At 66.3% G+C, this 49,212-nt stretch carries 37 protein-coding genes, 3 tRNA genes and 1 pseudogene; 26 read left to right on the forward strand and 15 right to left on the reverse strand.

Annotated elements, in window-relative coordinates; all coding sequences use genetic code 11:
- Positions 1-500: hypothetical protein (locus ACLP9N_RS23940; protein ID WP_442409719.1), on the forward strand; the 500-nt coding region annotated here is incomplete at its 5' end.
- A gap of 67 nt (positions 501-567) precedes the next feature.
- Entirely contained in the window at positions 568-972 is a 405-nt protein-coding gene (locus ACLP9N_RS23945; protein WP_442409720.1) for a tyrosine-type recombinase/integrase, read from the forward strand.
- A gap of 91 nt (positions 973-1,063) precedes the next feature.
- Here the strand turns inward: ACLP9N_RS23945 and ACLP9N_RS23950 are convergent.
- Together ACLP9N_RS23950 and ACLP9N_RS23955 are read right to left on the reverse strand one after the other, a co-directional pair.
- A tRNA-Arg gene (locus ACLP9N_RS23950) sits at positions 1,064-1,136 on the reverse strand.
- A 29-nt stretch (positions 1,137-1,165) separates the two neighbouring features.
- Positions 1,166-1,254: transfer RNA gene (locus ACLP9N_RS23955), tRNA-Ser, on the reverse strand.
- An 88-nt stretch (positions 1,255-1,342) separates the two neighbouring features.
- Between ACLP9N_RS23955 and hisC the strand changes: the two genes are divergently transcribed.
- Together hisC and ACLP9N_RS23965 are read left to right on the forward strand one after the other, a co-directional pair.
- The gene (gene hisC / locus ACLP9N_RS23960; protein ID WP_442409721.1) at positions 1,343-2,410 is read left to right on the forward strand and encodes a histidinol-phosphate transaminase; all 1,068 of its coding nucleotides are present in this window, start codon (positions 1,343-1,345) and stop codon (positions 2,408-2,410) included.
- Positions 2,407-2,868, forward strand: coding sequence for a DUF4334 domain-containing protein (locus ACLP9N_RS23965; RefSeq protein ID WP_442409722.1), 462 nt, complete (start codon positions 2,407-2,409; stop codon positions 2,866-2,868). Before hisC ends, ACLP9N_RS23965 begins: the two co-directional genes overlap by 4 nt.
- An 11-nt stretch (positions 2,869-2,879) precedes the next feature.
- Here the strand turns inward: ACLP9N_RS23965 and ACLP9N_RS23970 are convergent, their stop codons facing one another.
- Positions 2,880-3,467, reverse strand: coding sequence for a TIGR03086 family metal-binding protein (locus ACLP9N_RS23970; protein ID WP_442409723.1), 588 nt, complete (start codon positions 3,465-3,467; stop codon positions 2,880-2,882).
- A 23-nt stretch (positions 3,468-3,490) separates the two neighbouring features.
- On the opposite strand from ACLP9N_RS23970, the gene ACLP9N_RS23975 reads away from it, so the two are divergent.
- Positions 3,491-4,315, forward strand: coding sequence for a crotonase/enoyl-CoA hydratase family protein (locus ACLP9N_RS23975; RefSeq protein WP_442409724.1), 825 nt, complete (start codon positions 3,491-3,493; stop codon positions 4,313-4,315).
- Here ACLP9N_RS23975 and ACLP9N_RS23980 read toward each other — a convergent pair.
- Positions 4,302-4,703, reverse strand: a complete 402-nt coding sequence (locus ACLP9N_RS23980; protein WP_442409725.1) for a hypothetical protein — start codon at positions 4,701-4,703, stop codon at positions 4,302-4,304. The two genes, ACLP9N_RS23975 and ACLP9N_RS23980, sit on opposite strands and share 14 nt — an antisense overlap.
- 13 nt (positions 4,704-4,716) lie before the next feature.
- Here ACLP9N_RS23980 and lipE point away from each other — a divergent pair, with 13 nt between their 5' ends.
- The gene (gene lipE, locus ACLP9N_RS23985) at positions 4,717-5,988 is read left to right on the forward strand and encodes a lipase LipE (RefSeq protein ID WP_442409726.1); all 1,272 of its coding nucleotides are present in this window, start codon (positions 4,717-4,719) and stop codon (positions 5,986-5,988) included.
- 119 nt (positions 5,989-6,107) lie between these two features.
- On the opposite strand, the gene ACLP9N_RS23990 is transcribed toward lipE, so the two are convergent.
- Positions 6,108-6,194: transfer RNA gene (locus tag ACLP9N_RS23990), tRNA-Ser, on the reverse strand.
- Positions 6,195-6,228: 34 nt separating this feature from the next.
- Here ACLP9N_RS23990 and ACLP9N_RS23995 point away from each other — a divergent pair.
- Positions 6,229-7,200 (forward strand): NAD(P)H-quinone oxidoreductase, encoded by a 972-nt coding sequence (locus ACLP9N_RS23995; protein WP_442409727.1) that lies wholly within the window; start codon positions 6,229-6,231, stop codon positions 7,198-7,200.
- Positions 7,201-7,212: 12 nt separating this feature from the next.
- On the opposite strand, the gene ACLP9N_RS24000 is transcribed toward ACLP9N_RS23995, so the two are convergent.
- Positions 7,213-8,409 carry a cysteine desulfurase-like protein gene (locus tag ACLP9N_RS24000; protein WP_442409728.1) on the reverse strand — a complete coding sequence of 399 codons (1,197 nt, stop codon included), beginning with the start codon at positions 8,407-8,409 and terminating at the stop codon, positions 7,213-7,215.
- 143 nt (positions 8,410-8,552) lie between these two features.
- Here ACLP9N_RS24000 and ACLP9N_RS24005 point away from each other — a divergent pair, with 143 nt between their 5' ends.
- The 11 genes from ACLP9N_RS24005 to ACLP9N_RS24055 all read left to right on the forward strand — a co-directional run bounded on the left by ACLP9N_RS24005 (position 8,553) and on the right by ACLP9N_RS24055 (position 22,333).
- Positions 8,553-10,529 (forward strand): DUF6541 family protein, encoded by a 1,977-nt coding sequence (locus tag ACLP9N_RS24005; RefSeq protein WP_442409729.1) that lies wholly within the window; start codon positions 8,553-8,555, stop codon positions 10,527-10,529.
- 14 nt (positions 10,530-10,543) lie between these two features.
- A complete protein-coding gene (locus ACLP9N_RS24010) occupies positions 10,544-11,089 on the forward strand; it encodes a bacterial proteasome activator family protein (RefSeq protein ID WP_442409730.1) in 546 nt (181 codons plus the stop codon).
- Positions 11,090-11,099: 10 nt separating this feature from the next.
- Positions 11,100-11,894 (forward strand): galactan export ABC transporter ATP-binding subunit Wzt/RfbE, encoded by a 795-nt coding sequence (wzt, locus tag ACLP9N_RS24015; RefSeq protein WP_442409731.1) that lies wholly within the window; start codon positions 11,100-11,102, stop codon positions 11,892-11,894.
- A 12-nt stretch (positions 11,895-11,906) separates the two neighbouring features.
- Positions 11,907-12,827 (forward strand): galactofuranosyltransferase GlfT1, encoded by a 921-nt coding sequence (glfT1, locus tag ACLP9N_RS24020; protein WP_442409732.1) that lies wholly within the window; start codon positions 11,907-11,909, stop codon positions 12,825-12,827.
- Entirely contained in the window at positions 12,824-13,654 is an 831-nt protein-coding gene (gene wzm, locus ACLP9N_RS24025; RefSeq protein WP_442409733.1) for a galactan export ABC transporter permease subunit Wzm/RfbD, read from the forward strand. The genes glfT1 and wzm overlap by 4 nt, the downstream gene beginning before the upstream one ends.
- 283 nt (positions 13,655-13,937) lie before the next feature.
- Entirely contained in the window at positions 13,938-14,417 is a 480-nt protein-coding gene (locus ACLP9N_RS24030) for a GreA/GreB family elongation factor (RefSeq protein WP_442409734.1), read from the forward strand.
- Positions 14,418-14,505: 88 nt separating this feature from the next.
- On the forward strand, positions 14,506-14,874 hold the full coding sequence (locus tag ACLP9N_RS24035) for a GtrA family protein (RefSeq protein WP_442409754.1): 369 nt from the start codon (positions 14,506-14,508) through the stop codon (positions 14,872-14,874).
- 31 nt (positions 14,875-14,905) lie between these two features.
- Positions 14,906-16,297 (forward strand): FAD-binding protein, encoded by a 1,392-nt coding sequence (locus ACLP9N_RS24040; protein WP_442409735.1) that lies wholly within the window; start codon positions 14,906-14,908, stop codon positions 16,295-16,297.
- Positions 16,298-17,062, forward strand: coding sequence for a decaprenylphospho-beta-D-erythro-pentofuranosid-2-ulose 2-reductase (locus tag ACLP9N_RS24045; RefSeq protein ID WP_442409736.1), 765 nt, complete (start codon positions 16,298-16,300; stop codon positions 17,060-17,062). It abuts the gene before it with no gap.
- Between the two features lie 2 nt (positions 17,063-17,064).
- The gene (locus tag ACLP9N_RS24050; protein ID WP_442409737.1) at positions 17,065-19,044 is read left to right on the forward strand and encodes a galactan 5-O-arabinofuranosyltransferase; all 1,980 of its coding nucleotides are present in this window, start codon (positions 17,065-17,067) and stop codon (positions 19,042-19,044) included.
- Positions 19,045-19,054: 10 nt separating this feature from the next.
- Positions 19,055-22,333 (forward strand): arabinosyltransferase domain-containing protein, encoded by a 3,279-nt coding sequence (locus ACLP9N_RS24055; protein WP_442409738.1) that lies wholly within the window; start codon positions 19,055-19,057, stop codon positions 22,331-22,333.
- Positions 22,334-22,649: 316 nt separating this feature from the next.
- On the opposite strand, the gene ACLP9N_RS24060 is transcribed toward ACLP9N_RS24055, so the two are convergent.
- A complete protein-coding gene (locus ACLP9N_RS24060; protein WP_442409739.1) occupies positions 22,650-22,901 on the reverse strand; it encodes a hypothetical protein in 252 nt (83 codons plus the stop codon).
- Positions 22,902-23,237: 336 nt separating this feature from the next.
- Between ACLP9N_RS24060 and ACLP9N_RS24065 the strand changes: the two genes are divergently transcribed.
- The gene (locus ACLP9N_RS24065) at positions 23,238-23,885 is read left to right on the forward strand and encodes a maleylpyruvate isomerase family mycothiol-dependent enzyme (protein ID WP_442409740.1); all 648 of its coding nucleotides are present in this window, start codon (positions 23,238-23,240) and stop codon (positions 23,883-23,885) included.
- 9 nt (positions 23,886-23,894) lie between these two features.
- On the opposite strand, the gene ACLP9N_RS24070 is transcribed toward ACLP9N_RS24065, so the two are convergent.
- Both ACLP9N_RS24070 and ACLP9N_RS24075 read right to left on the reverse strand, forming a co-directional pair.
- Positions 23,895-25,031, reverse strand: a complete 1,137-nt coding sequence (locus ACLP9N_RS24070) for a BTAD domain-containing putative transcriptional regulator (RefSeq protein WP_442409741.1) — start codon at positions 25,029-25,031, stop codon at positions 23,895-23,897.
- A 159-nt stretch (positions 25,032-25,190) separates the two neighbouring features.
- The gene (locus ACLP9N_RS24075) at positions 25,191-25,352 is read right to left on the reverse strand and encodes a hypothetical protein (protein WP_442409742.1); all 162 of its coding nucleotides are present in this window, start codon (positions 25,350-25,352) and stop codon (positions 25,191-25,193) included.
- 314 nt (positions 25,353-25,666) lie between these two features.
- Between ACLP9N_RS24075 and ACLP9N_RS24080 the strand changes: the two genes are divergently transcribed.
- Complete coding sequence (locus tag ACLP9N_RS24080; protein ID WP_442409743.1) at positions 25,667-28,993, forward strand: arabinosyltransferase domain-containing protein; 3,327 nt, start codon at positions 25,667-25,669, stop codon at positions 28,991-28,993.
- Positions 28,990-32,241 (forward strand): arabinosyltransferase domain-containing protein, encoded by a 3,252-nt coding sequence (locus ACLP9N_RS24085; protein WP_442409744.1) that lies wholly within the window; start codon positions 28,990-28,992, stop codon positions 32,239-32,241. The genes ACLP9N_RS24080 and ACLP9N_RS24085 overlap by 4 nt, the downstream gene beginning before the upstream one ends.
- Here the strand turns inward: ACLP9N_RS24085 and ACLP9N_RS24090 are convergent.
- Positions 32,238-33,242, reverse strand: a complete 1,005-nt coding sequence (locus ACLP9N_RS24090) for a DUF4331 family protein (RefSeq protein WP_442409745.1) — start codon at positions 33,240-33,242, stop codon at positions 32,238-32,240. The two genes, ACLP9N_RS24085 and ACLP9N_RS24090, sit on opposite strands and share 4 nt — an antisense overlap.
- Before the next feature lie 281 nt (positions 33,243-33,523).
- Here ACLP9N_RS24090 and ACLP9N_RS24095 point away from each other — a divergent pair.
- The 5 genes and pseudogenes from ACLP9N_RS24095 to ACLP9N_RS24115 form a co-directional block, all read left to right on the forward strand.
- Positions 33,524-34,225: pseudogene (locus ACLP9N_RS24095) on the forward strand (SGNH/GDSL hydrolase family protein); the annotation flags it as partial.
- 292 nt (positions 34,226-34,517) lie between these two features.
- Entirely contained in the window at positions 34,518-34,859 is a 342-nt protein-coding gene (locus ACLP9N_RS24100; protein ID WP_442409746.1) for a hypothetical protein, read from the forward strand.
- 196 nt (positions 34,860-35,055) lie between these two features.
- Positions 35,056-35,523 carry a hypothetical protein gene (locus ACLP9N_RS24105; protein ID WP_442409747.1) on the forward strand — a complete coding sequence of 156 codons (468 nt, stop codon included), beginning with the start codon at positions 35,056-35,058 and terminating at the stop codon, positions 35,521-35,523.
- Positions 35,524-35,542: 19 nt separating this feature from the next.
- Positions 35,543-35,995 carry an FHA domain-containing protein gene (locus tag ACLP9N_RS24110; RefSeq protein ID WP_442409748.1) on the forward strand — a complete coding sequence of 151 codons (453 nt, stop codon included), beginning with the start codon at positions 35,543-35,545 and terminating at the stop codon, positions 35,993-35,995.
- A 41-nt stretch (positions 35,996-36,036) separates the two neighbouring features.
- Positions 36,037-37,815, forward strand: coding sequence for an acyl-CoA dehydrogenase family protein (locus ACLP9N_RS24115; RefSeq protein ID WP_442409749.1), 1,779 nt, complete (start codon positions 36,037-36,039; stop codon positions 37,813-37,815).
- Positions 37,816-37,830: 15 nt separating this feature from the next.
- Here ACLP9N_RS24115 and ACLP9N_RS24120 read toward each other — a convergent pair whose 3' ends face one another.
- The 5 genes from ACLP9N_RS24120 to ACLP9N_RS24140 form a co-directional block, all read right to left on the reverse strand.
- Positions 37,831-39,396 carry an acyl-CoA carboxylase subunit beta gene (locus ACLP9N_RS24120; protein WP_442409750.1) on the reverse strand — a complete coding sequence of 522 codons (1,566 nt, stop codon included), beginning with the start codon at positions 39,394-39,396 and terminating at the stop codon, positions 37,831-37,833.
- Positions 39,397-39,404: 8 nt separating this feature from the next.
- Positions 39,405-44,741: a polyketide synthase Pks13 gene (pks13, locus tag ACLP9N_RS24125; RefSeq protein WP_442409755.1), complete on the reverse strand. Its 5,337-nt coding sequence runs from the start codon at positions 44,739-44,741 to the stop codon at positions 39,405-39,407.
- Between the two features lie 92 nt (positions 44,742-44,833).
- On the reverse strand, positions 44,834-46,723 hold the full coding sequence (gene fadD32 / locus ACLP9N_RS24130) for a long-chain-fatty-acid--AMP ligase FadD32 (RefSeq protein WP_442409751.1): 1,890 nt from the start codon (positions 46,721-46,723) through the stop codon (positions 44,834-44,836).
- 264 nt (positions 46,724-46,987) lie between these two features.
- The gene (gene culp6 / locus ACLP9N_RS24135; protein ID WP_442409752.1) at positions 46,988-48,016 is read right to left on the reverse strand and encodes a carboxylesterase Culp6; all 1,029 of its coding nucleotides are present in this window, start codon (positions 48,014-48,016) and stop codon (positions 46,988-46,990) included.
- Positions 48,017-48,153: 137 nt separating this feature from the next.
- Complete coding sequence (locus ACLP9N_RS24140) at positions 48,154-49,068, reverse strand: esterase family protein (protein ID WP_442409753.1); 915 nt, start codon at positions 49,066-49,068, stop codon at positions 48,154-48,156.
- Positions 49,069-49,212: the final 144 nt, after the last annotated feature.

The raw sequence follows: 49,212 nt of genomic DNA on the forward strand, positions 1-49,212 counted from the left end.
TCGCCCGCGGCACGCTGTACCGCAACATCGACTCCATCGAGCAAATATTCGATAAGGTCGTCGCCGCCTTCAACGCAGAGATGCACGAGCGAGTCTCGAGGACCTTCGTCGGCATCGACGACGCGGCTGTGCGACTGGCCAACGGAGTTCGGTTATGGGTGCGCTACGCCCACGAGAACCCGGCGATGGGCCGGTTCGCCGTGCGGTTCGCGTTGACCGAGCAGTCACTGCGGGCCTTGTTCACCGGGCCCCCGATGCGCGACGTGAGCGAGGGCGCCGCCGCCGGCCGCTACCACGTCAACGAGTCGATGACTCCCAGCATCGCCTCACTCGTGATCGGCGCTACCGTCAGTGCCATGTGGATGGTGCTGGACGGCCATCAGACCTGGCGCGAAGCCGGATCGTCGACAGCCGAACTTCTCCTGCGCGCTCTCGGAATACATCCCGCCGAAGCGCACGAGATCTCGATAGCCGAACTGCCACCCTTCCCAGCGATCTGATCCACCGCAGAGTCAGGACCGCAACCGCCCACGGACTATTAGGCGCGCCGCACTAGCCTTGCGAGAGGTGAAAACCGAATTGTCTGCCGCCTCCGTGCCATTGCCGGCGGAGCTCGTTGCCATCTTGCGGCGGCATCGGCTTAATCAGTTCGGCGACACACAGTTCGCACGGGCCAACACGCTCGGTCTGGTGTTCACGACGAAGAACGGGACACCTCTTGAGCCGAGGAACGTCAACCGAGCGTTCGAGACGTTGTGCCGACGAGCCGGTGTGCGAAGCATCCGGTTACACGACCTTCGGCATTCGTGTGCGACGTGGTTGTTCGCGATGGGTGTCGAGGCAGCAACAGTGCAGCGCATTCTGCGTCATAGCTCGATTTCTGTGACGACAGGGACGTATGTGGACGTGATCGAACAGGTTCAGCGTTCGGCCGTCGCGGGCATGGATTCGCTGCTGAACCCGGCACAGTGATGGCGAACGCCGATCGCTAACGTCGTCAAAACTGTCGTCAAAAAACCAACAGAGGCCCTTCTACAATGCCGGAAAGGGCCTCTGACCTGAGCGCGCCCGAAGAGATTCGAACTCCCAACCTTCTGATCCGTAGTCAGATGCTCTATCCGTTGAGCTACGGGCGCTTGTCTTCAGTTATGTTCTCTCAACTCCGCGGAGGCGAGAGGATTTGAACCTCCGGTTCCCTTTGAGGGGAACAACTCATTAGCAGTGAGCCCCATTCGGCCGCTCTGGCACGCCTCCATGAACTTTCCGAGGGTACCCGAACCGCTCCCGGGATCCCGCAACCGCCGGGGCCATAGCGTACACAGCCGCGACATATGCTGTCGAAGTGAATGCCCGCCTGCGACCCGAGCTGGACGGGTTGCCAGTTTATGTGCCAGGCAAAACGGTGCCGGGCGCCATCAAACTGGCCAGCAACGAGACGGTGTTCGGCCCGCTGCCCGGCGTCCGCGCGGCCATCGAGCGGGCCACCGATGTGGCCAACCGCTACCCCGACAACGGGTGCATCGAACTCAAGGCCGCGCTGGCCAAGCGGCTGGATTTCGCCCCCGAGCAGGTCGCCGTCGGTTGCGGTTCGGTCAGCCTGTGCCAGCAGCTGGTTCAGATCACCGCCGCGCCGGGTGACGAGGTGATCTTCGGGTGGCGCAGCTTTGAGCTCTACCCGCCCCAGGTTCAGGTCGCCGGTGCGGCCGCCATCCGGGTGCCATTGACCGACCACACCTTCGACCTCTATGCGATGCTCGCCGCGGTCACCGAACACACCCGGCTGATTTTCGTCTGCAACCCCAACAACCCGACCTCCACCGTCGTGGACCCGGACGCGCTGGTCCGCTTCGTCGAGGCGGTTCCGCCGCACATCCTGATCGCCATCGACGAGGCCTATGTCGAGTACATCCGCGACGGCATGCTGCCGGACAGCCTGGGTCTGGTCCGCGCCCACAGCAATGTTGTTGTGCTGCGGACCTTTTCGAAGGCATACGGGCTGGCGGGGTTGCGGATCGGCTACGCGGTCGGCAACCCCGACGTGATCACCGCGCTGGACAAGGTCTACGTGCCGTTCACCGTGTCCAGCGTTGCCCAAGCCGCCGCGATCGCCTCACTGGACGCTGCCGATGAGCTGCTGGCCCGCACCGACGCCCTAGTCGGCGAACGTGTCCGGGTAAGCGCCGAGTTGCGCGACGCCGGCTTCACCCTGCCGCCGTCACAGTCCAACTTCGTCTGGCTACCGCTGGGACCGCGCACGTTGGACTTCGTGGAGCAGGCCGCGGATGCAGGGATCGTGGTCCGCCCGTACGGCACCGACGGCGTGCGGGTTACCGTCGGAGCACCGGAAGAAAACGACGCCTTGCTGCGATTTGCGCGCAGCTGGAACGCGAATCATGGGAGTACGCAATGACCCTGGCCCGCAAGAAATTCGTCGCATTCAAGGAAAGTGCCGACCAGGTCCCCGATGCCGAGCTCGACGATTTCTGGGCGAGCCTCGAGCCCGCCACCATCGACGGCATGATCGGCGAGTGGAAGGGCGGCGAGTTCGCCACCGGACACAAGATGAACGGCAAGCTCGAGAAGCTCGGCTGGTTCGGCAAGAGCTTCAAGTCGGCCGAAGACGTGCAGCCGCTGGTCTGTCTGGACGCCGACGGGAACAAGTTCTCCAACGTCGCGGCGGGCAAGGGCGAGGCCAGCCTGTGGCTAGAGGACTTCCGCGGCGAGATCACCGCGACGATGGTCTACGACGGCCAACCCGTGCACGACCATTTCAAGAAGATCGACGACGACGCCGTGATAGGCATCATGAACGGCAAAGGCATCCTAGACAACGGCAAGTACTACTACTTCTACCTCGAGCGCGTGTAGAAGCTCGAGCGTCACGCCGGGCGCGGATTGCGGCCCGTGAATGCGACCAGCCTGTCCAGGGCGCCGGCATCCTCGGCTACGGCGACCGGGTCATCGAACCCCGCCCGGCTGCGTAGCTCCGGTTGGATGGTCGCTCGGGCCAGGCCCAGGACGTATTCGGCCAGCGGCTCGGGGGCGTTGACGTCGTGTCCGACGGCCCGGGCGTAATCCCAGGCGTGGACCAGGAATTCGACCGACAAGATCCCACACGCCCCCTTGGCCAGCATCTCGCCTTTGCCGAACGGCACGCTGCCTTCCAGCCCGCGGCGATGCCAGGCGTCCAGGGCCGGCCGGGCTGCGCTGACGACGCGCCGCTCGGCGGAGTCGATCTCGTCGGTCGCTGGCATCTCCGCACCCGCCATGCCGCCGATGGCGGTGATCGAGTTCAGCAAGTGTTCGGTCAACTGCGCCACGTTGAACTGCGTGCACGGCGTCTGCCGCGACATGTCGTCGCCGGCGACGGTGTGCAGCACCTGCTGCAGCACACCCAGCGTGTCCTCGGCGCTGGCCAGCTCGTCGGGCGGCGGGGAATCTGGCCCGGGTCGCAAATCGGGGGGCATACACACCACGCTACGGTCTGGGCATGGGCGAAACATACGAATCCGTCACCGTCGAAATCAAAGACCAGGTTGCGCAGGTGACGCTGATCGGACCGGGCAAGGGCAACGCGATGGGGCCTGCGTTTTGGGCGGAGATGCCGGAGTTGTTCGCGGCGCTGGACGCCGACCGTGAGGTGCGGGCCATCGTGCTGACCGGGTCGGGCAAGAACTTCAGCTACGGCCTCGACGTGCCCGCGATGGGAGGCTCGTTCACCCCGCTGCTGGCCGACGGCGCGCTGGCCCGGCCGCGCGCGGACTTCCACGCCGAGGTACGGCGCATGCAGAACGCCATCAGCGCCGTCGCCGACTGCCGCACGCCCACCATCGCATCGGTGCACGGCTGGTGCATCGGCGGCGGCGTCGACCTGATCTCCGCGGTGGACATCCGCTACGCCAGCGCCGACGCCAAGTTCTCCGTGCGCGAGGTCAAGCTGGCCATCGTCGCCGACGTCGGCAGCCTCGCCCGCCTGCCGCTGATCTTGAACGACGGACACCTGCGCGAACTGGCGTTGACCGGCAAGGACATCGACGCGGCCCGCGCCGAGAAGATCGGCCTGGTCAACGACGTGTACGACGACGCCGAGGCCACGTTGGCCGCCGCCCAAGCTACCGCCGCCGAGATCGCCGCCAACCCGCCGCTGACGGTCAACGGCATCAAGGACGTCCTCGACCAGCAACGCATCGCCGCGGTCTCGGAAAGCCTGCGCTACGTCGCTGCGTGGAACGCGGCATTCCTGCCGTCCAAGGACCTGACTGAGGGCATCTCGGCCACCTTCGCCAAGCGTCCGCCGCAGTTCACCGGGGAATAGCCTTTTGCTCAACAATGCTGTAGCGCAACGCAATCGCGAGCAGCACCGTCGATAGCGCCAAGCCGGCGAATTCGAGGTAACCGACCCAGGCGCCGGCGTGGTGGTCGGTGTCGATGAGGTGGCTCAGCGCGTGCAGCGCCCAGTGCGCCGCGGCAAAGGCCAGCGCCGGCACCCGCCACGTCGACCACCGCATCGCGGCCAGCAACAGCAGCCCGAGCGGCAACTCGAACGACGCGTTATCGAAGATGTAGTGAGTGTTGCGGGCGCCGAACGCGCCGAGGGTATCGAAGAAGGCCACCGGCAACAGCATCATGAAGACCCCGACGGCGACCGAATAGATGCCGTAGATGACGAGGATCACGTCGACAAAGCGGGAACGCGTGGCCATACGACCACGCTAAATGCACTGCTGCTGCACTGCACGTACCCTCTCGGAGGTGACACCACACGGCAAGGTCCGCGTCCCGGCCGACCTGGACGCCGTGACGGCGATCAGCGCAGAAGACCACTCCGAAATCGACGAGCCCGCGGTCGAGCGCATCTGGCAGGCCGCGCGGCACTGGTACCAGGCCGGGATGCACCCCGCGATTCAGCTCTGCATCCGCCGGCATGGGCGGGTCGCGCTCAACCGCGCGATCGGCCACGGCTGGGGTAACGCGCCGACCGATCCGCCCGACGCGGAAATGATCCCCGTCACGACGGACACGCCGTTCTGCGTGTACTCGGCGGCCAAGGGCATCACCGCGACCGTCGTGCACATGCTTGTAGAGCAGGGTCATTTTTCGCTTGACGACCGGGTCTGTGAGTACATCCGCAGCTACACGAGCCACGGCAAGGACCGCACTACGATCCGGCACGTTCTGACCCACAGCGCCGGCGTGCCCTTCCCCACCGGGCCCAAGCCGGACCTGCGCCGCGCGGACGACCACGAATACGCCCAGGAGCAGCTCGGCAAGCTCAGGCCGCTGTATCGGCCGGGATTGGTGCACATCTATCACGCGCTGACCTGGGGTCCGCTCATGCGCGAGATCGTCTACGCGGCGACCGGCAAAGACATTCGCGACATCCTGGCCGCCGAGATCCTCGACCCGCTGGGCTTCCGGTGGACCAACTTCGGCGTTGCCAAGCAGGACGTTCCACTGGTCGCGCCCAGTCACGCCACCGGCCGCCCGTTGCCGCCGGCGATCGCCGCGATCTTCCGCAAGGCGATCGGCGGAACCGTGCACGAGATCATCCCTTACACCAACACCCCGGCGTTCCTGACCACCGTGGTGCCCTCGTCGAACACCGTGTCGACCGCAAACGAGCTGTCGCGCTTCGCTGAAATCTGGCGGCGCGGCGGCGAGCTCGACGGCGTGCGGGTGATGAGCCCGGAAAGGATGTTTGGCGCGGTGCAGGAATGCCGTCGGTTGCGGCCGGATTTCGCGGTGGGCCTGATGCCGGCCCGCTGGGGCACCGGCTACATGCTGGGCACCAACCGGTTCGGACCATTCGGGCGCAACGCGCCCAACGCATTCGGCAACCTGGGCCTGGCCAACATCGCGATCTGGGCCGATCCGGCCCGCGGCCTGGCCGCCGGCGTGATCAGCAGTGGCAAGCCCGGCCGGGATCCCGAGGCCCGCCGCTACGTCGCCCTGATGGACAGCATCGCAGCCGAGATCCCCGCCGGTTAGCCTCCGGGCGCCGACAGGGGCGGAGATCGGCCGGCGATCCGGATGGGCCGCCCGAGGGTCTCGGCGCCGTGTGTTCAGCCGGTGCTATGTCTCGGGACTGTCTCGGGACATCGCAGGAGCGGTGGCGGAGGGATTTGAACCCCCGGACGGTTTTAGCCGTCTCTCGCTTTCAAGGCGAGTGCATTAGGCCGCTCTGCCACGCCACCGCTGATAAGAGTAAGCGGTAGTAGCGTGGCCGGCATGCATGCCATCGTCGCCGAATCGTCCGATCAACTGGTATGGCAAGAAGTGCCCGACGTGTCCGCGGGGCCGGGCGAGGTACTGATCAAAGTCGCCGCGGCCGGCGTCAACCGCGCCGACGTGCTGCAGGCCGCCGGTAAATACCCGCCACCGTCGGGCGCCAGCGAGATCATCGGCATGGAGGTCTCCGGCGTCATCGCACAAGTCGGTTCGGATGTCTCCGGATGGTCTGTGGGACAAGAGGTTTGCGCGTTGCTGGCCGGGGGCGGATACGCCGAACACGTCGCCGTGCCCGCCGGTCAGGTGCTGCCGATTCCGCAGGGTGTCGACCTGGTGGACGCGGCCGGCTTACCCGAAGTGGCGTGCACCGTGTGGTCGAACCTGGTGATGACCGCTCACTTGGGCGAAGGCCAGCTGGTATTGCTGCACGGCGGGGCCAGCGGCATCGGAAGCCACGCGATCCAGGTGGCACGAGCGCTGGGCGCCAAGGTGGCGGTCACCGCCGGATCGGCCGAGAAACTCGACGTCTGTCGTGAGCTGGGCGCCCAGATCACCATCAATTATCGCGACGAGGACTTCGTCGCGCGGTTGCGCGAAGAGACCGACGGCGCAAACGTGATCCTCGACATCATTGGCGCGGCCTACCTGGACCGCAACATCGACGCCCTGGCCGCTGACGGACAGCTGATCGTCATCGGCATGCAGGGCGGGGTGAAGGGCGAACTTAACCTCGGCAAGCTGCTCAGCAAGCGGGCGCGGGTCATCGGCACCACGCTGCGCGCGCGGCCGGTCAGCGGCCCGAACAGCAAGGGCGCCATCGTCGAAGCGGTGACGGCCTCGGTGTGGCCGATGATCGCCGACGGGCAGGTCCGGCCGATCATCGCTGCCCGCATGCCCGTCCAACAGGCAGCCGACGCGCATCAACTGTTGGTGTCGGGCAAGGTGTCCGGCAAGGTGCTGCTCACAACGTAAAGTGGCGCACGCTCAGCCCAACGACGCCAGCGCACGCACCAGCTGGTCGACTTCGGCCATCGTCGAGTAGTGCGCCAGCCCGACGGTAACGGCGCCGCCCACGTCGTTGGCGCCCAGCACGTCCAGCGCGCGCGAACTCCCGTCGGAAATCGCCAGAATTCCGTTGTCCGACAACCGCTGTACCACGCGTTCGGCGGGCACCTGGTCGAGTGCGAAACTGATCACCGGTATCCGCGTCTCCGGTCGCCCAGTCATCATCATCAACGGCAAGGACCGCAACGACACGATCAGATAGTCGAAGACCCGGCTCAGATACGAGGCGGCGGATTGCATTGACAGCGACAGCCGTTCCCTCCTGCTACCGCGAGCCGATTCATCAAGTGCCGCAAGGTATTCGATGCTGGCGACCACGCCAGCCAGCATTCCGAACTGGTGCAGGCCAACCTCTAGGCGCGCAGGGCCGTTGGCGTGGGGGTCGGTCGAGACGGAGCTGAAGGTATTGATCAGCGCCGGATCGCGGAACACGATCGCCCCGATCGGCGGACCGCCCCACGCGTGAGCGTTCACCGCCACCACGTCGACGTCGGTGTCCTTGATGTCGAGCAGCCGGTAGGGCGCGGCAGCGGAATGGTCGACGATCACCAGACCGCCGACGTCGTGGACCAGCTTGGTCATGGGCCGCAGATCGGTGACCGTGCCCAGCGTTCCGGATGCGGAGGTGACGGCTACCAGCCGGGTCGACTTGCCGATCAGGCTTTCCCATTGCCACGTCGGCAAGTCACCGGTTTCGATATCGATCTCGGCCCACTTCACCTTGGCGCCGTAGCGGTGCGCCGCCCGCAGCCACGGGGCGATGTTCGCCTCGTCGTCGAGACGGCTGACGATCACCTCGTATCCCAAACCGGCGCGGGAGGACGACGCCTCGGCCAGCGACGACAGCAGGACCGCGCGATCGGCGCCCAGCACGACGCCCGCCGGGTCGGCGTTGAACAGATCAGCCACCGCGGCCCGCACCGCTTCCAGTACGGCCGCGCTGCGGTGCGCCGACGGGTGTGCGCCCGCCGCGCTGGCGCTAGACCTACGGAAGGCCGTCGACACGGTAGTCGCGACGGAATCGGGTATCAGCATGCCGGCCGGCGCGTCGAGATGCACCCATCCGTCACCCAGCGACGGATGCAGACCCCGCACCCGGGCGACGTCATAAGCCATGCCAGCCACCTTAGGCCTTCCGCCAATCCGCGAGAATTTCGCGCGACGGCAGCGAGTGCCTGAGAACGATCAAGCCGCCTCCGCGCCGTTCCCGCCAGGTCCGGCTTCGCGAGCCAGGTCACCCGGCCAGCCATACTAGTCGAGTGGGGTTGGGCTTCGGAACGCTGATTGCACTGTTCTTGCTGATCGCTCCGGGGGCAATCGTCGGACGCATCGCCCAGCTAACTTGGCCGATCGCCGTCGCAGTCGCAGCGGCGCTGACGTACGGCATGGTGGCACTGGCAATCATCCCGTTCGGCGCCCTCGGAATACCGTGGAACGGTTGGACGGCGCTGGCCGCACTCGCCGTGGTCTGCCTGCTGATGGCGGGTCTGCAGTTGCTGTGTGCCCGCTATCGCGACACCGGCGCTGAAGCCCAGGGGATCTGCGGCTGGCCGGCGATTACGGTGGCGGCCGGGGTGTTGCTGGGCGCCCTATTAGTCAGCTGGGCGGCGTGGCGCGGCATCGTGCACTGGCAATCCATCCCCAGCACCTGGGATGCGGTCTGGCACGCCAACACGGTGCGGTTCATCCTCGATACCGGCCAGGCATCGTCGACCCACATGGGCGAGCTCCGCAACGTCGAAACACACGCCGTGCTGTATTACCCGTCGGTGTTCCACGCCCTGACAGCGGTGTTCTGCCAACTCGCCGGGGCGGCACCCACTACCGGCTACACCCTGACCTCGGTGGCGGCGTCGGTCTGGCTGTTTCCCTCCAGCGCGGCCGTCCTCACCTGGTTCCTCGTGCGCCCGGTGACAACCCAATGGCGTGCCGCGGGCGCGACGGCCACCGCGGCGGCGCTGTCGGCGTCGTTCACCTCGGTGCCCTACGTCGAATTCGGCGTCGCCGCGATGCCCAACCTGGCGGCCTACGGGGTCGCGGTGCCGACTTTTGCGTTGATCGCCTCGACCCTGCGGCACCGCGATCGCATCCCGGTCGCGGTGCTTGCATTAGTGGGCATTTTCTCGGCCCATCTCACCGGCGGGTTCGTCGTCATCCTGTTCCTGTTGGCTTGGTGGCTGGGGGACGCGCTGTTGCATCCGGTGCGCGGCCGGCTCGCCGACACGCTGACCCTGGCCGCCGTGGCGGCGCCGACCGGGCTGATCCTGGCACCCCAGTTCCTCGGGGTGCTGAAGCAGGCCGACATCATCGCCGGGCACGCATTCCCCAGCTTCAAGAGCGTGAAGCAGGGCGTCATCGACGCGCTGTTGCTGCACACCCGCCACCTCAACGACTTCCCGATCCAATACGGCCTCGTGGTGCTGTGCGGCATCGGCATGGCGATCTTCCTGTACAAAAAAGTCTGGTGGCCGCCGGCCCTCTGGGTGGTGCTGACGGTGGCGACCATCTACGCGGGGGCGCCGTTTCGCAACCCGCTCGGCGCCGCCATCGAAGAGTTCAGCCAATTCTTCTACAACGACCCCCGCCGGCTCACAGCGGCGGTGACGATGCTGTTGACGCCCATGGCCGGCGTCGCGCTGTTCGCGGTGGTCATGGGGTTGATGGCCGGCGTCAAGCGATTCGCCGATCGGTTCAGGCCTTCAGGCCGGGATATGCCGGCAGCGGTGTGGGTCTGGGCCACCGCGGTAGTGCTGGTGGCGGCGACCGTGCTCACCGGCCGGCATTACTTGTATCGGCACCTGGTGTTATTCGGCGACAAGTACGACTCGGTGATCATCGACCAAAAGGACCTCGACGCCATGGCGTACCTGGCGACCCTGCCCGGCGCGAAGAACACCATCATCGGCAACTCCAACATCGACGGCACCGCATGGATGTACGCGGTGGCCGACCTGCATCCGCTGTGGACCCACTACGACTTCCCGCAGCAAACGGGTCCCGGCTATTTCCGATACATCTTCTGGTCTCGCGCCAACACCGGCAATCCGTGGGTGGTCGAAGCGGTGCGGGTGTTCAACATCCGTTACATCCTCACCAGCGAGCCGACGGTTCGCGGGTTCACCGTGCCCGAAGGGCTAAGGTCACTGGAGAAATCGAAGTCGTGGGCGGAGATCTACGACAACGGTGGCGCCCAGATCTGGGAATGGCGCGGAAATGCCGCAGCAACACACTCCTAGAAGGTTCGCAAAGGATGGTGACTGGATTGACTACCGGCAGAGACGTCTCAGACGATGACGGCATCGAAGTCATCGGCGGCGTCGATCCGCGGATCATGGCACTCCACGACGCAGAAGACGGCGGCGACTCCGAGGAGCGTTCCCTGACCGACCTGGTCGAGCAGCCCGCCAAGGTGATGCGAATCGGGACCATGATCAAGCAACTGCTCGAAGAAGTGCGCGCAGCGCCGCTCGACGAAGCCAGCCGCAACCGGCTGCGCGAAATTCACGCCACCAGCATCCGCGAACTCGAAGAAGGCCTGGCTCCCGAACTCCGTGACGAACTCGACCGGCTCACCCTGCCGTTCAACGAGGACTCCGCCCCGTCGGATGCCGAGCTGCGCATCGCCCAGGCTCAGCTGGTGGGCTGGCTGGAAGGCTTGTTCCACGGCATCCAGACCGCGCTGTTCGCCCAGCAGATTTCCGCGCGCGCGCAACTGGAGCAGATGCGCCAAGGCGCGCTGCCGCCGGGAGTAAGCAGGCCAGGACAGCCTGGATCCGGGCACGGGCAGTACCTGTAAGCAGAGTACGGTGCCTGCTCCGCACATCGAGACACGCGACGCGTGGGTCGAGTTCCCCATCTTCGACGCCAAGTCACGGTCCCTGAAGAAAGCCGTCCTGGGCAAGGCCGGCGGCACCATCGGGCGCACCAACTCCAACGTGGTGGTCATCGAGGCGTTGCGGGACATCACCCTGTCGCTGAACCTGGGCGACCGGGTCGGTCTGGTCGGTCACAACGGGGCCGGCAAATCGACTCTGCTGCGCCTGCTTTCGGGAATCTACGAGCCCACCCGGGGCTCGGCGACGGTCACCGGCAGGGTCGCTCCGGTCTTCGATCTCGGGATCGGCATGGACCCCGAGATCTCCGGCTACGAGAACATCATCATCCGCGGCCTCTTTCTGGGACAGACCCGAAAGCAGATGCAGGCCAAGGTGGACGAGATCGCCGAGTTCACCGAGTTGGGCGACTACCTATCGATGCCACTGCGGACGTATTCCACCGGGATGCGAGTGCGACTGGCGATGGGCGTGGTCACCAGCATCGACCCCGAGATTTTGTTGCTCGACGAGGGCATCGGCGCCGTGGACGCCGACTTCCTGAAGAAGGCTCAGTCCCGGCTGCAGAGCCTGGTGGAGCGTTCCGGAATCCTGGTCTTCGCAAGCCATTCCAACGAATTTCTGGCCCGGCTGTGCAAGACCGCGATATGGATCGACCACGGAGTCATCAAGCTCTCCGGCAGCATCGAAGACGTGGTGCGCGCCTACGAGGGTGAGGACGCGGCCCGGCACGTGCGCGAGGTGCTGGAGGAGACGGCGGCGGGATGAGTGGCAGGAAATATGAGTGACTCGGTCTTCGCTGTCGTAGTCACCCACCGGCGCCCCGACGAGCTGGCCAAATCCCTGGATGTGCTGAGCACGCAGACCCGCTTGCCCGACCACCTGATCGTGGTCGACAACGACGGGTCGCCAAGTGGCCGGGTCCGCGAACTGGTTGACAGCCAGCCGATCCCGACGACGTATTTGGGATCGCGCCGAAACCTGGGCGGGGCAGGCGGTTTCGCACTCGGGATCTTGCACGCGCTGGCGCAGGGCGCCGACTGGGTGTGGCTGGCCGACGACGATGGCCGCCCGCAAGACACCCGAGCGCTGGCGACGCTGATGGCATGTGCCGAGAAGTACGGCCTGGCCGAGGTATCCCCGATGGTGTGCAACATGGACGACCCGGAGCGATTGGCGTTTCCGTTGCGGCGAGGCCTGGTATGGCGCAGGCGCGCAAGTGAATTGCGCACCGAAGAAGGGCAGGATCTCCTGCGCGGGATCGCGTCGCTGTTCAACGGCGCACTGTTCCGCGCGTCAACGTACGAGTCGATCGGCGTCCCGGACATGCGGCTGTTCATCCGCGGCGACGAGGTGGAAGTGCACCGTCGACTGGTCCGGTCCGGCCTGCCGTTCGGCACCTGCCTGGACGCGGTCTACTTGCATCCCTGTGGATCCGACGAGTTCAAGCCGATCCTGGGCGGCCGGATGCATACTCAATATCCCGACGACGCGGCCAAGCGGTTTTTCACCTACCGCAATCGCGGCTACGTGTTGTCACAGCCGGGCCTGCGCAAGCTACTGCCGCAGGAGTGGGTCCGGTTCGGCTGGTTCTTCCTGGTGACCCGCCGCGACCCGAAAGGCCTGCTGGAGTGGATCCGGTTGCGCCGCTTGGGACGTCGCGAGATCTTCGGCAAGCCCGACGTGAAAGGACCGTCATGACGTTCACCGACGCGGCTGTTCAGTCGCGGACGTTCACCCGGGCCCGGGGGGATCTGGCCGCCGGCTTCCGTCGCCACGAGCTGTGGCTGCACCTGGGTTGGCAGGACATCAAGCAGCGCTACCGCCGCTCGGTGCTGGGACCATTCTGGATCACCATCGCGACCGGTACCACCGCCGTCGCGATGGGTGGCCTGTATTCCAAGCTGTTCCATCTGGAACTGTCGGTGCATCTGCCGTATGTGACACTCGGGCTGATCATTTGGAATCTGATCAACGCCGCCATCCTGGAGGGCGCCGACGTGTTCGTCGCCAACGAGGGACTGATCAAGCAATTGCCGACGCCGTTGAGCGTGCACGTCTACCGGCTGGTGTGGCGGCAGATGATCTTGTTCGCGCACAACATCGTCATCTATCTCGTCGTCGCGATCATCTACCCCAAGCCGTGGTCGTGGGCCGATCTGTCGGTGTTTCCGGCGCTGGCGCTGATCGTGCTCAATGCCATATGGGTGTCACTGTGTTTCGGCATCCTGGCGACCCGCTACCGCGACATCGGTCCCCTGCTGTTTTCCATCGTGCAATTGCTGTTCTTCATGACGCCAATCATCTGGAACGACGACACCCTGCGGCAGCAGGGCGCCGGGCGCTGGGCGAGCATCGTCGAACTCAACCCGCTGCTGCACTATCTCGATATCGTGCGGGCGCCACTGCTGGGCGCCCACCAGGAGCTGCGGCACTGGGTCGTAGCGGTGTCTTTGACAGTCGTCGGCTGGGTGCTGGCGGCCTTCGCGATGCGGCAATACCGCGCCCGGGTGCCGTACTGGGTGTGACCCGCGCCGTAAGCCATCATCGGACACTCGAAAGATAATTCGTGACATCACGACTCGCTTGGTGATCGTGGTGATTCAGCGGCCCACCGTGACCGGCGCTAGGCCGATCGGCGAGCAACGAGGATAAATTTGCCGGCAAAGCTGGTATCCCGTTGAGTCACCAGCTGAAATGCTTGTCGGATACAGGTGACGGCTGCCTCCCGATGGTGTATCACTGATTAACCACGAGTCGGCTTCGCGGGGTATCAGTGATCGGCGATAAACAAGACCTAGGGCGGCGGACGTGAGCAATAAAGGCCAATCAGTTGCGGATGCGGCGCGAAATCAGCTAGCCGCGGAACTGGATCGGCTGCGGCAGCGGCGCGATCGCCTGGTGCTCGAGGTCAAAGACGACCGCGGCATGATAGGCGACCACGGAGACGCAGCCGAGGCGATACAGCGAGCCGACGAACTCGTCGTCCTCGCCGATCGGATCAACGAATTAGACCGGCTGTTGCGCACCGGGCCTCCGCCCTCCGACAAATCGGACGCGTTGCCCGGCGGTACCGAGGTGACCCTGCGGTTTGCCGACGGGGAAGTCGTCACGATGCACGTGATCTCCATCGTCGAGGAGACGCCGGTCGGCCGCGAGGCCGAGACGTTGACGGCTCGCAGTCCGCTGGCGCAGGCCCTGGTCGGGCATAAAGCGGGCGACACGGTGACCTATTCGACACCACAAGGGGAAAACCAGGTCGAATTGATCGCGCTGAAGTTGCCCAAGTAGCGCCGCGCCGGGGTGGCGACCGGCACCACTACACTTCAACCCCGTGGAAGCTGCGCCGCCGCGCCGACACCTGAGCTTGACGACGCAGGTGTGGCGCTTCGTCGTCACCGGCGGCTTTTCGGCGATTGTCGACTTCGGTCTCTACGTGGCGCTGTACAAAGGGGTCGGCCTGCAGGTTGACCTGTCGAAAACCCTCAGCTTCGTCGTCGGTACCATCACCGCCTACCTGATCAACCGTCGATGGACATTTCAGGCGTCACCAAGCACCGCCCGCTTCGTCGCGGTCATGGTTCTCTACGGGATCACCTTCGCCGTACAAGTCGGGCTCAACCATTTATGCCTGGCGCTCTTGCACTACCGGACCTGGGCGATACCGGTAGCGTTCGTGATTGCGCAGGGCACCGCCACGGTGATCAATTTCATTGTGCAGCGAGCCGTGATCTTCCGGATCCGCTGAGCCGAGCCGCCAGGCGGTACCCTCTTTGACGATGTTGAGCGCGGGAGTTACCACCACATCCACCCGGCTGACCGGGTGGAGCCGCACCGCACCCTCGGTGGCGCAGGTGCTGCGCACCCCCGACCCCGGGGTGATCGCCAAGGCGGTGGCGCAGGTCGCTGAGGCGGGCGGGAGGGGCGTCATCGCCCGCGGGCTTGGACGTTCCTACGGCGACAACGCGCAAAACGGCGGCGGGCTGGTGATCGACATGACGCCGCTGAACAACATCCACTCCATTAGCTCCGACACCAAGCTTGCCGACGTCGACGCCGGCGTCAACCTCGACCAGCTGATGAAGGCGGCTCTGCCGTTCGGGCTGTGGGTGCCGGTGCTGCCGGGCACCCGGCAGGTCACCATCGGCGGGGCAATCGCTTCCGACATCCACGGTAAGAACCACCACAGCGCGGGCAGCTTCGGCAACCATGTGCGCTCGATCGACCTGTTGACCGCCGACGGACAGATCCGAACCATCACGCCCGACGGCCCAGATATTGCAGATGCCGAGCTTTTCTGGGCGACTGTCGGCGGAAATGGCCTCACCGGGATCGTGCTGCGAGCGACCATCGAAATGACCCCCACCGAGACGGCATATTTCATCGCCGACGGCGACGTCACGAGCAGCCTGGAAGAGACCATTGCGTTTCACAGCGACGGCAGCGAGGCCAACTACACGTATTCCAGCGCCTGGTTCGATGCCATCAGCGCACCACCCAAGTTAGGCCGCGCGGTCATATCCAGGGGATCGCTGGCCACGTTGGACCAGCTGCCCAAGAAGCTGCGCGCGAACCCGCTGAAATTCGATGCACCGCAGTACTTCACGACACCCGACATCTTCCCGAGCGGCCTTGGTAACAAGTTGATCTTTGGTGCGGCGACCCAACTGTGGTATCGAACGGGCGGCACTTACCGGGGCAAGGCCCAGAACCTGACGCAGTTCTACCACCCGCTCGACATGGTCGGTGAGTGGAACCGCGCCTACGGACCGGCGGGCTTCAGCCAATACCAATTCGTGGTGCCCACAACGGCGGTCGAAGAATTCAAGGGCATAATCCGCGACATCCAGAAGTCAGGGCACTACTCGTTTCTCAATGTGTTCAAGCTGTTCGGACCGGGTAACCAAGCGCCGCTGAGCTTCCCGATCCCCGGATGGAACGTCTGCGTCGACTTCCAGATCAAGCCAGGACTCAACGAGCTTCTCAACGAACTCGACCGTCGGGTCCTGGAATTCGGTGGCCGGCTTTACACCGGCAAAGATTCCCGCACGACCGCCGACACCTTTCATGCCATGTATCCGCGCATCGACGAGTGGATCGCCTTGCGCCGCAAGGTCGACCCCCTGCGGGTGTTCGCCTCCGACATGGCCCGACGCCTGGAGCTGCTGTAAATGGTGCTTGACGCCGTGGGAAATCCGCAGACCGTCCTGCTGCTCGGTGGTACCTCCGAGATCGGGCTGGCCATCTGCGAGCGCTACCTGCAAAACGCGCATGCACGGATCCTGTTGGCCGCCATGCCCGACGACCCCGGCCGCGACGACGCCGTGGCCCAGATGAAGGCCGCAGGCGCACGGTCGGTGGAGCTGATCGACTTTCAGGCCACCGACACCGACAGCCACCCGAAGATGATTGACACGGCCTTCTCGAACGGTGACATCGACGTGGCCATCGTCGCGTTCGGAGTGCTCGGCGACGCCGAAGAGCTGTGGCAGAACCAACGCAAGGCCGTGCAGGCCGCCGAAATCAACTACACTGCAGCGGTTTCCGTGGGCGTGTTGCTGGGTGAGAAGATGCGCGCTCAGGGCTTCGGTCAGATCATCGCGATGAGCACGGTCGCCGGTGAGCGGGTGCGACGGTCCAACTTCGTCTACGGCTCCGCCAAGGCCGGTTTGGACGGTTTTTATCTGGGTTTGTCAGAGGCGTTGCGCGAGTACGGAGTTCATGTACTGGTGATCAGGCCCGGCCAGGTGCGTACCCGGATGAGCGCGCACATCAAGGAAGCCCCGTTGACCGTCGACAAGGAGTACGTCGCCAACCTCGCGGTGACCGCGTCCGCAAAAGGTAAGGAATTAGTTTGGGCGCCAGCAGCATTCCGCTATGTGATGATGGTGTTGAGACACATCCCGCGGAGCATCTTCCGCAAGCTGCCGATCTGACCATGCGCAACGCACTGGCCAGCCTGGGCCAGATGGTCTTGGCCGCGGCGGTCGCGGCGGTCGTTGCGGTGATATCGCTGATCGCCATCGCCGGCGTGCAGTGGCCGGCCTTCCCGTCGTCCAACCAGCTGCACGCGCTGACCACCGTCGGTCAGGTCGGCTGCCTGGCCGGGCTGGTGGCCACCGGCTGGTTGTGGCGGCGGGCCCTGTCGAAGAGCCGATACCGGCTGCTGGCTCAGTTAAGCGGGCTGGTGTTCGTCTCGGCGTTCACCATCGTGACGCTGGGCATGCCGTTGGGGGCCACCAAGCTGTATCTCTTCGGCATCTCCGTCGACCAGCAGTTCCGCACCGAGTACCTGACGCGGCTCACCGACAGTCCCGCCCTGCACGACATGACCTACCTCGGTCTGCCGTCGTTCTACCCGCCGGGCTGGTTCTGGATCGGCGGACGTGTCGCGGCGCTCACGGGGATCCCGGCCTGGGAGCTCTACAAGCCGTGGGCCATCACCTCGATCACCGTGGCGGTCGCGGTCGCGCTGGTGCTGTGGTGGCGGATGATCCGCTTCGAGTACGCGCTGATCGTCACCACCGCGACCGCGGCGGTGACGCTCGCCTACGGCTCTCCGGAGCCCTACTCCGCGATGATCACCGTGCTGCTGCCGCCGGTGCTGGTGCTGACGTGGTCGGGCCTGCGCGCCGGCGAGCGCACCCCAAGCGCCGAACGTGACGCCACAGTCACGCCCGAGCCCGAACGTGACGACAGCGTCACGCTCGCGCGACGAGCCGGCTGGGCCGCCGTGATCGGTGCAGGCGTATTCCTCGGCCTCACGGCCACCTGGTACACGCTGCTGCTGGCCTACAGCGCATTCGCGATGGGGCTCATGGCGCTGGCGTTGGTCGCATCGCGCTGGCGACAGGGTGGCATCGAAGCCGCGCTCGACCCGCTGCGCCGGCTGGCCGTCATCGTTATCGTCGCCGCGCCCATCGCGGCCACCACCTGGCTGCCGTTCGTGTTGCGGGCCGCCCGCGACCCGGTCAGCGACACCGGCAGCGCCTATCACTATCTGCCGGCCGACGGCGCCGAACTGACCTTCCCGATGCTGCAGTTCTCGCTGCTGGGAGCGGTCTGCATGCTGGGCACGCTGTGGCTGGTGGTGCGGGCCCGCTCGTCGGTGCGGGCGGGCGCCCTGGCCATCGGGGTGCTGGCCGTCTACGCGTGGTCACTGTTGTCGATGCTGGCCACGCTGGCGCGCATGACGCTGCTGTCGTTCCGGCTGCAACCGACGCTGACGGTGCTGCTGGTAGCCGCCGGGGCGTTCGGCTTCGTGGAGGCCACCCAGGCCCTAAAGGAAGGGTCGGCGCGGCACCGGGCCTTCGAAAGAGCGACAGTCCCGGTGGCCGGCGCCATCGGACTGGCCGCGGCGATCGCGTTCAGCCAGGACATTCCCGACGTGCTGCGGCCCGATCTGACCATCGCCTACACCGACACCGACGGGCACGGCCAGCGTGGCGACCGGCGGCCACCGAGCTCCGAGAAGTACTACGCCGCCGTCGACGCCGCCATCCAGCACGGCACCGGCAGGCCACGCGATCAGACCGTGGTGCTGACCGCCGACTACAGCTTCCTGTCGTACTACCCGTACTGGGGCTTTCAGGGGTTGACCTCGCACTACGCCAACCCGCTGGCGCAGTTCGACCTGCGCGCCGCACAGATCGAGAAGTGGTCCAAGTTCAAAACGGCCGACGAGTTGATCCACGCGCTGGACACGCTGCCCTGGCCGGCGCCGACGGTGTTCTTGATGCGCCGCGGCGCGAGCAACACCTATACCTTGCGGCTGGCCCAGGACGTCTATCCCAACCAGCCCAATGTCCGTCGCTACATGGTCGACCTGCGGGCTGCCCTGTTCGCCGACCCACGTTTCAGCGTCCAAAGCATCGGCCCGTTCGTGCTGGCGATCCGCAAGCCGGGACCCGGCCAGTGACAGAGCGCTGATGGCCACCGACACCTCGCCTGACGCGGTCGAAGAACTACCATCGACCTCCGTGAGCGGCGCGGGAGCAAATTACCGGTTCGCCCGCCTCGGCGCTGTCGTCGCCGGTCTGCTCGGCGCCCTGCTGGCGATCGCCACCCCGGTACTGCCGGTCGACCAGACCACCGCCCAACTGAACTGGCCGCAGAACGGCACGTTCGGCAGCGTCGAGGCGCCGCTGATCGGCTACGTGGCCACCGAGCTGAACATCAGCGTGCCGTGCCAGGCGGCCGCCGGACTGACGGGACCGCAGAACGCGGGCAAGACGGTGTTGCTGTCGACGGTGCCCAAGCAGGCGCCGAAGGCCGTCGATCGCGGGCTGCTCATCCAGCGCGCCAACGACGAACTGGTGCTCGTCCTGCGCAATGTCCCCGTGGTCACTGCCCCGCTGAGCCAGGTGCTGAGCCCGGCCTGCCAGCGCTTGACCTTTACCGCGCACGCCGACCGGGTCGTCGCCGAATTCGTCGGGCTGACGCAGGGACCCAACGCCGAGCATCCCGGCTCGCCGCTGCGCGGCGAGAAAAGCGGCTACGACTTCCGGCCGCAGATCGTCGGCGTGTTCACCGATCTGGCCGGCCCGGCCCCGCCGGGCCTGAGCTTCTCGGCCACCGTGGACACCCGGTACAGCAGCAGCCCGACGCCGCTGAAGATGATCGCGATGATCCTCGGGGTGGTGCTGACCGGGGCCGCCCTCGGCGCGCTGCATATCCTTGACACCGCCGACGGCACCCGGCACCGGCGCTTCCTGCCGCCGCGCTGGTGGTCGATCGGCGGTCTGGATGCCCTGGTCATTGCCGTGCTGGTGTGGTGGCATTTCGTCGGCGCCAACACCTCCGACGACGGCTACATCCTGACCATGGCCCGGGTGTCCGAGCATGCCGGGTACATGGCCAATTACTACCGCTGGTTCGGAACGCCTGAGGCGCCGTTCGGCTGGTACTACGACCTGCTGGCGGTGTGGGCGCACGTCAGCACCACCAGCATCTGGATGCGGCTGCCGACCCTGGTGATGGCGCTGACCTGCTGGTGGGTGATCAGCCGCGAAGTCATCCCCCGGCTGGGTCGCGCGACGAAGACGAGCCGGGCCGCGGCCTGGGCCGCGGCGGGCATGTTTCTGGCGACCTGGTTGCCGCTCGACAACGGCCTGCGGCCCGAGCCGATCATCGCGCTGGGCATCCTGCTGACCTGGTGTTCGGTGGAACGCGCGGTGGCCACCAGCCGGCTGCTGCCGGTGGCGACGGCCTGCATCATCGGCGCCCTGACCCTGTTCTCCGGGCCGACGGGCATCGCCTCCATCGGTGCGCTGCTGGTCGCGATCGGGCCGCTGCGGACCATCTTGCACCGCAGGTCCAAACAGTTCGGTGCGTTGCCGTTGCTGGCACCCGTGTTGGCTGCGGTCACCGTCACTGTGATCCTGATCTTCCGCGACCAGACCCTGGCCGGCGAGATCCAGGCCACCGCTCTCAAGCGCGCCGTCGGGCCGAGTCTGAGCTGGTTCGACGAACACCTCCGCTACGAGCGGCTGTTCATGGCCAGCCCCGACGGGTCGGTCGCCCGGCGCTTCGCGGTGCTGGCGCTGCTTCTCGCGCTGGGAATAACCGTCGCAATGTCGTTGCGCAAGGGCCGAATTCCGGGCACGGCCGCCGGACCGAGTCGCCGCATCGTGGGCATCACCATCATCTCGTTCCTGGCGATGATGTTCACTCCCACCAAGTGGACCCACCACTTCGGGGTGTTCGCCGGGCTGGCCGGATCGCTGGGTGCGCTGGCCGCGGTCGCGGTGACGTCCGTGGCCATGCGTTCCCGACGCAACCGCACCGTGTTCGCCGCCGTGGTGCTGTTCTTGGTCGCGTTGTCGTTCGCCAGCGTCAACGGCTGGTGGTATGTGTCGAATTTTGGTGTGCCTTGGTCGAATGCGTTTCCGGCATGGCATTACGCCTTCGCCACCGCGCTGCTCGGGCTGACCGTGCTGGTGCTCCTGCTGGCGGCGTGGTTCCACTTCGTCGCCACCGACGAGTCTGCAAACGGGCCACCAAAAGTTGGGCCGCGAGTGGTCGGAATCATTCAGTCCCCGTTGGCAATTGCGGCGTGGGCGCTGGTGATTTTCGAGGTAGCCTCGTTGACCCTGGCGATGACCGCCCAGTACCCCGCGTGGTCGGTGGGCCGGTCCAACCTGGAGGCTCTGGCCGGCCTCAAGACCAGCAAAGCCTGCGGACTGGCCGAAGACGTTCTGGTGGAACAGGATCCCAACGCTGGCATGCTTGCCCCGGTAAACGCTTCGGTGGCCGACGCTCTGGGCGCTGGCCTGTCGGAAGCGTTTGCGCCCAACGGTATTCCCGCGGACGTCCGCGCCGATCCGGTGATGGAACGCCCGGGCGACCGCAGTTTCATCAACGACGAGAGGCTGATCACCGGCGGCGAGGCCGGCACCGAGGGGGGCACCAATCCCGCGCCGGGGATCAACGGCTCGGCTGCCCAGTTGCCGTTCAACCTGGATCCGGCCCGCACACCGGTGCTGGGCAGCTGGCGCTCCGGCATCCAGGTGCCCGCCAGGCTGCGGTCGGGTTGGTACCGGCTACCGCCACGGGACAAGGCTGGGCCGCTGCTGGTGGTGAGCGCGGCCGGTCGCTTCGATCCCCGCGAGGTCCAGGTGCAGTGGGCCACCGACGACGAGGCGGCCAGCGGACACCCCGGCGGGTCGTTCCAATTCGCCGATGTCGGGGCGTCGCCGGCCTGGCGTAACTTGCGGTTGGCGCTGTCCGCGATCCCCAGCAGCGCAACCCAAATCCGCCTGGTCGCCGACGACGAAGATCTGGCGCCGCAGCACTGGATCGCGGTCACGCCGCCCCGAATCCCCCAGCTACGCACGCTGCAAGATGTAGTGGGTTCCCGTGACCCGGTGTTCCTGGACTGGCTGGTCGGCCTGGCGTTCCCGTGCCAGCGTCCGTTCGGTCACCAGAATGGCGTCGATGAAACCCCGAAATGGCGAATCCTGCCGGATCGGTTCGGCGCCGAGGCCAACTCTCCCGTGATGGACAACAACGGCGGCGGCCCGCTGGGCGTCACCGAGTTGCTGCTGAAGGCGACCACGGTGGCCAGCTACCTGAAAGACGACTGGTCCCGGGACTGGGGCGGGTTGCAGCGATTGACGCCCTACTACCCCAACGCCCAGCCGGCCCATCTGCAACTAGGGACGGTGACGCGCAGCGGTCTGTGGGATCCGGCGCCGCTCAGGCACTAGGCAGGTATCGCCTCTCACGGCCAGTCATGGCCGCTCGTGTCCGGATTTGGGCACGAGTTGCCATGGCACATAGGTACGTACACAGCCGACACCGGCCCGGGCCACGTCTGGGCGGCGGCGAATTCCAAGCCGGCGAACATGAAAACAAGGGGCGCCAACCCCAGGATTAACGCTCTGATGAACCGAACAGCCGGACCGGCAAGTCGGGACGTTCGGTTCATGGTGGGGACCCCATTGTTGGGTTGGGGAAACACTTCTGCCCCGCTCCGGATTGACGTCGGTATGAATCCGGAAACGGGGCAGAAGTGCGTTCGGCCTACGGGACAAGCGCGCGCAGCGGGTGCGTGAGAGCCCAACCCGGGTGCAAGACGTCCGCGGCGTAGTGGCGTACTGGGTGCAGGGGCCCGCTGTACGGGACATACGGGTCTGCCGATGCGGTGGCGGGCACCAGTGATGCCACGATTGACAGCCCGACGGCACCCAACATGACACCGGCCAGCATGCGCGCCTTGGAAACCTTCTTCGGTTCCCGGGCTTCAGCTTCGGTTTCGGTGATGTTCGCGTTCATGGTTGTGATTCCTTCTCTGCCGGATCTTTCCCAGGTGGTTCACGTCGGTGGGTGTGAATGCCCCCTGGGGTCGGTCGCGGTTGGCCGACAACACAAGGTTGCCCCACGCCGCTTGTGCGATCTTGGCGAAGTTCCTGCGCAATTCTTGCGAAATTCTTGCGTTCGCTGGGACGCTGGTTTAGAGACTAAGGAGCACTTCATCGCCATAGCCGACCGCTGAGATCGGTTGCTGTCCATTGATGCCAACCGTTCGTGGGCCTAGGCTTGGGGTCCGTGGGACCCTTACCGAGACGGCGACGCGCGGGTGGCCCTGGCCGACGGGATGTTGGCTGCCTCATGACGGCACACGGTGAACCCACCCTGATGAGCATGGCCCGCGCCGAGCGGGCCGACTTCGCGGAGTTCCTGGCCACGCTGACGCCGCAACAGTGGGCCGCGCCAAGCCTGTGCACAAAGTGGACTGTCAAAGACGTTGTTGCGCACATGATCAGCTACGAGGAACTCGGCACCATGGGGCTGATCAAGCGATTCCTGAAGGGTGGGATAGTGCGGGCCAACCAGGTCGGCGTCGACGAGTTCGCCTCACTGAGCCCGCAGCAGCTGCTCGAATTCCTGCGCAATCATCTGACACCCCAGGGATTGACCGCGGGTTTCGGCGGCATGATCGCGCTCGTCGACGGCACGATCCATCACCAAGACATCCGGCGCACGCTTTGCCAACCGCGCGTCATCCCCGCCGATCGACTCACCCGGATTCTGCCTCTGGTGCCGGGCAACCCGCGCCTGGGCGCGGGATGCCGGATCAGGGGACTGCGACTGCGCGCCACCGACGTCGACTGGGCCCACGGCCGCGGGCCCGAAGTAATTGGCCCCGGCGAAGCGCTGCTCATGGCGATGGCCGGCCGCCCCGCGGCGCTCGCAGACCTCACCGGCCCGGGGCACGCCACGTTGGCGGTACGGCTGGGTGATCGCCCGGCCACGTGATCGATCCGCTCAGCCTGGGCGGATCTGGAAGGTGTACTCGCGACTGCCGATACGGATGAGGTCGCCGTCAGCCAGAGGGGCGCTGCCCCGGATGCGCCGACGCTGCACCTCGACGCCATTGGTCGACTTCGAGTCGTAGATGACGAAACCGGCCCCAGTGTCGATGATTACGGCGTGGTACCGGCTGACGTCGGTGTCGTCGTCGAAAACGATGTCGTTGTCGGAATGGCGCCCGATCCGGGTGGACGCGCCGTTCAGCGGATACTGACGACCCTTCGTGTCACGCAACCAGGCGACGGGGTACGCGCCGGCCACGGCGATATCCGACTCGGTGTGGTACACGCTCTGCTTGTGCGTGGTCAGGGTGGAGCGTTTAGCGACCACGGGCTCCTGCCGCAGGATGCGCTCGTGCAGCGCACTTACGGTCGGGCCGGGGTCGATGCCCAGCCCGTCGGCGAGGGTCGTCTTCAGTCGCCGATAGGCACCCAGGGCGTCCGATTGGCGCTCGGTGACGTAGTAGGCGGTGATCAGCTGCGCCCATAGCGGTTCACGATAGGGGTGCTCGGCGGTGAGCGCCTCGAGCTCGCCGATGACGGCGCCGGCGCGGCCGCAGGCGATCTCGGCTTCGGCGCGGGCGGTGTGGGCAGCCACCTTCTCTTCCAACAGCATGGCGGCATACGCATCGACGAAGGGGAAGTCGCGCAGGTCGTCGAGCACAGGTCCGCGCCATTCGCCCAGCGCGGCATGCAGGTGGTTGCTGGCGTCCTCGTATTGTCCCGCGGCCGCGGCCCGCACGCCCGCGGCCTTCTCTGCGGTGAAACGCCCCACATCGCAGTCGGTGTCAGCGATGCTGATCTGATACCCCGGCGGTGCGCTGGCCAGCACCACGTACGGATCGGCGCCGGCGCCGTGGAGCAGGCGGCGCAAGGTGGATATGTGGGACTGGATGCTGGTGCGCGCTGCCGGCACGGGATCGTCGCCCCATACCGCGTCGATCAACGAGTCGACGGACACCGGCCGGTTGCGGTTGATCACGAGCATGGCCAACACCGCCCGCTGCTTGGCGGCGCCCAACGGCACCCGGATGCCGTGGGCAGTCACCAGCAACGGTCCCAGAACGCCAAACCCGAGACCCGAGTTACTCATTGCGCCGCCAGCCTTCCGGGTACCTCCAGTCTTCAGCCCTCATTCTGACGGCAGTGTAACCACAACTGAAGGATCCGCTCGGCTACGGCGAGCCCGCGCGGGGAATTAGGGCAAACCCGCGATCACTAAAACGCGATTTGCCTGTGAATCGAGTGCCGGCTACAGGGCGGGCAGCGCGCCCTCTGCAACGAACTCGTGGAGCAGGCTCACCAGACGCTCGACCGCGATTTCGTTGGTCAGCAGGATGGGGCGCGTCCGGTCGTGAGGCTTGGTGGCTTCAGCCTTGAACGCGTCGAACCTGTTCGTAGTAGGTGCGGTCATGGCAGGTCCTCTCCCCGGTGCCTAAAGTGCCAGCGTTTGAGGTTCGTTCCCTTATCGGGTCGGTGCTAAACCAAATGTTTTCACGAAATTCAGTTGAGGCCCCGCTGGGCAGGAACCCCGCGGTCGGACGGGCCTTTGCGCCCTCGCTGACCATTGTTTTCCGGCCCCTTTTTAGGCAGGTGTCAAGTAATCCGTTGATGCCGCTATCGAAATGCCTGCGACGCGGTCGACGGCTATTCCAAATCCAGTCATCTCGCCGATCCCCGAGCGTCCATCCACAGGGTCCTTAGCCGCGTCGCTTACGATCGACCCTCGTGCCCCCTGACGGTGATGAGCGATCGCAGCGGCTACCGAGGCTGATCGCCGTCGTCGCGGGAATCGCGGGTCTGCTGTTGTGCGCCGTGGTCCCCTTGCTTCCGGTGAAACAGACGACGGCCACCATCCTGTGGCCGCAAGGCGTCACCGCGGACGGGCACGTCAATCAGGTCACCGCCCCGCTGGTGTCCGGTGCTCCGCGGGCGCTGGACATCTCCATCCCCTGCTCGGCGATCGCCACCTTGCCTCCCGAGGGCGGATTGGTGGTCTCGACTCTGCCAACCAATGGCGTGGATGCCGGCAAAAATGGCCTCTTCGTACGCGGCGACAAGGACACGATCGTGGTCGCCTTCCGCGATTCGGTGGCTGCGGTGGCGCAACGCTCAGCCGTCGCCGCCGGCGCCTGCAGGGTGCTGCACACCTGGGCCGACGCCGGCGGCGCGGGTGCGGACTTCGTCGGCATACCCGGCGCCGCCGGGACCCTCCCCGCCGAGAAGAAGCCTCAAGTCGGCGGGATTTTCACCGACTTGAAGGCCCCCGCACAGCCCGGGCTGTCGGCCCGCATCGACATCGATACCCGGTTCATCACGGCGCCCTCGGCCATGAAGAAGATCGTGATGGTCCTCGGTGCACTGGCGGTCCTGGTGGCGGTGCTCGCGCTGGCGACCCTGGATCGTCACAGCAGGGGCGCCACGCTGGTCAACTGGCGGTCCCCGATTGCCTGGCTGGCCCGGTACCGCCCGCGTGAGCACCGGATTACCTGGCGGCATGTCGGCGCGGCGGGCTGGCTCGCCGATGCCGCAGTGATCGGCACGCTGCTGCTGTGGCATGTCATCGGCGCCACCTCGTCGGACGACGGTTACAACCTGACCATCGCCCGGGTCGCGCCGAAAGCGGGCTACGTGGCCAACTACTACCGCTACTTCGGCACGACCGAGGCGCCGTTCGACTGGTATATGTCGCTGCTGGCCAAAATGGCGTCGGTGAGCACCGCCGGCGTGTGGATGCGGCTGCCGGCCACGCTGGCCGGGATCGCGTGCTGGCTGATCATCAGCCATTGGGCGCTGCGCCGGTTGGGCCCGGGAAAAGGTGGCCTGGCTACCAACCGGGTGGCGGTGTACACGGCGGGCGCGGTGTTCCTGGCCGCGTGGCTGCCGTTCAACAACGGCCTGCGGCCCGAGCCGCTGATCGCCCTCGGCGTCATCGTCAGCTGGATGCTGGTGGAACGCTCGATCGCGCTGCGGCGGCTGGCCCCGGCCGCGGTCGCGATCGTGGTCGCCATGCTCACCGCGACGCTGGCTCCGCAGGGGTTGATCGCGGTCGCCGCGCTGCTGACCGGGGCCCGGGCCATCGCCCAGACGATCCGGCGACGCCGGCCAACCGACGGGCTACTGGCGCCAGGGTTTGCGCTGGCGGCGTCGTTGTCGCTGATCACCGTGGTGGTGTTCCGCAGTCAAACGCTGGCCACGGTTGCCGAATCGGTGCGCATCAAATACAAGGTCGGCCCGACGATCGCCTGGTACCAGGACTGGCTGCGCTACTACTTCCTCACGGTCGAGTCCAACCCGGACGGGTCGATGGCGCGGCGCTTTGCGGTGCTGGTGCTCCTGATGTGCATGTTCGGGATGTTGGTGGTGCTGCTGCGGCGCGGCCGGGTGCCCGGGGTGGCCAGCGGCCCGGCTTGGCGGTTGATCGGCACCACCGCGGTCGGCCTGCTGCTGTTGACGTTCACGCCGACGAAGTGGGCGATTCAGTTCGGTGCCTTCGCCGGACTGGCGGGCGCGCTGGGTGCGGTCACCGCGTTCGCCCTCTCCCGGATCGGCCTGCACAACCGCCGCAACCTGACGCTGTACGTGACGGCGCTGCTGTTCGTGTTGGCGGTGGCCACGTCCGGCGTCAACGGCTGGTTCTACGTCGGCAACTACGGGGTGCCGTGGTACGACATCCAACCGGTCATCGCCAGCCACCCGGTGACCTCGATGTTCCTGACGTTGTCGATCCTCACCGGCCTGCTGGCCGCCTGGCAGCACTTCCGCATGGACTACGCCGGGCACACCGAAGTCAAGGACAACCGGCGCAACCGGATCCTGGCGTCGACGCCGCTGCTGGTGGTCGCGACGATCATGGTGCTCGGTGACGTCGGCTCGCTGGCCAAAGGCGCCGTGGGGCGCTATCCGCTCTACACCACCGCCAAGGCCGACCTGGCCGCCCTCACGTCCGGGCTCTCGCCCAACAGCTGCGCCATGGCGGACGACGTGCTGGCCGAACCCGACCCCAATGCCGGCATGTTGCAGCCGGCGCCGGGACAGACCTTCGGGCCGGACGGCCCGCTCGGCGGTATCAACCCGATCGGCTTCAAACCCGACGGAGTGGGCGATGACCTGAGGTCGTACCCGGTGGTGACCAAACCGGGGGTGGTGAACTCCGACGCGTCGCCCAATAAGCCCAACGCCACCATGAGTGACTCCGCGGGCACGGCCGGCGGGAGAGGCTCCGTCGGGGTGAACGGATCGCACGCGGCACTACCGTTCGGCCTCGACCCGGCCCGCACACCGGTGATGGGCAGCTACGGTGAGAATTCGCTGGCGGCCACGGCCACCTCTTCCTGGTACCAGTTACCGCCACGGACCCCCGACCGACCGCTGGTCGTGGTATCGGCGGCCGGTGCCATCTGGTCGTACAAAGAGGACGGCACCTTCACCTACGGGCAGTCGCTGAAATTGCAATGGGGCGTCGCTCGCCCCGACGGCACCACCCAGCCCCTCGCGGAGGTGCAGCCGATCGACATAGGGCCGGAGCCGGCGTGGCGCAATCTGCGGTTCCCGCTCACCTGGGCGCCCTCGGAGGCCAACGTGGCACGCATCGTGGCTTACGACCCGAACCTGAGTTCCGAGCAGTGGTTCGCGTTCACGCCGCCGCGGGTCCCGGTGCTGCAGACTCTGCAGCAATTGATTGGATCGCACACACCCGTGCTGATGGACATCGCGACGGCCGCAAACTTCCCCTGTCAGCGGCCGTTCTCCGAACACCTTGGCGTTGCCGAACTTCCGCAGTACCGCATCCTGCCCGATCACAAACAGACGGCGGCGTCGTCGAACGGGTGGCAGGCCGGTGAGGCGGGCGGTCCGTTCCTGTTCACTCAGGCGCTGCTGCGCACCTCGACGGTGTCGACGTACCTGCGCGGTGACTGGCATCGCGACTGGGGATCGGTTGAGCAGTACTACCCCTTGGTGCCGGCCGATCAGGCGCCCGACGCCGTTGTAGAACAGGGTGTGATCACAGTGCGCGGCTGGAGCCGGCAAGGACCGATTCGGGCTCTCCCATGAGCGTCACCACCGTGAGGAACCGCGAAGACATGGCGGCCCCCCGTTACGACGTGCGCGGCACGCGCTGGGTCGCGACGATCGCCGGGCTGATCGGTTTCGTCTTGTCGATCGCGACGCCGCTGCTGCCCGTCGTGCAGACCACCGCGACGCTGAACTGGCCGCAAAACGGCCAATTGAACAGCGTTACCGCGCCGCTGATTTCCCTGACACCGGTTGACGTGACGGTAACCGTGCCGTGTTCTGTGGTGCGCGCCCTGCCACCCGAGGGCGGGGTCGTGCTAAGTACGGCACCCAAAAAGGGCAAGGATGCCGCGTTGAACGCGTTGTTCGTCGTCGCCAGCAGTAAGCGCGTCGACGTCACCGACCGCAATGTGGTGATCGCCAGCGTGCCTCGGGATCAGGCGGCAGGCTCCGCAGGTGCCCCCGGATGTTCCAGCATCGAGATCACCTCCACACACGCCGGCGCCTTCGCCACCTTTGTCGGGTTGAACGATCCGGCAGGAAAACCCGTCGGCGGTGGTTTCCCCGATCCCAACCTGCGCCCGCAGATCGTCGGTGTGTTCACGGATCTGACCGGTCCCGCTCCGCCGGGGCTGCGGCTCTCGGCGACTATCGACACCCGATTCTCCACCACACCGACGACGCTGAAACTGGTCGCGATGGTGCTGTCGATCGTGTCCACCATCGTCGCCCTCGTCGCGCTGTGGCGCCTCGACCAATTGGATGGCAGGCGGATGCGCCGGCTCATTCCGGCAAACTGGCGCAAGTTCACCCTGGCCGACGCCACGGTCGTATTTGGCTTCTTGCTGTGGCACGTGATCGGCGCGAACTCCTCCGACGATGGCTACATCCTGGGCATGGCGCGAGTCGCCGGTCCCGCCGGCTACATGTCCAACTATTTCCGCTGGTTTGGCAGTCCAGAGGACCCGTTCGGCTGGTATTACAACCTGCTGGCGCTGATGACCCGCGTCAGCGACGGCAGCCTGTGGATGCGATTGCCGGACTTGGTCGCGGGTCTGCTGTGTTGGCTGCTGCTGTCGCGTGAAGTGCTTCCCCGGCTGGGGCCCGCGGTGGCATCCAGCAAAGCCGCGACCTGGGCGGCTGGCTTGGTCCTGTTGACCGCGTGGATGCCGTTCAACAACGGCCTTCGCCCAGAGCCCATCATCGCGCTTGGTTCGCTGGTCACCTACGTGCTGATCGAACGTTCGATGCGCTACAGCCGGTTGACGCCGGCGGCGCTGGCGGTCATTACCGCGGCGTTCACCCTGGGTGTCCAGCCCACCGGCCTGATCGCGGTGGCCGCGTTGGTTGCCGGCGGCCGCCCGATCCTGCGCATTTTGGTCCGTCGCCACCGCTTGGTCGGCACGTGGCCGTTGGTGGCTCCAATGCTGGCGGCCGGCACCGTCATCCTCACTGTGGTGTTCGCCGACCAGACGCTGTCAACGGTGTTGGAAGCCACCAGGATTCGCACCGCGATCGGTCCCAGCCAGGCGTGGTACACCGAAAACCTGCGCTACTACTACCTCATCCTGCCCACCGTCGACGGTTCGCTGTCGCGCCGATTCGGCTTTTTGATCACCGCGCTGTGCTTGTTCACGGCGTTGTTCATCATGTTGCGGCGCAAGCGAGTTCCGGGCGTGGCCCGGGGGCCGGCATGGCGGCTGATGGGCGTCATCTTCGGCACGATGTTCTTCCTGATGTTCACCCCGACCAAGTGGGTGCACCACTTCGGGCTGTTCGCCGCGGTGGGCGCGGCGATGGCCGCGCTGACGACGGTGCTGGTGTCGCATGAGGTGCTGCGCTGGTCGCGCAACCGCATGGCATTCGTTGCGGCGGTCTTGTTCGTATTGGCGCTCTGTTTCGCCACTACCAACGGCTGGTGGTACGTCTCGAGCTACGGCGTCCCGTTCAACAACGTCATGCCGAGACTCGACGGAATCACCATCAGCACAGTCTTTTTCGTCCTGTTCGCGATCGCGGCTCTCTGGGCGATCTGGTTGCACTTTGCGTCCACGAACCACGGTGAGGGCCGGCTGGCACGGGCGGTGACGGCAGCGCCGGTGCCGATAGCGGCCGGATTCATGGCGCTGGTGTTCATCGCGTCAATGGTCGCCGGCATCGTGCGCCAGTACCCCACCTATTCCAATGGCTGGGCCAACTTGCGCGAATTCGCCGGGGGCTGCGCGCTGGCCGACGACATCCTCGTCGAGCCGGACAGTAACGCCGGCTTCATGGTGCTTGTCAAAACAAAAGAGCCCGACAATTACGGCCCGCTGGGCCCGCTGGGTGGTGTCAACCCAACAGGGTTCACCCCCAACGGTGCACCGGAACGGACCCTGGCCGAGGCGGTCCGGGAGACGTCGGTCCCGCAGCCCGGCACCGACTACGACTGGGATGCGCCGACCAAGCTGACGGCGCCGGGCATCAACGGATCGACGGTGCCGCTGCCCTACGGCCTCAACCCCGATCGGGTTCCGCTGGCCGGCAGCTACACCACCGGCGCGCAACAGCAGAGCAGGCTCACCTCGGCGTGGTACCAGCTGCCCAAACCGGACGCCGGGCATCCCCTGGTGGTGGTGACCGCCGCAGGCACGATCGCCGGCAACAGCGTGCTGCACGGACATACCAACGGGCAGACCGTCGTGCTGGAATACGGCAATCCCGGTCCGGGCGGCGATCTGGTGCCGGGCGGGCGCCTAGTGCCATATGACCTGTACGGGGAGCAGCCGAAGGTGTGGCGCAACCTGCGCTTCGCGCGCTCCCAGATCCCCGCCGACGCGACCGCGGTGCGGGTGGTGGCCGAGGACCTGTCCCTGACGCCAGAAGACTGGATCGCCGTGACCCCGCCGCGGGTGCCGGAACTGCGCTCCCTGCAGGAGTACGTCGGCTCGACGCAGCCGGTGCTGCTGGACTGGGCGGTGGGGCTGGCGTTCCCGTGCCAGCAGCCGATGCTGCACGTCAACGGCGTCACCGAGATTCCGAATTTCCGCATCACCCCGGACTACAACGCCAAGAAGCAGGACACCGACACCTGGCAGGACGGCGTCAACGGCGGCCTGCTGGGCATCACCGACCTGCTGTTGCGGGCCCATGTCATGTCCACGTACCTGTCCCGCGACTGGGGCCGAGACTGGGGATCACTGCGCAAGTTCGACACCCTCGTGAATGCCGAGGCTGCCCAACTCCAATTGAGCACCGCCACCCGCAGCGGCCTATGGTCGCCGGGGCCGATCCGGATCAAGCCCTAGGGCTGATGCGGTGTGCCCAGATAGGGAAACTCCGCCAAGGTGTCGGTGTGCGGACTCAGCCCAGGCGGGGGTATCTCGCCTCTGGTGAGGAAATCCAGCCGGTAGTGGATCACGTCGTCGGTGAACACCCGGCCGTTCGGGTATTTGGCGGGCTTGGACGGGTCGAAGCTCAACATGTCCGGCAGGATGCCGTGCTCGTCGATCGCGGCAACGGCTTCTTCGCGGGTGTAGTTGCCGGTGTGGCCCATCAGGTGAACGAACATGTCGAGCCAACGGGCCCGGTCGTGGACCGGCTCGCTGGCGTTGTATTCCTCTTTGGTCTCGTCGGTGTTGAAGAAGCTGCTGACCGAGGGATGCCCGGCCCGATCGACATGGAGCAAGGTGGCGTCACGCCGCAGGCTGCACCTGCCCCAGATCCGGATGGCGCCGGCGCCTAGTTGCGCGGTCGGCAACTCGAGCACGGTGGAGAACACATTCGCTTCGGTGTTGGAATCGTGATGGGTCCAGGGTGAGGGGCCGCCCAGATGCGGTGCGGTGAAATTCCGCCCGCCAGAGGTGTCGAACAGATTCTTGATGCCGTCGTAGTCGAAAAAGAAGGCGTCACTTCGGGCGCCGGCGAAAAAGCTGATCTCACCGGCTCTCGCGACAGTGGGGGTTTGGCCAAATGAGACCTCAACGCTGTCGAAGATCTTCGTTCCGACGGGTTCTGGTGAGCGTGCCTGTTCGCCCGTGGCCATGAACACGTCGACCGTTTGCCGTCCGTCGCGCGGATCGGAGAACACGTAGCTGAATGCGATGTCATTGAGCAGGTCACCGTCATTGTCGATGGCCAGGCGGTAAATGGCATCGGGATGCAATGCGTCGGCCCGAGGGTTCGCGTTGAGGATCAGAACCGTGCGCGATGGGTCGGACGATGATTGGAATGCGTACAGATCGCACAGATCGAGTCGCTGGTCGTCAAGGGGCGGGCCAAGGCTTAGCCCGGTGAAATGGTTGGACATCAATCTCCTTTGAGGACTGCACTCTTCGAGGAATGTCGCAGCGGTAATCCAATCAGACTTCGCGTCGCGACGGGGTGAAACACTGGGTGCGTGGGCTCAAGGCGCCTCTTGATCGCATCGCTGGTCGGTGTGCTGGCCGCTGCGTGCGCCGGCCCGCCCGCAGGGAGCTCCGGGAGCCCGGGGAGTCCCCCTCCGGCCACGCGGTTTAACTATGTCGCCGTGGCGACTCCTTCGCCGCGGCGCCGGGGGTACCGGACCCGGCACCGCCCGCCGGGTGCCGCAAGTCGACCAACGGCTACCCGTCGATACTGGCGCGACGGCTCAATGCGACGGAGTTCGTCACCGTCACGTGCAGCGGCGCCATCACCGAAGACATCACCGTCCACGCTCAGCAGACAACGGGCGGTCCGGTCGCACGCCAGATCGACGCGGTCGACGCGAGCGCCGACCTGATCACCATCACCATCGGCGCCAACGACGTCGGGCTGCCCTCCGACGCGGAGGGCTGCGAGGTCAAATCGGCCGATCCGCCGCCGTGCATCAACGAGTTCGTCGTCGGCAATGTCGACCGCATTTCGCAGTTGATCACCGCGCAGTTGCCGGTGTGGGGCGCGCTGATCGACCAGCTGCGGGTCACGGCGCCGCACGCGCGGATCGTCGTCGTGGGGTACGGCACCTTTGTGCGGCCGGGCGGATGCTTTCCGGCGCAGCCGGTCCTGCCGCGAGACTCCGACTATTTGCAACCCAAACTAAGTGAACTTGATGACCTACAGCAGCAACTCGCCGCCGAGAAGGGAATCGATTATTTTGACACACGTTTAGTATCCCGTGGCCACGACATATGCGCTTCCCACCGCGACCGGTATATCGAAGGTTTTGTGACCACCGGTACGGCTGTTCCATTGCACCCCAATACTTTTGGCGTCACTGCGGTGGGAAATGCGCTCGCCGGCTACCTCAGGAAGCCTGGTCCGCGGGGTTGAGCGACTCCGCACGGTAACGAAGTTTCCAGTTCGTGAGGTTTTAGTTCCGCGAATCCTGTCAATTCCCGGTCCGGGATCGGGGAAAGTCGGGAATAGTTCAAGGGCACAGGGGCAAATGCGCGCGCTAACACTCTGCGGAACATCCGCCGTGACAATCACTTTATTAACCTCTTCGACAATTACTTTGGCGGTCGGCACCGCCGGCGCTAATCCTGGCGCGAACGACGCCACAAGAGTTGCTCTGGACGCGACCTTGAGAAATTGCGATTTCAGTCTCACGCGCACTCCCCCCATGGTCCCGAGTCCCATGCTTGGGACCGGCTGGGTCGAAATACACCACGCCGGGTCAACAGCAGTCGCGGAGTTGCATCTGGACACCCCCAACGAGCCGGGCGCCCACTACAACGTCGGCCTGATCGAGGAGCCTCGATCGTCATCGGCAAGATGCGGTCCCGGGGATCCGGGCACGGCCTTAACCGGCCTTGACACCGACGCGGGCGGCGTAGGCACGGCGACGGTTCAAGACGGTGTCCGGCCGGGCGCGACGGGGGTCTGGGTGATCATCGAACGCCCGGACGCCCACTCGCAGAACCCGGCCGAGTACTACACATCGGAATTTGTCGCGCCGGTATAAATTCCGCCCATGGGCGGTTTGTTTGGTGGCACGTCTTTTATCCGGTTTATTCGCGCCCACGGCGGCGGGTCAATTCGGGCTGCCCCGATGACGAACGCCCCGAGCAGACGGGACTTCGGTCCCTAGCTCGGCACCTCGATTCGATGGTCCGATACAGGACATCCGGCAACAACCGGCGTCAGATGGAGGCACGGCAATGGATGCCGCAGAAGAATCGCAGACCAGCACGCGCATGTTCGCCCGCGTGCTCGGTCCTTTCCTGGTCATTGTTGACATCACAGCTGTGGTGCGCGCGCCGGATACGAAGGCGGTGCTTTCGGAGTTCGAGGCGAATTCGCTGTGGTCATGGGTGGCCGGCGCCTTCGTTCTGATCTTCGGCCTCATCGTCGTCGCCGGTCACCAATACTGGCGAGGCGCCGCGCCGATCATCATCTCCGTGCTGGGCTGGCTTATCACGCTTCGCGGACTGCTGCTGCTCGCCTTCCCTAAGGTTTTCGTTTCGGTGGCCAACAGCATGAGCGGAGCGCAAGCATGGTGGGTGACGCTCTGCATCGCTTTCGCCCTGGTCGGGCTGTACCTGACGTATGTGGGCTGGGCTCCTGAGCCCAGCCGGTCGACATCACGGACGGCTAGAACCGGCCGGGATCTGCCGCGAGCCGCGTGATTGCGCAAAGGGCATAGGCATGATGGCCACAGAGCACAGGCGGGGCCAAGCGCATGCCGAATGGACCGCGGAAATTCCCTCCGCGGTGGAAGCTGACGTCGGCGGCGGGTTGGACTCGTCGGCAGCCGTCGCCGATGTGGCGGCGGAGGACATAGAACCATTGGCGCGCGGCATGGGGGTGCTGGTTGTGAAGCGGGGCCTCTACGCCGGATCGCACTTCCGATTGGATCGGCCCGTCATGACCGCCGGCAGGCATCCCGAAAGTGACATCTACCTCGACGACATCACAGTGAGCCGCAGGCACGCCGAGTTTCGAAGGGAGAACGGCAAATTCCAAGTCGTCGACCTCGGCAGCCTGAACAGCACCTACGTCAACCGCGAACCCATCGACTCGGCGGTGCTGGCGGATGGCGATGAAGTCCAGATCGGCAACTTTCGTCTGGTCTTCTTCGCCGGACCACCGATGAATTGACACCCTTCACCGAGCGTGCCGACTGTAATACCGTCGCGGACATGAGTGAGTACGATTCCGAGGCCGTCGACCGGCTGCCTTTTTCGACTCCGGAAAAGTCGCAGCGCTACCAGACCGACAATTACCGCGGGGCCGTCGGCCTGAATTGGTACCTCACCGATCCGACGCTGCGGTCCACGATGGGCTACTACCTGCCGCCCGATGAGCTGGCTGTTGTCGAGCCTCAGTTGATCAGCATCGGTGCGCTGATGGGCGGTCCGGTGGCGCGGTGGGCAGATGAGACCGACCGCAACCCGCCGCGGCTGGAGCGCTACGACCGGTGGGGGCACGACATCAGCCGGGTCGTCATGCCGGCGTCGTTCACCGAGTCGAAGCGGGCGGTCCTGGATGCGCAGAAGACGCTTCGCACCGAGGCGCGGGCCGCCAAGGTGGGTTCACCGCTGGCGATGTTCGCGTCCAACTATCTGCTCAACCAAGCCGACATCGGGATGGGCTGCGCGCTCGGCACCGGCGGCGGCATGGTGCAGTCGCTGGTCGCCGCCTACGCGCCCGCCGATGTCAAGGAGCATGTGCTGGGCAAGTTCGAGTCCGGTGAATGGGCGGGCGAGACGGCGCAGCTGCTGACCGAGCGCACCGGCGGCTCCGATCTGGGAGCGCTCGAAACGACGGCGACACAAAGCGGCGACGGCTTCACGTGGATACTCAATGGCTTCAAGTGGTTCGCGTCCAACTGCGCGGGCGAGGCGTTTGTCGTGCTGGCAAAACCGGAGGGCGCCCCCGACTCCACCCGTGGCGTCGCCAATTTCCTCGTGCTGCGCACCCGCCGCGACGGTTCACGCAACGGGGTGCGCGTGCGGCGTTTGAAGGACAAGCTGGGCACTCGCTCGGTGGCCTCCGGTGAGGTCGAGTTCGTCGACGCCGAGGCGTTTCTGCTGTCCGGTGAACCGTCCGCGGACGCGGGCCCGTCCGACGGCAAGGGCCTTGGCCGGATGATGGAGCTGACCAACGCGGCGCGGCTGGGTATCGCCTTGTTCGGGCTCGCCAACGCGCGTCGCGCCCTAGTCGAATCGCTGTGCTATGCCCGCCAGCGGCGGGCATTCGGCGGGGCTTTGATCGACAAGCCGCTGATGCGGCGCAAGCTGGCCGAGATGATCTTCGACGTCGAAGCGGCCCTCGCGTTGGTGTTCGACGGCACCGGGGCGACCAACCACCGCCAGCCGCGCGGCATGCGTCAGCGCATCGCGGTACCGGTCACCAAGCTCAAGGTGTGCCGGCTCGGGATCACCGCGGCATCGGACGCCATCGAGATCCACGGCGGCAACGGCTACATCGAAACATGGCCGGTGGCAAGGATTTTGCGCGACGCGCAGGTGAACACCATCTGGGAGGGCCCCGACAACATTCTGTGCCTCGACGTGCGGCGCGGCGTCGAACAGACCCGCGCGCACGAGACGCTGTTGGCGCGCGTGCGCGACGCGGTGTCGGTCTCCGACGATGACGAGACCACTCGCTTGGTCGGCAGCCGCATCGAGGACCTCGACGCGGCGATCACCGCGTGGACGAAACTGGACCGCAACGTGGCCGAGGCGCGGTTGTTCCCGCTGGCCCAATTCATGGGCGACGTCTACGCCGGTGCCTTGCTCACCGAGCAAGCCGCCTGGGAGCGGGAAACCCTTGGCTCAGAACGCAAGTCACTCGTCGCCCGGCTGTACGCGTTGCGGTATCTCGCCGATCGCGGGCCGCTGCGCGGCATCGACACCGACTCCGACGAGGGGCTGGATCGCTTCGACGAACTCGTCGACGGCGCACTGCGGATGTAGCGCTCGCCGTTGGAACTAGATCGGAAGCAGCGAGTGCTTGCGCCCCACCCGCCACCACAGCTGCTTGTCTCGCAACAGATGTAGCGACTTGCGCAGCAGCAGCCGGGTTTGGTGCGGGTCGATGACCGCGTCGATGAACCCACGCTCGGCGGCGATCCACGGGATGGCCATGTTGAGGTTGTAGCCCTCGACGAAGTCTTTCTTGATCGCCTGCGCCTCGGGCGTAGTCGGGTCGGGGAACCGCTTCATCAGCAGCTGCGCCGCACCCTCGGCGCCGATCACCGCGATGCGCGCAGTGGGCCAGGCGAAGTTGAAATCCGCGGTCAGCTGCCGGGAGCCCATCACCGCATACGCGCCACCGTAGGACTTGCGGATCGTGATCGTCACCTTCGGCACGTCAGCTTCCACCACGGCAGATAGGAAACGCCCGCCGCGCTTGATGATGCCGTTCTTCTCCTGCTCGGCCCCCGGCAAGAAGCCGGGTGTGTCGACGACGAACACCAAGGGGATTTCGAACATGTCGCAGAACCGGATGAACCGGGTGGCCTTGTCGGAGGCTTCGTTGTCGATCGACCCAGACAGGTGCATGGGCTGGTTGGCCACCACACCGACCGGATGGCCGTCGACCCGGGCGAACCCAGTGATGATCGCCGGCCCGCCCTGCGCGGCGACGTCGAGGAAGTCGCCGTCGTCGAAGATCCGCAGCAGCATCTCGTGCATGTCGTAGGCCATGTTGTCGGAATCCGGCACGATCGAGTCGAGTTCCAGGTCGGTCGGGGTGATCTCCGGCTCCAGCCCGGGGTTGACGATCGGCGGTCTGTCGAAGCAGTTGGACGGCAGGAACGACAAGAAGTCACGGACGTACTGGAATGCCTCGGCCTCGGAGTCGACAACCTGATGAATGTTGCCGTAGCGGGCCTGGGCGTCGGCGCCACCCAGCTCGTCGAGGGTAACCTCTTCGCCGGTGACTTCCTGGATCACGTCGGGCCCGGTGACAAAGAAATAGCCCTGGTCGCGCACCGCGACGAGAAGATCGTCCTGGATCGGCGAATAGACCGCTCCCCCAGCGCATTTGCCAAAGATGAGGGAGATCTGCGGCACAATCCCAGACAACAATTCGTGGCGGCGGCCCAGCTCGGCGTACCACGCCAGCGAGGTGACCGCGTCCTGGATCCGGGCGCCACCCGAGTCCTGGATGCCGATGATCGGGCACCCGACAATCGCGCACCACTCCATCAGCCGCGCCACCTTGCGGCCAAACATCTCGCCGACCGTGCCCTGAAACACCGTCTGGTCGTGGGAGAACACCCCGACCGGCCGGCCGTCGATCATGGCGTGCCCGGTGACAACCCCGTCGCCGTACAACGCGTTGGGATCGCCCGGGGTACGGGCCAGCGCACCGGTCTCCAGGAAGGTGCCCGGATCGACCAGCGCATGGACGCGGGCGCGGGCACTCGGGATGCCCTTCTTTTCGCGCTTGGCGGCGGCCTTCTCACCGCCGGGCTCTTTGGCCAACTCCAGGCGAGCGCGGAGCTCGGCCAGCTTCTCCGCGGTGCTGTGCTGGATGGGAGCTGGCGCCATCTCCGTCACTACTTGCCGACCTCAGTTGTCCGGCTGCGTTCTGACTCGATCGCATGCTCGATCTCGTTCAAAGCCTGGCTCATGTGTTCGCCCACCTTCGCGATGATCGGCTCATCGATGGCCTGAATGTGCTCGCCACCGATCGGCACGATCTCGAGGTCGGAAACATACTCGCCCCAGCCGCCGTCCGGTTTGCGAACGGCGTACCGCGGCTCGAACATGATCGCGTCGTCATGGTAGCGATCGGCCATGTAGAGGGTGACATGCCCGTCGTATGGCTGGATCTGGGCGGTGTCGATCGCTCGGTTGTCCAGGTACGACGTGCGCTGGTGCTCGATGATCCCGGCCGGGATCTGCACCCCGCTCTGACTCACGGCATCCAGCACGAACCGGATCTGCCCCTCGTCGTCCAGCTCCTCGAGCTGTTCGTAGGGGATCGCCGGGATGGTGACGTTGAAGGTCCTCTCGGCAAACCGGGCGTAGCGGTCCCAGCGCTTGCGGACCTCCTCTTTGGTCTGCGGGACCTCCTCGCCGGCGCGCACCGCGTCGATCAAGCCCACCCACTGGACGTCCTTGCCGAGCCGCTTGAGCCCGATCGCGCACGCGTAGGCCAGCACACCGCCCAGCGACCAGCCGGCCAGGATGTAGGGGCCGTCGCCCTGCATCTCGATCAGCTTCGGAACGTATTGCGCCGCACGCTCTTCGATCGACCCCTCGACGCGTTCGAATCCGTACATCGGGGTGTCGGCCGGCAACCGGTTGAGCAGCGGCTCGTACACCACCGTCGAGCCGCCGGCCGGATGGAACACGAACACCGGGGGTTTCGAACTGCCCTCGGCCCGAGGCCGGAGGGTGCGGACGAACCCGTCGATCTGCCCCGCCTCCAGGTAGACGCGCACCTTCTCGGCGAGCGCCTCGATGTTCTCCGACGTCAACACGTCCTCGGCGGTGATCGGACCTTCGGCGCGCTCGGAGAGCCGCTGCGCCATCTTCGCGGCGCTGTCGTCGTCCAGCTTGGGCAGCGTGTTGAAAATGCCGCCCGGGGACTTGCCGGTGACGATCGCCCAGGTGGCGAAGGTGACCCGCTCGGCGGCGTCACGCGGAGGAATGTCGGCGTTGAGCGCCTTGGCAACCACTTCTTGGTTGAGCGCCTCGGCCGCCCCCTTCAGATCCGGAGCCTGACTCGGCTGCCCGCCGTTGGCTGTGGACCCAGAGGGCCCAGAGGGCCCTGAGGGATCCGTCGGCGGCGGCGGAATCGGCAGGTCCGACACCGGCGGCGGGGGCGCCTGCTCGGGCTCGGCAGCCGCTTCGGGCTCCGTCTTGGGCCCGCCGTGCAGCAGCTCGGCTTGCGCCCTGGCGATCTCCTCGGCCGTCTGAGTCCTCTGGTGCTCGTGCAGCTGCTCGACCTCGTCGCGGTGCTCGATCGCGTACTCGATCAGCTTCTCGACGTTGTAGAGGTTCGCGTCCCGCACCGCGGTGAGCTGGATCGGCGGCAGGTCGAAGTCGTACTCGACGCGGTTCTTGATCCGCACCGCCATCAGCGAGTCCAGACCCAGCTCGATCAGCGGCACCTCCCACGGCAGGTCCTCGGGCTCGTAGCCCATGGCCGCCGCGACGATCGTGCCCAGCCGCTCGGCGATGGTTTCGCCGGACTCCGGCGACCACTTGGTGAAGCCGGCCGGCATGTAGCGGGTGGTCAGGCTGTCCGCGAGCGTTTCGGCGTCGTGGTCCTCGCCGGCACTGATCGCGGCCGCCCGCGGATCCCCGCCGGGCGCATCGCTGACCGGCGCGACGATGGTTGGCTCGGCCGTGATGGCCGTGCCGGCGCCGACTTGGGCATAAGTGGTCGGCAGCACCGACGCGACGCCGCCGCGGCTCACCAGCGCGTCGTACACCAGCGTGAAGGACTCGTCGACACGCGCGTGCACCTGGACCGACGCGCCGCCGGGGTGACGGGTCAGCGTCGTGACCAGTCGGGAACCGTACGCGGGCACCGCCCGCTGCTCGGCGGCGGTCAGCTGCGCATCCGGGATGACTTGGGCCGCAGCGAGCTTCACCAGGTCGGCCAGATCCGTGGTGGTGCGGGGCGCGTATTCCCAGACGTGGCGGCCGTCCGGCAGCGCGACGTGGGACCCCGGCGGGAGCACCGAGCCGTCGCCGGAGAAGTGCACATCCAGCCAGTGCTCTTTGCGCTTGAATCGAGTCGGCGGGATGTTCGCGTAATCTTCTGGTCCGGCGGGCCCCCTGGCGGCGCTGAATAGCGTCCGGGGGTCCAGGTCGTGGCCGTACACGTAGAGCTGGGCCAGGGTCGACGTGATCGACTCGACCTCGTCCTGCTTGCGGGCCAGCGTCGGGATCAGCTGGGCGTCGTGCAGCCCGGCGTCCGCCGTCGTCAGACCCACCTGCATCAGCGCCACCGGGTTGGGCGCCAGCTCCAGGAAGGTGGTGTGGCCGCTGTCGACGGCGTTGCGGATGCCGTGGGTGAAGTAGACGCTGTGCCGCAGCCCCTTCTTCCAGTACTCGACGTCGTGGATCGGGTCGCTGCCGGGCTTGACGTAGCTGCCCTCGTGCACCGTCGAGTAGATCCCCGCGGTCGGGCTCATCGGCTTGATGCCCTGCAGCTCCGCGGTGAGCTCGCCGAGCAGCGGGTCCATCTGCGACGTGTGGCTGGCGCCCTTGGTCTGGAACTTGCGGGCGAACTTCCCCTCCGATTCCGCGCGGGCGATGATCGCGTCCACCTGTTCGGGCGGGCCGCCGATGACGGTCTGGGTGGGAGCGGCGTAAACGCACACCTCCAGGTCAGGGAAGTCGGAGAACACCGTCTTGATCTCGTCGGCGGAGTACTCCACCAGCGCCATCAGCCGGATGTACTCACCGAAGAGCATCGCCTCGCCCTCGCCCATCAGGTGCGAGCGCGAGCAGATCGCCCGGGTGGCGTCGGGCAGCGACAGGCCGCCGGCGAAGTACGCCGACGCCGCCTCGCCCAGCGACTGGCCGACGACCGCGGCGGGTTTGGCGCCGTGGTGCTTGAGCAGCTCGCCCAGGGCGATCTGGATCGCGAAGATGGTGACCTGGGTTGTCTCGATGCCGTAGTCCTGCGAGTCGTCCAGGATCAGCTCGAGCACCGAATAGCCGAGCTCGTCCTGAACCAGCGCGTCGACCTTCTCGATCCACTCAGCGAACACCGGGTTGCGCAGGTACAGGCTCTTGCCCATCTTGCGGTGCTGCGCGCCGAATCCGGCCAGCACCCACACCGGGCCGTTGGTGACCGGGCCGTCGACACTGAACACGTTGGGCCGCTGCTTGCCCTCGGCGACCGCACGCAGACCCTTGACGGCCTCCTCGTGGTTGTGCGCCAGCACCACTGCGCGCGAACGGCCGTGGTTGCGCCGCGACAGCGACCGGCCGATCGACTCCAGCGACGACGCCTGGCCCTCCGGGCTTTCCATCCAGTCCGCCAACTCGGCGGCGGCGGTCTTCTTCCGCGAGGTCAGGAACGCCGACACCACGAGCGGGACCAGCGGCTCCGAAGCCTCTTCCGCCGCAAGCTCTTCCAGCGCGACTTCCTTGAGCCGCAGCGCCTCGTCGGTGACACCCGGCAGTTCCGGCTCCGGCTCCTCGGCTCCGGCTTCGTCGGCGATGATATTCCCGAAGTCGTCGAACCGCAGCGAGTGGCTTTCCAGCGCGGGGGCCTCGGTGGGAGTGGTCTCGGCGGCCTTGACCTCCGTCTGCCTAGGCTCTGCCTCACGCTCGATGACGTCGCGCGGCAAGACCTCGCGCACCACCATGTGCGCGTTGGCGCCGCCGAAGCCGAAGCTGGACACACCGGCCAGCGCGTAGCCGCCGTAGCGCGGCCAGTCGGTCACGGTGTCGATGACCTTGAGGTGCATGGCGTCGAAGTCGATGTACGGGCTGGGCCCGGCGAAGTTGATGGACGGCGGCAGTTTGTCGTGCTGCAGCGAGAGCACCACCTTGGCCATGGCGGCCACACCCGCGGCCGACTCCATGTGCCCCACGTTGGTCTTTATCGCACCCAACAGCGCGGGCCGGTCTGCGGGCCGTCCCCGGCCGACGACCCGGCCCAGCGCCTCGGCCTCGATCGGGTCACCGAGGACGGTGCCGGTGCCATGCGCCTCGATGTAGTCGACGGTTCGCGGATCGATACCCGCGTCCTTATAGGCCCGGCGCAGCACCTCGGCCTGCGCGTCCTGGTTGGGTGCGATCAGGCCGTTGGACCGGCCGTCGTGGTTGATCGAGCTACCGGCGATGACGGCCAGGATCTGGTCGCCGTCGCGGCGGGCGTCGTCGACCCGCTTGAGCACCAGCATGCCGCCGCCCTCGGAGCGGGTGTAGCCGTCGGCGTCCGAGGAGAACGATTTGATCCGGCCATCCGGGGCGAGCACCGCGCCGATCTCGTCGAAACCGAGGGTCACCGCGGGAGTGATGAGCGCGTTGACGCCACCGGCGACCGCCACGTCGCACTCGCCGTTGCGCAGCGCCTGCACCGCCTGGTGAGTCGCCACCAGCGAGCTCGAGCAGGCGGTGTCGACCGCGAGCGACGGGCCGCGGAAGTCATAGAAGTAGGACACCCGGTTGGCGATGATCGAGGTGGCGTTGCCAGTGATGGCGTAGGGGTGCGCGACGGTCGGGTCGGACACCGCCATGAAGCCGTAGTCGTTGCTCGAGACGCCGACGTACACGCCGACGGCCGTACCGCGCAGGCTCGACGCCGGGATGCGGGCGTGTTCGAGTGCCTCCCAGGTCAATTCGAGCGCCATTCGCTGCTGCGGGTCGATGTTGTCGGCCTCGGTCTTGGCCACCGCGAAGAACTCGGAGTCGAAGCCCTTGATGTCCTTCAGGTAGCCGCCGCGGGTGCGCGCCTGATTGATCCGTTCGGCCAGCCGGGGCTCTTCGAAGAACTCCGACCAGCGGCCCTCGGGCAGGTCGGTGATGGCGTCGCGGCCTTCCAGCAGCGCCTGCCAGGTTTCCTCGGGGCTGTTCATGTCGCCTGGCAGCCGGGTGGACAAACCCACGACCGCGATGTCGACACGCTCGGCCGGGCCGGTGCGCGTCCAATCCAAAGCGTCTGAATCGTCGTCTTCCCGTTCGGGCTCGCCCTCGACGATCCGGGTCGCCAGCGATTCGATGGTCGGATGCTGGAAGGCCACCGCGACCGACAGCGTGACGCCGGTCGTGTCTTTGATGTCGGCGGCCATCGCCACGGCATCCCGTGACGACAGGCCCAGTTCCACCATCGGAACCGACTCGTCGATGTCGTCGGGTGACTTCCCGACGGCCTTGCCCACCCAGTTGCGCAGCCACTGCCGCATCTCGGGGACCGTCATGTCGGTCTTGTCGGCGGGCAGGTTCGCTGGGGCCCCTTCGTTCGGTTGGGGATCTTCTATCTCAGTCATAAGTGCCTAAATGGTTGCTGGACTCAGGATTCGGTGGCGAACACGGTTGGGGAGCCGATGCCGCTGCGCAAGCTGCCGTCCAGGTAGGCGGCACGGCATGCGCGGCGGCCGATCTTTCCGCTGGAGGTCCGCGGAATCGTCCCGGCCGACACCAGCAGCAGGTCACGCACGGTGACCCCGTGCCGCACGGCGATGGCGGCCCGGATGTCGTCGGCGATGGGTTGGTAGTCGAGTTTGTGCGTACCGGCGGCCCGCTCTGCGACGATCACCAGCTGCTCGGAGGTGTCCTCGGCGTCGAATTTCAGGCCCGCGTGCGGGTCGTCGAACACCGCTTGGGGTAACTGGTTGGCCGGGACCGAGAAGGCGGCCACGTAGCCGGTCCGCAATGCCTTGCTGGATTCCTGCGCCGAGTACTCGAGGTCCTGCGGGTAGTGGTTGCGGCCGTCGACGATGATCAGGTCCTTGATTCGGCCCGCTATATAGAGGTGGTCCTTGTGATAGGTGCCGTAGTCGCCGGTGCGCACCCAGAGCCCGTCGTCGGGAGCTCCCTCGGCGCGCGATTTGGTGACACGCGACTTCAGGATGTTCCGGAAGGTCTGGGCCGTCTCTTCTTCCTTGTTCCAGTAGCCGATGCCCAGGTTCTGGCCGTGCAACCAGATCTCGCCGATCTGCCCGTCCGGCAGCTCACTGGCCGCTTCGGCGTCGACGATGACCGCCCACTCGTCGACACCGACCTTGCCCGCGGAGACCTGCGCGACGGCGTTCGGCGCGTCGGGGCCCACCTCGACGAAGCGTTGGTTGTTCAGTTCGTCCCGGTCGACGTAGATGACCGTCGGCGGCTCGTTGCCCGGGGTGGTCGAGACGAACAGCGTCGCCTCGGCCAGACCGTACGACGGCTTGACCGCGGTGTCCTTGAGACCGTAGGGCTTGAAGGCTTCATAGAACTTGCGCATCGACGCCGGTGACACCGGCTCGCTGCCGTTGAGGATCCCCTTGACGTTGCTGAGGTCCAGTGGCGGCTCATCGTCGCGCGGCAGGCCGCGTAGAGCGGCGTGCTCGAAAGCGAAGTTCGGCGCGGCCGAGAAGACGCCGCCGGTCTCGCCGGGCTTGCGCGCGAGTTCGCGGATCCAGCGGCCGGGGCGGCGGACGAACGCGGCGGGCGTCATAAAGGTGAAGCTTTGGCCGAGCATCGGAGCACACAGGGCCGTGATCAGGCCCATGTCATGGAAGAACGGGAGCCAGCTGAGACCCCGGTCGCCTTCGGCGCCCTCCAGGGCGACCAGCGTCTGCAGCACGTTGGTCGGCAGGTTCAGATGGGTGATCTGCACGCCCGTCGGTGTGCGGGTGGAGCCAGACGTGTACTGCAGGTAGGCGGTCGTGGTCTCGTCGGGCGTGGGCTCCTGCCAGGTGGAGCCGACCTCGGTGGGCACCGCGTCGACGGCGATGACGCGGGGCCGCTCCCTGGTCGACCGGGCACGGATGAACTTGCGCACACCTTCGGCGGAGTCGGTGGTGGTCAGGATCGTCGACGGGGAGCAGTCGTCGAGCACCGCGTGCAACCGGCCGACGTGACCCGGCTCGGCGGGGTCGAACAGCGGCACCGCGATCCGGCCGGAATACAGCGCGCCGAAGAAAGAAATGAGGTAATCCAGGTTCTGCGGGCACAGGATGGCGATGCGATCGCCCGGCTGGGTGACCTGCTGCAGGCGCGCTCCGACGGCGCGGTTGCGGGCGCTGAAGTCGGACCACAGAATGTCGCGTTCGATGCCGTCGCGTTCGGTGGAGAAGTCCAGGAAGCGGTAGGCCAGCTTGTCCCCACGAACCTTCGCCCACCGTTCGACGTGCTTGACGAGGTTGGTGTTGTCCGGAAACCGGATCTTTCCATTGACGATGAACGGGTTGTGGTACGCCATGCCGCCCTCTCCTGTTACAACACAACATCTCAATCGGCTGCGCCGACGGTTGTCTTCGGTTGGCTCCGCCAAGGACTACCTAGGACTACCTACCGCCACGCGCGCGAGCCGCGACCCGATCGGGTCAACACACACTTCTCTTATCGCTCTTACTTTTCTCTTAATGTTACGGCGCGGCGTGCGGCAGACCAAATCACAAGGTACCGCCGATTTGGTCACTATCGGGGTACTGGAAGCTGTGTCCTGCTGTCCATCGGATGCTGGTCATCCGTGTTTGGGATGTGGCGCGCTGTCGATGAGCCCGTGCGCCCAGTTCAGCGTCCAATCGGTCGCCGTCGTCCCGTCGAGGTTCCAGAACTGCGGAGTGGCGTACATCGCATGGATCGGCTGGCCCCCGTTGCCGGCCAGCGTGCTCAGCGTGTTGGACAGGTTGGCGATGCTGAACGCCTCGGCCGGGGCGGCGCAGATCAGGTCGCCCGGGGCGCAGATCTCATTGGTCTTGCCGTCCAGCGCGCCGAAGCCGCCCGGCCGCGCCCCGGTCATCGTCAAACCCATCCCGGAAAGAATTGGCACTTCGTGCAGGGTGATCTCGGCGCCCTCACCCGGCGGGTCGGGCCCGATTTCCTTACCCACCCCCTGCTCGCGACGGCCGTCGGCAATCAGCGTCACGCCGAGCACCAGGTCGTCGTCGACGGGTCCGCGGCCGTTGCCGATATCGCTGGCGATGTCACCGGCGATCACCGCGCCCTGCGAGAAGCCCATCAGCACGTAGCTGGTCAACGGGCACTTGGTGTTCATGTCGGTCAACTCTTGGACGGTCGCGCGGGTGCCTTCCGCCCGGCTGTCGTTGTAGGACATCTGCTGGTCGGCGCCCAGTGGATTGTGGAACTGCGCCGTGTAGGGAGTCGTATACGTCTGCAGGCGGGAGGACGGGTACTGCTGGCCGAGCGTCGCAGCCACGTTGTGCAGCAACGCATTCGGGAACTGCATCGGATTGAGCGGGCTGTCCTGCAGCGACGATTCCCAGGTACCGGGAACGTCGACCAGCAGCACGTCCGGGCAGGACGCGTCCTGAGAGGCGGGTCGGGGCTTGTGCGGATGGCCCGAGCCAGACGTCGGGGGCACCGCCCCGGGCGGCACCGCGCTGGGCGGGGTCTCGGGGCTGCGCAGCATGACCACCACGGCGAAGATGACGAGTCCCACGACGGCAGCCATTGTCCCGGCCGCGACCCACGCCAGAACTCGGTGGCGTTGACGACGCGCGGTGGTGGTCTTCTTGGCCTTGTTGGCCATACGAGCGGTCTCCTGCTAGCAGAGTCGGTAGGTCGCAGCTTGATAGCAGCCAAGCGGCCGTCCCGCCCTCTGCTGCACTCCACTACACGGTACCGGCTCACGGCACGGGCACCGCCGGTGTCGCAGCCGCTCTGCTCCTAGCGGATGGCGCCGACGATATCGCCCGACATGGCACCCAGCTGCCCGCTCCACGAACCCCAGCCGTTGTCGCCGCCGCCCGGGAAGTCGAAGTGGCCGTTGTGCCCGCCGACGTTGCGGTACTGTTGGTAGAAGGTCAGGTTGGTGCCCTGCGCCGTTTCCGATTGGCCGATCATGGCGGCGGGATCGCTGGCGCCCCCGGTCTTCGGGCTCCACACCCAGATCCGGCTGTTGTTCTGGGCCAGCAGGGCAGCGTGCACCCACGGGTCATGCCACTTCCACCGGCCCAACTGCGCCGCACCCCACATGGCCTGGGTGTTCACCCCGCCGAACTGCTGCATGCCCGCGGTGATCGCGCCGTTCACCGAGGTGTCCGACGGGTAGAGGAAGCCCGACAACGAGCCGGCGAAACCGAACCGGTCGGGATGGAAGCAGGCCAGTGCCATCGCGCCGTAGCCGCCCTGGGCGGCGCCGACGACGGCGTGGCCGCCCGGAGCCAGGCCCCGGTTGGCGGCCAGCCAATCGGGCAGCTCGCTGGACAGGAAGGTCTCCCATTGCTTGCTGCCGTCCTGCTCCCAGTTGGTGTACATGCTGTACGCGCCACCGGCGGGCGCCGCCACCGAGATCCCCTTGCCGCCAAGCGTGTTCATCGCATCGCCCGCGGTGACCCAGTTGCTGACATCCGGGCCGGCGTCGAAGGCATCCAGCAGGTACACGGCGTGCGGGCCGCCGGCCATGAAGGCCACCGGGATGTCACGCCCCATTGCTGCCGACGGCACCATCAGGGTTTCGTAGCCCGCGGCGCGGGCTTTGCCCGTGGTTGCCGTCGTGACCGTGACGCCGCCCACCGCGATTGACAGTGCGGCGGCGCAGAGCACCCGCAGCACCGCCGACAGACCCCGTACACCCCTCATGCCTACCTCCCTCGTCTATAGCTGTCTGAAACACTATCCAGCCAGGGTGGGTCACGGAAGCCCGGGTAGTGAACCCCGTCACATCCGGGCCAACACCGGGGCCACGCCGGAGGACGCAGAACGGCTGACGGCGGCGACCCGGAT

The organism is Mycobacterium sp. (genome assembly GCF_052144515.1).
GTDB lineage: Bacteria > Actinomycetota > Actinomycetes > Mycobacteriales > Mycobacteriaceae > Mycobacterium.

What these genes read in the sequence shown, in the direction of transcription:
- ACLP9N_RS23965 (WP_442409722.1), top strand. Translation starts at nt 2,407, where the DNA reads ATGACCCTGGCCCGCAAGAAATTCGTCGCATTCAAGGAAAGTGCCGAC.
- ACLP9N_RS23970 (WP_442409723.1), bottom strand. Translation starts at nt 3,467, where the DNA reads ATGCCCCCCGATTTGCGACCCGGGCCAGATTCCCCGCCGCCCGACGAG.
- ACLP9N_RS23975 (WP_442409724.1), top strand. Translation starts at nt 3,491, where the DNA reads ATGGGCGAAACATACGAATCCGTCACCGTCGAAATCAAAGACCAGGTT.
- ACLP9N_RS23980 (WP_442409725.1), bottom strand. Translation starts at nt 4,703, where the DNA reads ATGGCCACGCGTTCCCGCTTTGTCGACGTGATCCTCGTCATCTACGGC.
- lipE (WP_442409726.1), top strand. Translation starts at nt 4,717, where the DNA reads ATGCACTGCTGCTGCACTGCACGTACCCTCTCGGAGGTGACACCACAC.
- ACLP9N_RS23995 (WP_442409727.1), top strand. Translation starts at nt 6,229, where the DNA reads ATGCATGCCATCGTCGCCGAATCGTCCGATCAACTGGTATGGCAAGAA.
- ACLP9N_RS24000 (WP_442409728.1), bottom strand. Translation starts at nt 8,409, where the DNA reads ATGGCTTATGACGTCGCCCGGGTGCGGGGTCTGCATCCGTCGCTGGGT.
- ACLP9N_RS24010 (WP_442409730.1), top strand. Translation starts at nt 10,544, where the DNA reads ATGGTGACTGGATTGACTACCGGCAGAGACGTCTCAGACGATGACGGC.
- glfT1 (WP_442409732.1), top strand. Translation starts at nt 11,907, where the DNA reads ATGAGTGACTCGGTCTTCGCTGTCGTAGTCACCCACCGGCGCCCCGAC.
- wzm (WP_442409733.1), top strand. Translation starts at nt 12,824, where the DNA reads ATGACGTTCACCGACGCGGCTGTTCAGTCGCGGACGTTCACCCGGGCC.
- ACLP9N_RS24040 (WP_442409735.1), top strand. Translation starts at nt 14,906, where the DNA reads ATGTTGAGCGCGGGAGTTACCACCACATCCACCCGGCTGACCGGGTGG.
- ACLP9N_RS24045 (WP_442409736.1), top strand. Translation starts at nt 16,298, where the DNA reads ATGGTGCTTGACGCCGTGGGAAATCCGCAGACCGTCCTGCTGCTCGGT.
- ACLP9N_RS24050 (WP_442409737.1), top strand. Translation starts at nt 17,065, where the DNA reads ATGCGCAACGCACTGGCCAGCCTGGGCCAGATGGTCTTGGCCGCGGCG.
- ACLP9N_RS24055 (WP_442409738.1), top strand. Translation starts at nt 19,055, where the DNA reads ATGGCCACCGACACCTCGCCTGACGCGGTCGAAGAACTACCATCGACC.
- ACLP9N_RS24060 (WP_442409739.1), bottom strand. Translation starts at nt 22,901, where the DNA reads ATGAACGCGAACATCACCGAAACCGAAGCTGAAGCCCGGGAACCGAAG.
- ACLP9N_RS24065 (WP_442409740.1), top strand. Translation starts at nt 23,238, where the DNA reads ATGACGGCACACGGTGAACCCACCCTGATGAGCATGGCCCGCGCCGAG.
- ACLP9N_RS24070 (WP_442409741.1), bottom strand. Translation starts at nt 25,031, where the DNA reads ATGAGTAACTCGGGTCTCGGGTTTGGCGTTCTGGGACCGTTGCTGGTG.
- ACLP9N_RS24075 (WP_442409742.1), bottom strand. Translation starts at nt 25,352, where the DNA reads ATGACCGCACCTACTACGAACAGGTTCGACGCGTTCAAGGCTGAAGCC.
- ACLP9N_RS24085 (WP_442409744.1), top strand. Translation starts at nt 28,990, where the DNA reads ATGAGCGTCACCACCGTGAGGAACCGCGAAGACATGGCGGCCCCCCGT.
- ACLP9N_RS24090 (WP_442409745.1), bottom strand. Translation starts at nt 33,242, where the DNA reads ATGTCCAACCATTTCACCGGGCTAAGCCTTGGCCCGCCCCTTGACGAC.
- ACLP9N_RS24100 (WP_442409746.1), top strand. Translation starts at nt 34,518, where the DNA reads ATGGTCCCGAGTCCCATGCTTGGGACCGGCTGGGTCGAAATACACCAC.
- ACLP9N_RS24105 (WP_442409747.1), top strand. Translation starts at nt 35,056, where the DNA reads ATGGATGCCGCAGAAGAATCGCAGACCAGCACGCGCATGTTCGCCCGC.
- ACLP9N_RS24110 (WP_442409748.1), top strand. Translation starts at nt 35,543, where the DNA reads ATGATGGCCACAGAGCACAGGCGGGGCCAAGCGCATGCCGAATGGACC.
- ACLP9N_RS24115 (WP_442409749.1), top strand. Translation starts at nt 36,037, where the DNA reads ATGAGTGAGTACGATTCCGAGGCCGTCGACCGGCTGCCTTTTTCGACT.
- ACLP9N_RS24120 (WP_442409750.1), bottom strand. Translation starts at nt 39,396, where the DNA reads ATGGCGCCAGCTCCCATCCAGCACAGCACCGCGGAGAAGCTGGCCGAG.
- pks13 (WP_442409755.1), bottom strand. Translation starts at nt 44,741, where the DNA reads ATGACGGTCCCCGAGATGCGGCAGTGGCTGCGCAACTGGGTGGGCAAG.
- fadD32 (WP_442409751.1), bottom strand. Translation starts at nt 46,723, where the DNA reads ATGGCGTACCACAACCCGTTCATCGTCAATGGAAAGATCCGGTTTCCG.
- culp6 (WP_442409752.1), bottom strand. Translation starts at nt 48,016, where the DNA reads ATGGCCAACAAGGCCAAGAAGACCACCACCGCGCGTCGTCAACGCCAC.
- ACLP9N_RS24140 (WP_442409753.1), bottom strand. Translation starts at nt 49,068, where the DNA reads ATGAGGGGTGTACGGGGTCTGTCGGCGGTGCTGCGGGTGCTCTGCGCC.